Annotated in this window: 48 protein-coding genes (2 of these 48 running past the window's edge); 14 read left to right on the top strand and 34 right to left on the bottom strand. The window is 68.9% G+C overall.

Features of this window, described 5'->3' with window-relative positions:
• Window positions 1-1,304, bottom strand: the 5' portion of a protein-coding gene (locus tag IEX49_RS11405) for a serine/threonine-protein kinase (RefSeq protein WP_188806271.1). 220 nt of this gene lie to the left of the window's left edge; 1,304 of the gene's 1,524 nt are visible here — the first part of the coding sequence; it begins with the start codon at window positions 1,302-1,304; the stop codon falls past the left edge of the window.
• A gap of 111 nt (window positions 1,305-1,415) precedes the next feature.
• Between IEX49_RS11405 and lipB the strand changes: the two genes are divergently transcribed.
• The 3 genes from lipB to IEX49_RS11420 are packed head-to-tail and all read left to right on the top strand — an operon-like array spanning window position 1,416 to window position 4,006.
• The gene (gene lipB / locus IEX49_RS11410; protein WP_188806272.1) at window positions 1,416-2,168 is read left to right on the top strand and encodes a lipoyl(octanoyl) transferase LipB; all 753 of its coding nucleotides are present in this window, start codon (window positions 1,416-1,418) and stop codon (window positions 2,166-2,168) included.
• Complete coding sequence (lipA, locus tag IEX49_RS11415; RefSeq protein ID WP_188806273.1) at window positions 2,165-3,169, top strand: lipoyl synthase; 1,005 nt, start codon at window positions 2,165-2,167, stop codon at window positions 3,167-3,169. The genes lipB and lipA overlap by 4 nt, the downstream gene beginning before the upstream one ends.
• 12 nt (window positions 3,170-3,181) lie before the next feature.
• Entirely contained in the window at window positions 3,182-4,006 is an 825-nt protein-coding gene (locus tag IEX49_RS11420; protein WP_188806274.1) for a DUF4191 domain-containing protein, read from the top strand.
• Window positions 4,007-4,060: 54 nt separating this feature from the next.
• Here IEX49_RS11420 and IEX49_RS11425 read toward each other — a convergent pair whose 3' ends face one another.
• A complete protein-coding gene (locus IEX49_RS11425; protein WP_229672578.1) occupies window positions 4,061-4,594 on the bottom strand; it encodes an RDD family protein in 534 nt (177 codons plus the stop codon).
• 198 nt (window positions 4,595-4,792) lie between these two features.
• Between IEX49_RS11425 and glnA (IEX49_RS11430) the strand changes: the two genes are divergently transcribed.
• Both glnA (IEX49_RS11430) and IEX49_RS11435 read left to right on the top strand, forming a co-directional pair.
• A complete protein-coding gene (gene glnA / locus IEX49_RS11430; RefSeq protein ID WP_188806275.1) occupies window positions 4,793-6,217 on the top strand; it encodes a type I glutamate--ammonia ligase in 1,425 nt (474 codons plus the stop codon).
• A gap of 200 nt (window positions 6,218-6,417) precedes the next feature.
• A complete protein-coding gene (locus IEX49_RS11435) occupies window positions 6,418-7,401 on the top strand; it encodes an LLM class flavin-dependent oxidoreductase (RefSeq protein ID WP_188806276.1) in 984 nt (327 codons plus the stop codon).
• Here IEX49_RS11435 and IEX49_RS11440 read toward each other — a convergent pair.
• Together IEX49_RS11440 and glnA (IEX49_RS11445) are read right to left on the bottom strand one after the other, a co-directional pair.
• Window positions 7,398-10,583 carry a bifunctional [glutamine synthetase] adenylyltransferase/[glutamine synthetase]-adenylyl-L-tyrosine phosphorylase gene (locus IEX49_RS11440; protein WP_188806277.1) on the bottom strand — a complete coding sequence of 1,062 codons (3,186 nt, stop codon included), beginning with the start codon at window positions 10,581-10,583 and terminating at the stop codon, window positions 7,398-7,400. The genes IEX49_RS11435 and IEX49_RS11440 overlap by 4 nt on opposite strands.
• Before the next feature lie 6 nt (window positions 10,584-10,589).
• Window positions 10,590-11,930, bottom strand: coding sequence for a type I glutamate--ammonia ligase (gene glnA, locus IEX49_RS11445; RefSeq protein ID WP_188806278.1), 1,341 nt, complete (start codon window positions 11,928-11,930; stop codon window positions 10,590-10,592).
• A gap of 94 nt (window positions 11,931-12,024) precedes the next feature.
• On the opposite strand from glnA (IEX49_RS11445), the gene panB reads away from it, so the two are divergent.
• Window positions 12,025-12,867 (top strand): 3-methyl-2-oxobutanoate hydroxymethyltransferase, encoded by an 843-nt coding sequence (gene panB, locus IEX49_RS11450; protein WP_188806279.1) that lies wholly within the window; start codon window positions 12,025-12,027, stop codon window positions 12,865-12,867.
• A gap of 10 nt (window positions 12,868-12,877) precedes the next feature.
• Here panB and IEX49_RS11455 read toward each other — a convergent pair whose 3' ends face one another.
• Window positions 12,878-13,048 carry an SPOR domain-containing protein gene (locus IEX49_RS11455; RefSeq protein WP_188806280.1) on the bottom strand — a complete coding sequence of 57 codons (171 nt, stop codon included), beginning with the start codon at window positions 13,046-13,048 and terminating at the stop codon, window positions 12,878-12,880.
• 64 nt (window positions 13,049-13,112) lie between these two features.
• Between IEX49_RS11455 and map the strand changes: the two genes are divergently transcribed.
• Window positions 13,113-14,084 carry a type I methionyl aminopeptidase gene (map, locus tag IEX49_RS11460; protein ID WP_188806281.1) on the top strand — a complete coding sequence of 324 codons (972 nt, stop codon included), beginning with the start codon at window positions 13,113-13,115 and terminating at the stop codon, window positions 14,082-14,084.
• A gap of 41 nt (window positions 14,085-14,125) precedes the next feature.
• Entirely contained in the window at window positions 14,126-14,947 is an 822-nt protein-coding gene (ppgK, locus tag IEX49_RS11465) for a polyphosphate--glucose phosphotransferase (RefSeq protein ID WP_188806282.1), read from the top strand.
• A gap of 74 nt (window positions 14,948-15,021) precedes the next feature.
• Here ppgK and nrdR read toward each other — a convergent pair whose 3' ends face one another.
• From nrdR to dinB, 24 genes are all read right to left on the bottom strand, one after another.
• The gene (gene nrdR, locus IEX49_RS11470; protein WP_188806283.1) at window positions 15,022-15,519 is read right to left on the bottom strand and encodes a transcriptional regulator NrdR; all 498 of its coding nucleotides are present in this window, start codon (window positions 15,517-15,519) and stop codon (window positions 15,022-15,024) included.
• A gap of 132 nt (window positions 15,520-15,651) precedes the next feature.
• Window positions 15,652-19,254 carry a DNA polymerase III subunit alpha gene (gene dnaE, locus IEX49_RS11475; RefSeq protein WP_373286726.1) on the bottom strand — a complete coding sequence of 1,201 codons (3,603 nt, stop codon included), beginning with the start codon at window positions 19,252-19,254 and terminating at the stop codon, window positions 15,652-15,654.
• 100 nt (window positions 19,255-19,354) lie between these two features.
• Window positions 19,355-20,317, bottom strand: coding sequence for an RluA family pseudouridine synthase (locus IEX49_RS11480; protein WP_188806284.1), 963 nt, complete (start codon window positions 20,315-20,317; stop codon window positions 19,355-19,357).
• Complete coding sequence (lspA, locus tag IEX49_RS11485; RefSeq protein WP_373286727.1) at window positions 20,301-20,915, bottom strand: signal peptidase II; 615 nt, start codon at window positions 20,913-20,915, stop codon at window positions 20,301-20,303. The genes IEX49_RS11480 and lspA overlap by 17 nt, the downstream gene beginning before the upstream one ends.
• A gap of 158 nt (window positions 20,916-21,073) precedes the next feature.
• The gene (locus tag IEX49_RS11490; protein WP_188806286.1) at window positions 21,074-21,829 is read right to left on the bottom strand and encodes a DivIVA domain-containing protein; all 756 of its coding nucleotides are present in this window, start codon (window positions 21,827-21,829) and stop codon (window positions 21,074-21,076) included.
• Window positions 21,830-21,937: 108 nt separating this feature from the next.
• A complete protein-coding gene (locus IEX49_RS11495) occupies window positions 21,938-22,240 on the bottom strand; it encodes a YggT family protein (RefSeq protein WP_188806287.1) in 303 nt (100 codons plus the stop codon).
• 55 nt (window positions 22,241-22,295) lie between these two features.
• Window positions 22,296-22,862, bottom strand: a complete 567-nt coding sequence (locus IEX49_RS11500; protein WP_188806288.1) for a cell division protein SepF — start codon at window positions 22,860-22,862, stop codon at window positions 22,296-22,298.
• An 80-nt stretch (window positions 22,863-22,942) separates the two neighbouring features.
• On the bottom strand, window positions 22,943-23,725 hold the full coding sequence (locus tag IEX49_RS11505; RefSeq protein ID WP_188806289.1) for a YggS family pyridoxal phosphate-dependent enzyme: 783 nt from the start codon (window positions 23,723-23,725) through the stop codon (window positions 22,943-22,945).
• A gap of 10 nt (window positions 23,726-23,735) precedes the next feature.
• Entirely contained in the window at window positions 23,736-24,773 is a 1,038-nt protein-coding gene (locus IEX49_RS11510; protein ID WP_229672579.1) for a purine nucleoside phosphorylase YfiH/LACC1 family protein, read from the bottom strand.
• A 30-nt stretch (window positions 24,774-24,803) separates the two neighbouring features.
• Window positions 24,804-26,018, bottom strand: coding sequence for a cell division protein FtsZ (gene ftsZ / locus IEX49_RS11515; protein WP_188806290.1), 1,215 nt, complete (start codon window positions 26,016-26,018; stop codon window positions 24,804-24,806).
• Window positions 26,019-26,285: 267 nt separating this feature from the next.
• On the bottom strand, window positions 26,286-27,017 hold the full coding sequence (locus IEX49_RS11520) for a cell division protein FtsQ/DivIB (RefSeq protein ID WP_229672581.1): 732 nt from the start codon (window positions 27,015-27,017) through the stop codon (window positions 26,286-26,288).
• Window positions 27,018-27,124: 107 nt separating this feature from the next.
• On the bottom strand, window positions 27,125-28,591 hold the full coding sequence (gene murC, locus IEX49_RS11525) for a UDP-N-acetylmuramate--L-alanine ligase (RefSeq protein WP_188806292.1): 1,467 nt from the start codon (window positions 28,589-28,591) through the stop codon (window positions 27,125-27,127).
• Between the two features lie 20 nt (window positions 28,592-28,611).
• Window positions 28,612-29,790 (bottom strand): undecaprenyldiphospho-muramoylpentapeptide beta-N-acetylglucosaminyltransferase, encoded by a 1,179-nt coding sequence (gene murG, locus IEX49_RS11530; protein ID WP_188806293.1) that lies wholly within the window; start codon window positions 29,788-29,790, stop codon window positions 28,612-28,614.
• On the bottom strand, window positions 29,787-31,067 hold the full coding sequence (gene ftsW, locus IEX49_RS11535; RefSeq protein WP_188806294.1) for a putative lipid II flippase FtsW: 1,281 nt from the start codon (window positions 31,065-31,067) through the stop codon (window positions 29,787-29,789). The genes murG and ftsW overlap by 4 nt, the downstream gene beginning before the upstream one ends.
• Window positions 31,068-31,078: 11 nt before the next feature.
• Entirely contained in the window at window positions 31,079-32,647 is a 1,569-nt protein-coding gene (gene murD / locus IEX49_RS11540) for a UDP-N-acetylmuramoyl-L-alanine--D-glutamate ligase (protein WP_188806295.1), read from the bottom strand.
• Window positions 32,629-33,732, bottom strand: a complete 1,104-nt coding sequence (gene mraY / locus IEX49_RS11545) for a phospho-N-acetylmuramoyl-pentapeptide-transferase (RefSeq protein WP_188806296.1) — start codon at window positions 33,730-33,732, stop codon at window positions 32,629-32,631. Before mraY ends, murD begins: the two co-directional genes overlap by 19 nt.
• Window positions 33,729-35,255, bottom strand: a complete 1,527-nt coding sequence (locus tag IEX49_RS11550) for a UDP-N-acetylmuramoyl-tripeptide--D-alanyl-D-alanine ligase (RefSeq protein WP_188806297.1) — start codon at window positions 35,253-35,255, stop codon at window positions 33,729-33,731. The genes mraY and IEX49_RS11550 overlap by 4 nt, the downstream gene beginning before the upstream one ends.
• A complete protein-coding gene (locus IEX49_RS11555) occupies window positions 35,252-36,994 on the bottom strand; it encodes a Mur ligase family protein (protein ID WP_188806298.1) in 1,743 nt (580 codons plus the stop codon). Before IEX49_RS11555 ends, IEX49_RS11550 begins: the two co-directional genes overlap by 4 nt.
• 17 nt (window positions 36,995-37,011) lie before the next feature.
• Window positions 37,012-38,811: a peptidoglycan D,D-transpeptidase FtsI family protein gene (locus IEX49_RS11560; protein ID WP_188806299.1), complete on the bottom strand. Its 1,800-nt coding sequence runs from the start codon at window positions 38,809-38,811 to the stop codon at window positions 37,012-37,014.
• 76 nt (window positions 38,812-38,887) lie between these two features.
• Entirely contained in the window at window positions 38,888-39,670 is a 783-nt protein-coding gene (ftsL, locus tag IEX49_RS11565; RefSeq protein WP_188806300.1) for a cell division protein FtsL, read from the bottom strand.
• Window positions 39,667-40,617 carry a 16S rRNA (cytosine(1402)-N(4))-methyltransferase RsmH gene (gene rsmH, locus IEX49_RS11570; RefSeq protein WP_188806377.1) on the bottom strand — a complete coding sequence of 317 codons (951 nt, stop codon included), beginning with the start codon at window positions 40,615-40,617 and terminating at the stop codon, window positions 39,667-39,669. Before rsmH ends, ftsL begins: the two co-directional genes overlap by 4 nt.
• A gap of 232 nt (window positions 40,618-40,849) precedes the next feature.
• Window positions 40,850-41,281 carry a division/cell wall cluster transcriptional repressor MraZ gene (mraZ, locus tag IEX49_RS11575; RefSeq protein ID WP_188806301.1) on the bottom strand — a complete coding sequence of 144 codons (432 nt, stop codon included), beginning with the start codon at window positions 41,279-41,281 and terminating at the stop codon, window positions 40,850-40,852.
• Between the two features lie 532 nt (window positions 41,282-41,813).
• Complete coding sequence (locus tag IEX49_RS11580; RefSeq protein ID WP_188806302.1) at window positions 41,814-42,182, bottom strand: SCO2097 family morphological protein; 369 nt, start codon at window positions 42,180-42,182, stop codon at window positions 41,814-41,816.
• Window positions 42,183-42,296: 114 nt separating this feature from the next.
• Window positions 42,297-43,565, bottom strand: coding sequence for a DNA polymerase IV (dinB, locus tag IEX49_RS11585; protein WP_188806303.1), 1,269 nt, complete (start codon window positions 43,563-43,565; stop codon window positions 42,297-42,299).
• A 75-nt stretch (window positions 43,566-43,640) separates the two neighbouring features.
• Between dinB and IEX49_RS11590 the strand changes: the two genes are divergently transcribed.
• Window positions 43,641-44,750, top strand: coding sequence for a polyprenyl synthetase family protein (locus IEX49_RS11590; protein ID WP_229672585.1), 1,110 nt, complete (start codon window positions 43,641-43,643; stop codon window positions 44,748-44,750).
• A gap of 22 nt (window positions 44,751-44,772) precedes the next feature.
• Here the strand turns inward: IEX49_RS11590 and IEX49_RS11595 are convergent, their stop codons facing one another.
• The gene (locus IEX49_RS11595) at window positions 44,773-45,162 is read right to left on the bottom strand and encodes an Rv2175c family DNA-binding protein (protein ID WP_229672587.1); all 390 of its coding nucleotides are present in this window, start codon (window positions 45,160-45,162) and stop codon (window positions 44,773-44,775) included.
• Window positions 45,163-45,424: 262 nt separating this feature from the next.
• Between IEX49_RS11595 and IEX49_RS17030 the strand changes: the two genes are divergently transcribed.
• Complete coding sequence (locus IEX49_RS17030; RefSeq protein ID WP_268237717.1) at window positions 45,425-47,125, top strand: LysM peptidoglycan-binding domain-containing protein; 1,701 nt, start codon at window positions 45,425-45,427, stop codon at window positions 47,123-47,125.
• Window positions 47,126-47,168: 43 nt separating this feature from the next.
• Window positions 47,169-49,457 carry a PASTA domain-containing protein gene (locus IEX49_RS11605; protein WP_188806304.1) on the top strand — a complete coding sequence of 763 codons (2,289 nt, stop codon included), beginning with the start codon at window positions 47,169-47,171 and terminating at the stop codon, window positions 49,455-49,457.
• A gap of 120 nt (window positions 49,458-49,577) precedes the next feature.
• On the opposite strand, the gene IEX49_RS11610 is transcribed toward IEX49_RS11605, so the two are convergent.
• Together IEX49_RS11610 and IEX49_RS11615 are read right to left on the bottom strand one after the other, a co-directional pair.
• Window positions 49,578-50,981, bottom strand: a complete 1,404-nt coding sequence (locus IEX49_RS11610; protein WP_188806305.1) for a class II 3-deoxy-7-phosphoheptulonate synthase — start codon at window positions 50,979-50,981, stop codon at window positions 49,578-49,580.
• 44 nt (window positions 50,982-51,025) lie between these two features.
• Window positions 51,026-51,724 (bottom strand): lysophospholipid acyltransferase family protein, encoded by a 699-nt coding sequence (locus IEX49_RS11615; RefSeq protein ID WP_188806306.1) that lies wholly within the window; start codon window positions 51,722-51,724, stop codon window positions 51,026-51,028.
• Between the two features lie 81 nt (window positions 51,725-51,805).
• Here IEX49_RS11615 and IEX49_RS11620 point away from each other — a divergent pair, with 81 nt between their 5' ends.
• Entirely contained in the window at window positions 51,806-52,594 is a 789-nt protein-coding gene (locus IEX49_RS11620; RefSeq protein ID WP_188806307.1) for an alpha/beta hydrolase, read from the top strand.
• The gene (locus tag IEX49_RS11625) at window positions 52,591-53,079 is read left to right on the top strand and encodes a hypothetical protein (RefSeq protein WP_188806308.1); all 489 of its coding nucleotides are present in this window, start codon (window positions 52,591-52,593) and stop codon (window positions 53,077-53,079) included. The genes IEX49_RS11620 and IEX49_RS11625 overlap by 4 nt, the downstream gene beginning before the upstream one ends.
• Before the next feature lie 28 nt (window positions 53,080-53,107).
• On the opposite strand, the gene IEX49_RS11630 is transcribed toward IEX49_RS11625, so the two are convergent.
• The gene (locus IEX49_RS11630) at window positions 53,108-54,238 is read right to left on the bottom strand and encodes an ROK family protein (RefSeq protein ID WP_229672588.1); all 1,131 of its coding nucleotides are present in this window, start codon (window positions 54,236-54,238) and stop codon (window positions 53,108-53,110) included.
• 246 nt (window positions 54,239-54,484) lie between these two features.
• On the opposite strand from IEX49_RS11630, the gene IEX49_RS11635 reads away from it, so the two are divergent.
• Complete coding sequence (locus IEX49_RS11635; protein WP_188806309.1) at window positions 54,485-56,302, top strand: AMP-dependent synthetase/ligase; 1,818 nt, start codon at window positions 54,485-54,487, stop codon at window positions 56,300-56,302.
• A 3-nt stretch (window positions 56,303-56,305) separates the two neighbouring features.
• Here IEX49_RS11635 and IEX49_RS11640 read toward each other — a convergent pair whose 3' ends face one another.
• A protein-coding gene (locus IEX49_RS11640; protein WP_188806310.1) for a mycothione reductase crosses the window boundary here: on the bottom strand, window positions 56,306-57,671 show its 3' portion. It continues 65 nt past the right edge of the window; only the last 1,366 of its 1,431 coding nucleotides appear in the window; its start codon lies off the right edge, out of view; it ends in the stop codon at window positions 56,306-56,308.

Below are 57,671 nucleotides of genomic sequence, written 5' to 3' on the forward strand. Positions count from 1 at the left end.
CGCAGGCCTTGCGCCTCCAACTGATTCTGCAGACCGACATCCTCTGCGAAGGCGGGTGAGTCCGGCAGGCTGTACACCGCCACGTGCTTCCGGTCCAGGGACGTGAGCGCTTCAGTGCGGGCTTTCCCCAGGGCCTCCGCCGCATCGGAGACGTGTTCCATGCCGAGTCCGGTCGTCGCTTCCGGCTCCGGGGAACCGGACGGATCCACCGCGGCGCCGGACGGCACAGGTGCGGCGAAGCTGGCCCGGGCCGACTGGTCCGGCACCGCGGCCGGCTCGGGGGCAGCCAGGTACAGGCCGGCCGTCACCGCCACGACGAGTCCGGCGGCCACTCCCCCGCCCAGCATCCAGCCACGCGGGACCAACGGCCGGCGTCGTCCGATCTGGTCGCGTCGTCCCCGCTGACCGCGCCGTTGACGAGCTCTGCGTCCGCCGTCTCCCCCGGTCTCCCGACGGCGGGTGGGTAGCTCCATCGCGACGTCCGGGCTGGCCGCGGGGTACAGGTCCACGGGGACCGGGGTGGCCCATCGGTAGCAGGCCATCGCGAACCGCTCGGCGGTGGGGCGACGAGCGGAGTCCTCCTCCAGGCCGGCCTCCAGGAGTTCGACCACGTCCAGGGGGATGTCCGGGACGATCAGGGGCAGAGGAGGCCGGGATGAGGTGGGGGCCGGAGCGCGTCCAGTGAGTGCGAACCACCCCACGGCGGCCAGCGAGTACACGTCGGCCGCGGGATTCAGCCCGGGGTTGTCTCCGCCCGGGCGCCCGGGGACGTCCTCACGGTCGAGTTCAGGGGCGGAGAATCCCGGCGTCCCCAGGCGGCGGCCGGGACCACCCAGGAGCCGCGAGGAGCCCAGGTCGGAGACGGCCGGCCTGCCGATGACCGTGAAGAGGATGTTTCCCGGTGACACGTCACCGTGGACGACACCGTGCTCGTGGAGAACCTGCAGTGCCTGGGCGACCGGCACCAGCACGGTGACGACCTGTCCCAGGGGCAGCGGCCCGGCCGCCCGGACCAGGGCTCCCAGTGAGCCGCCGGGATGATATTCACTGAGCAGGCCCGGACCACGGTCCGTGGACACCACGCCCAGGGGACGCACCACGTGGTCATGATGCAGCTCGCCCACGGCCTTCATCTCGATGTCCAGCAGGTCGGCCGCCGCCTCGACCCGGTGGTCCGGGATCTTCAAGGCCGCTTCAGACCCCTGACCGTCGGCCACCAGCCAGACGGTGGAGTTGCCTCCACGTCCCAGTTCACGCCGGACCTCCCAACCGGGCACCTGAGGCCACGGTGTCGACGATTCCATCGGGTCTCCTTCCGGTCAGCACGCGTCATCCTGCGTCATCCATCCTGCCGGCCCCCCGTCACCTCTGCAGGGGTTATCCACAGCCTGCGGGGCCGGGGCTAGAGTGGGGGCATGCCCGTGACGACCATGCCTCCGTTCCGTGTCCTGGGACTCTCCCCGGACACCGTCGACTACCTCTCGGCGTGGGATCTCCAGCAGCAGCTGCACGCCGAGGTGGTCGCCGGTTCCTCGGGTGGCTCCGTCCTGTTTCTGGAACACACCGCCGTCTACACCGCAGGCAAGCGAACCGAGCCCCAGGATCTCCCGGACGACGGCTCACCGGTGGTGAACGTGGACCGCGGCGGCAAGCTGACCTGGCACGGCCCGGGGCAGCTGGTCTGCTATCCGGTGGTGCGACTGGAAGACCCGGCCGCCGTCAAGGACTATGTCTGGTTCCTCGAGGAGGCCATCATCCGCACCCTGGCCGACCTTGGCCTGACGGGTGAACGGGTCGACGGCCGCTCCGGCGTATGGATCCTCGGCGGTACCGACGGGGACGGCCGACCCCGGCCGGATCGCAAGGTCGCCGCCGTCGGCCTCCGGGTCAACCATGGAGTGTCCATGCATGGGTTCGCCCTGAACTGCAGCAACTCCCTGGAGCCCTACGAGCACATCATCGCGTGTGGCATCTCCGATGCCGGCTCCACCACCATCTCGGCCGAGACCGGACGGACCATCACCCCGGCGGACGTGCTGGCAACGGTCCAGGAGCACTTTGCCGCGCTGGCACCGGGCCGCATCGCCCCGGTGCCCCAGGACCTGCCGGCCGGAACCGCGGACGGCACCGCAACGACGAAAACCCTTGTGGAAGGAACACCTCAGTGAGCGCATCCCCCGACGGCCGCCGCCTCCTGCGCGTGGAGGCACGCAACGCCGAGGTCCCCGTGGAACGCAAGCCGGACTGGATCAAGGCCAAGGTCGAGATCGGTCCCGAGTACATCGACCTCAAGAACAAGGTGAAGTCCTCCGGACTGCACACGGTATGTGAAGAGGCCGGCTGCCCCAACATCTTCGAATGCTGGGAGGATCGTGAGGCGACGTTCCTGATCGGTGGCGACACCTGCACCCGCCGCTGTGGCTTCTGCGACATCGCCACCGGCAAGCCCGAGGCCCTGGACCTGGATGAGCCGCGCCGCGTGGCTGAGAACATCCGCGAGATGAACCTGCGCTACACCACCGTCACCGGCGTGGCCCGGGACGATCAGAAGGACGGTGCCGCCTGGCTGTACGCGGAGACCATCCGCAAGGTCCACGAGCTGAACCCGAACACCGGCATCGAGATCCTTCCCCCGGATTTCGGAGCCGACCCGGATCTCGTCCAGGTGGTCTTCGACGCCCGTCCGGAGGTCTTCGCCCACAACCTCGAGACCGTGCCCCGGATCTTCAAGGCCATCCGTCCGGCCTTCACCTATGAGAAGTCCCTGCGTGTGCTGTCCATGGCCAAGGCCGATGGCCTCGTCACCAAGTCCAACCTGATCCTGGGCATGGGCGAGGAGGACCAGGAGATCGATCAGGCCCTCGTGGACCTGCACGAGGCCGGCTGCGACATCATCACGGTGACCCAGTACGTCCGCCCCTCGAAGCTGCACCATCCGATCGACCGGTGGGTCAAGCCCGAGGAGTTCGTGCACTGGTCAGAACGGGCGGAGGAGATCGGATTCGCCGGCGTCATGGCCGGCCCCCTGGTCCGCTCGTCCTACCGCGCCGGCCGCCTGTACGCCACGGCCATGCGCAAGCTGGGCCGTGAGATGCCCTCGAACCTGTCCCACATCGAGGAGTCGGGTTCGACGCGCCAGGAGGCAGCGTCGCTGCTCGCGGGCCGGTAGACTGGGGCCACTATGGCCAAGAGCACTGATTCCGCAGCATCCTCCTCCCAGTCGACCCGCGAAAGCCTGAGGGCGGTCAAGGCCGCCCAGAAGGAACGTCGCCAACAGGAGAAGATCCGGGCCAAGGGGAACAAGGCCGAGACGAAGGCACGCAAGAAGGCCACGAAGAAGCCGGGCGTCTTCAAGCAGCTCCGCGAGGTCTTCTCCATGACCCGGGCGCACGACCCCAAGGTCGTGCTGTGGATGGCACTCGCCTTCGTCGGCGCCCTGGTCGTCGGCCTGGTCGTCGGTCTGCTGCTGAACAACTGGATCACCTGGCTGCTCATCGCCATCCCGTTCGGCCTGCTGGCCGCCGTGATCATCATGAACCGGATGGCCGAGCGTGCGGCCTTCGCCCGGATCGACGGGCGCCCCGGAGCGGCCGGTGCCGCCCTGTCGACCCTGCGCCGCGGCTGGATCGTCCCGGAGCAGCCGGTGGCCGTCAGCCCGAAGACCCAGGATGCGGTCTTCCGTGCCGTGGGCCGGCCCGGCGTCGTCCTCATCACCGAGGGGCCGACCACCCGCGTCCGCCCGCTGGTGGAGAAGGAACGCAAGAACATGCAGCGCTTCCTGCCGAACGTCCCGATCCAGGTGCTCGCCACCGGGCACGGCGCGGACCAAGTGGAGCTGCACGATCTGGCCAAGACGCTCAAGCGGATGAAGAAGACGCTGACCAAGCAGGAGGTCCAGGCTGTCGACAAGCGACTGAACTCCCTGGGCTCCGCCAAGATGCCGATCCCGAAGGGGATCGATCCCTACCGCGCCCGCCCGGATCGCAAGGCCATGCGGGGCCGGTAACCGGAACTCGCCACTGAGAGGTCGGCTGCGAGCGAGGTCCGCGGCGGCAGATGACTACATCCGGATCTCCACGGTGCCGGCCAGCCGATCGTGGAGTCCGCGCCCGTCAGGGTCGATCAGAGCCGGCGGCACCACGAGGCACAGCAGCACGGTGCGCAGGACCACTCGCAACGGCTTGACCATGGCGCCACCGAGGCGGACCACCTGGATCCGCGCCACGCGCTTGCCGACCGTGGTGCCGAACAGACTCAGCAACAGCACGTGCATCAGGGCGAAGATTCCGTGCGTCACCAGCGGATTCCCCTCAAACCACACGCTGGAGATGATCATGGCGATGAACCAGTCGATGAGAAGGGCCAGGATGCGCCGGCCCCATCCGGCCATCGACGTGGGCCCGTCCTGGGCCAGGCCCAGCCGCTCACCGGGCCAGCGGCCCTGGGCATTCGGGCGTACTGTGCCGCCCACCCAGCCGGCCATGTCCCGCCGGGTCACCAGGGGTTCGTCAGGATGCCGTCCGGAGTCGCGTCGCCGGAGGCCAGCCGCCGGGTCGTCGCCGGAGGGAGGGGGTGTCTGGGGGGTTCGTGCCACGGCCCCACTCTACCGATCCGTGAGCGCATCGGCGTCCCCGTGGACCCACCAGAAGCCTCACCTGGAGCCCTGTCATCCGGGCGCTCCGCAGAGGCGCGGACGGACTCCGCGTTACACGCCGGAAACACCTCCGACACGAACGGGTCACGGCATCCCGATAAGGTGGAGGCACTAGCCGAACCTCGAGGAGCACACCAGATGTTCACCACCGCCCAGGAAGTCCTGCAGTTCATCCAGGATGAAGACGTCGTATTCGTGGACGTCCGTTTCACCGATCTGCCAGGCGTCCAACAGCACTTCAACCTCCCTGCGAAGGCGGTGGACGAGGACTTCTTCGTGAATGGCCAGCTGTTTGACGGTTCCTCGATCCGCGGTTTCCAGGGCATCGCCGAATCGGACATGCAGTTGATCCCGGACGTGGCCACTGCGTACCTCGATCCCTTCCGCGTGGAAAAGACGCTCGTGATGAGTTTCTCGATCGTCAACCCGCGGACGGGCGAGCCCTACCACCGCGATCCCCGCGGCGTCGCCCAGAAGGCCGAGGAGTACCTGGCCTCCACCGGCATCGCGGACACCGCCAACTTCGCCTCCGAGGCCGAGTTCTTCATCTTCGAGGACGTCCGCTACCAGTCCACGCCGAACCACAGCTTCTACTCCGTCGACTCGGACGAGGCCTGGTGGAACTCCGGCCGTCAGGAGGAGGGCGGCAACCTCGGTCACAAGACCCCGGTCAAGGGCGGCTACTTCCCGGTCTCCCCCGTGGACAAGCAGGCCGACCTGCGAGATGCGATCTGTGTGGCCCTGGACGAGGTCGGCCTCGAGGTCGAACGCTCCCACCACGAGGTCGGCGCCGCGGGCCAGGCGGAGATCAACTACAAGTTCAACACGCTGACGCACGCCGCCGATGACCTGATGAAGTTCAAGTATGTGGTGAAGAACACCGCAGACGCCTTCGGCAAGACCGCCACCTTCATGCCGAAGCCGGTCTTCGGTGACAACGGCTCCGGCATGCACTGCCACCAGTCACTGTGGAATGCCGGCGAACCGCTGTTCTACGACGAGAAGGGCTACGCCAATCTCTCGGACACCGCCCGCTGGTACATCGGCGGGCTGCTCAAGCACGCCTCGGCGATCCTGGCCTTCACCAATCCCACGGTGAACTCCTACCGCCGCCTGGTGAAGGGCTTCGAGGCCCCGATCAACATGGTCTACTCGCAGGGCAACCGCTCCGCCGCCATCCGCATCCCGATCACCGGCTCCAACCCCAAGGCCAAGCGCCTGGAGTTCCGCGCCCCGGACCCGTCCGGCAACCCCTACCTGGCCTTCGCCGCGCAGCTGATGGCCGGCCTGGACGGCATCCGCAACCGGATCGAGCCGGCCGAGCCGATCGACAAGGACCTCTATGAGCTGCCCCCCGAGGAGGCCGCCACCATCCAGAAGGCTCCCGCGTCCCTGGAAGAGGCCCTGCGCGCGCTCGAGGAGGACCACGAGTTCCTGCTGGCCGGTGACGTCTTCACCGAGGACCTCATCCAGGCCTGGGTCGAGTACAAGCGCGAGAACGAGATCCTCCCGCTGTCCATCCGCCCGAACCCGTACGAGTTCGAGCTCTACTACGGCGTGTGACCGGTCCCGGCCCCGAGGCCGGAGACCACGCGACTGACTGACGGCATTCGACGACGGCGGCGCCTTCGGTGACCTTGTATGGTCACCGAAGGCGCCGCCGTCGTTGGTAACGGTCTGTGCAGGCCTGCGCCGGACGACGGGAATAGAACCGCACCCCGCACGGCTGTGCCTGGAGGAAGAACCCCCGTGAAAGGTGCCCTGTGAGCTATCCGCTGTCCATCCTTGACCTGTCCACCGTCCTCCCCGGACAGCCCGTCGCAGAGGCCGTGGCCGCCAGTGTCGAGTTGGCGCAGAAGGCCGAGGAGCAGGGCTTCCACCGGATCTGGTTCGCCGAGCACCACAACTTCCCCTCCATCGCCTCCTCCGCCACCTCGGTGCTCCTGGCGCATGTGGCGGCCCACACCAAGAGGATCCGGCTGGGCTCGGGCGGCATCATGTTGCCCAACCACTCCCCCCTGGTGATCGCCGAGCAGTTCGGCACCCTGGCGGAGATCCACCCCGGCCGGATCGACCTCGGGCTGGGGCGCGCCCCGGGCACGGACCAGCGCACCATGACGGCCCTGCGCCGCGATCCCTCAGCCGCTGACACCTTCCCGCGGGACATCAAGGAGCTGCAGGGCTATCTGCGGGGAGAGTCCCTCATCCCCGGCGTGGACGCCTTCCCGGGGCACGGGACCAATGTCCCGCTCTACATCCTGGGATCCTCGCAGTACGGTGCACAGCTCGCGGCGGCGCTGGGACTGGGCTACTCCTTCGCCTCCCACTTCGCCCCGCAGATGCTGGAACATGCGGCGACGATCTACCGCGAGCGATTCGAGCCGTCCGAGAGCGTCCCCGCACCGCACTTCATCGCGGCGCTCAACGTCATCGCGGCGGACACCGAGGCCGAGGCGCATGCCCAGCTGGAGATCGCCCACCGTCACCGCATCCGGCAGATGCTCGGCCGTGGCCGTGACCTGGGCGAGGACGAGGTCACCATGCTCCTGCACTCCGCCGGGGGCGAGCAGGTGCTCTCCATGATGAAGTACACCGCGGTGGGCACCATCGAGACCGTCAAGGCCTACCTGGATGAGTTCCGTCAGCGCGTCCAGGCCGATGAACTGATCATCACCAATGCCGCCCCGGACCTGGCGGCCCGGCACCGCACCCTCGAGTTGTTGGGCGAGCACGTCATCGGACGCTAGGAACCGTAGAAGTGCTTCTCGAAGACCTGCCGGGCCTGGCGGGTGGACCGGAGGTAGTCCTCCTCGAGTTCGGCGGCCTGGCCCAGTTCGCATCCGCACCACCGGGCGATCGCCTCGAGGTCCTGGCGCTTGACCGGGAGCACGTCTGAGGACTTGCCGGACCACACGATGTTTCCCGCTCGCACCCGGGTGGCCAGGTGCCAGGCCCGGTCCAGCACCTCTCCGTCCTCCGCCGGGAGGATCCTCTCCCGGACGAGGGCTTCCAGCGCTGGAATAGTTCCGGTGGTGCGCAGGGCGGGATGGTCTGCCGCGTGTTGCAGCTGGAGCGTCTGCACCAGCCACTCCACGTCGGACAGTCCCCCGCGGCCGAGCTTGAGATGCCGTGCCGGGTCTGCCCCCCGCGGCAGCCGCTCGGCCTCCACCCGCGCCTTGATCCGGCGGATCTCGCGGAGGGCCGCCGGTCCGGGGTCCCCGGCGTAGCGCACGGAGTCCGCCCAGGTGGTGAACTCCTCGGCCAGCTCGGCACTGCCGGCCACCGGCCGAGCCTTCAGCAGGGCCTGCACCTCCCAGATCTCGGCCCAGCGGCGGTAGTACTCGCGGAAGGAGTCCAGGGACCGGGCCAACGGTCCCTTCTTGCCCTCCGGCCGCAGGTCCGCATCCATCACCAGCGGTCGCTCGCCCAGCACCGGCGGCCTGCACGGCCGGGTCAGCAGGGACATGACGAGCTTGGACAGCTCCACGGCCTGGCGTTGGGCCGCTTCCGGGTCCGCACCGTCATGGGGCCGGTGGACGAACAGGACGTCCAGGTCGGAGCCGTAGGCGATCTCCCGGCCACCCTGGCGCCCCATGGCCACCACCAGCAGATCCGTGAGTTCGACGTTCCGGACCGTGGCCGGGCTCTTCGCCGTGTTGGTCCCGTCCCCGGTGGAGGTGCCCGTGCTGTTCGACCCGTTCGAGACGGTCCCGGTACCCACCGGACCGCCCGGGAGTCCCGTTCGTTGGTCGGGGTGGCCGAAGAGGGAGTTCTCGGCAACATGCAGCGCCCCCAGCACGGCCGCGCGGTCGGCGTCGGAGAGGGCACGGCCCACGGTGCCCTGATCCAGCAGCCCGGAGGCATCGGCGATCGCGGTCCGCAGGATCTCCCGCTGTCGGATGAGCCGGATCTGGCGGATCGCCTCGTCCGGATCGGGGTGCCGGGACATCTTGGCCTGGATCTCCTGCCACTGCGTCTCAAACGGCATGGGAACCAGCTCGCGGTCCCGTCCCAGCCAGGCGGCGGCCTCTGGCAGGTGCTCCAGCATGTCCGAGATGTAGGAGGAGAGCGAGAGGATCTGGCACAGCCGTTCGGCGGCCGCCGAGGAGTCCCGCAGCATGCCCAGGAACCACGGGGAGGAGCCCAGCGATTCCGAGAGCCGGCGGAATCCCAGCAGACCGCCGTCGGGATTGGGACCGTTGGCCAACCAGCCGAGCATCACCGGCAGAAGCTGGCGCTGCAGCGCCGCGCGGCGGGACACCCCGGTGCTGAGGGCCTCGATGTGCTTCACCGCGCCGGCGGGATCCTGGTAGCCCAGGGCGGCGAGGCGCTGGCGCACCGCCTCCGGGGTCAGCTTGGCCTCATCGGCGGACAGCGCCGCCGTGGTGGACAGCAGCGGCCGGTAGAAGATCTTCTCATGCAGGGAGCGCACCCCCTTGCGGGTCCGCTTCCACAGTGAGGTCAGGGCCGCGGCATCCGAGGGACCGGGTTCACCGGGGCCCTTGGCCGCCCGGGCCAGGACCCACAGGGCGTGCGGCTTGTCCGGCATGAGGTGCGTCCGGCGCAGGTGGACCAGTTGGATCCGGTGCTCGAGCAGCCTCAGGTACCGGTAGGCGCCGGCGAAGGACTCCGCGTCGGAGCGCCCGATGTAGGAGCTGTTCTCCAAGGCGTCGATGGCGTCCAGGGTGTTCCGGACCCGGACGGAATCCTCGGTCTTGCCGTGGACGAGCTGGAGCAGCTGGACGGTGAACTCCACGTCCCGCAGACCGCCGGCGCCCAGCTTGATCTCCCGGTCCCGGTTCTGGTGGGCGATGTTGTCGAGGACACGGCGCCGCATCTGCTGGACGGAGGAGACGAAGCCGTCCCGCTCCGAACTGGTCCAGACCAGCGGCCAGATCGCGTCGATGTAGTCCCGGCCCAGGCCCGGGTCGCCGGCGATGGGCCGGGCCTTGAGCAGGGCCTGGAACTCCCAGGTGTGCGCCCAGCGGCGGTAGTACTCCCCATGGGATTCCACCGTGCGGGACAGCACCCCGTCCTTGCCCTCGGGGCGCAGGTTCGCGTCGATCTCCCACAGGCCCTGTTCGGGGGCCGCCGCCGTGGTGTACTTCGAGATCCCGGAGGCCAGGGCCGTGGCGATGGCCGCCGCATGATGGTCGTCCTCCAGGCTCGAGGCGTGAACGAAGATGACGTCCACGTCCGAAATGTAGTTCAGTTCCCGGGCGCCGCACTTGCCCATCCCGATGACGGCCAGGTCCACCCGGTCGGCGTCCTGGCCGAATTGCTCGACGGCGTCCGCCCGGGAGGCGGCCAGGCCGGCCTCGATCGCGGCGCCGGCCAGGTCGGCCAACCACGCGGAGACCGCCGGCTGCGCAGCCCGCGGATCCCGACTGGTCAGGTCCTGGATGGCCAGGGCCGTGAGCTGCCGGCGATAGGCGATCCGCAGGGCCGCGGCCGCCTCCTTGCCCCGGAGCGTGGCCACCGGACGGGCCGCGGTGGCGTCCGCCCCGACCGCCTCCAGGAGCAGGGTCCGCAAGGGGGCCGTGTCCGCCGCGAGACCCTCGGGTTCCAGCACGGGAGCGGTGCGGGCTGCGTCCGCCGGATCCACGAGCAGATCGATGTGGTCCGGCCGGCGGATGAGGAACTCCCCCAGCGCCTCGGAGGCGCCCAGCAGTCGTGCCACCGCCCGGGAGCGCGCCGGGTCCTCCAGCACCGTTGCCAGGACCGGGGCCCGCTCCAGCAGGCGGATGAACAGGATCAGGGCCTGGTCCGGGTCCGGTGCGTCCGCGAGGATACGGACGATCGTCTGCTGATCCAGGGTTTCCAGTTCCGGGGAGGCCAGCAATTCCCGGGCGCGGGTCCAGTCGGAGAAGCCGGCACTGACCAGGGACTTCCGTCCGGGCCCGCTGTTCTCCGATGCCGGGGCGACCATGCTGGATCAGAGGATGCCGAGGTTGCGCTGCAGTTCGTACGGCGTGACCTCGACCCGGTACTCGTCCCACTCCTGGCGCTTGTTCCGCAGGAAGTTCTCGAAGACCGTCTCCCCCAGCACCTCGGCCACGAACTCGGAGTCCTCCATGATCCGCAGGGCGTCATGCAGGGTGCCGGGCAGCGAATGGTGGCCCAGGGCCCGGCGTTCCGTGGAGGTGAGCGCACTGATGTCCTCAGCGGCGGCCTCCGGCAGCTCGTACTCTTCCTCGATGCCCTTCAGGCCGGCGGCCAGGAGGACAGCGTAGGTCAGGTACGGGTTGGCGGAGGCATCGATGCCGCGGTACTCGACGCGGGCCGAGCCGGCCTTGTCCGGCTTGTAGAGGGGGACGCGGACCAGGGCGGAACGGTTGTTGTGCCCCCAGGACACATAGGACGGGGCCTCCCCGCCGCCCCAGAGGCGCTTGTACGAGTTCACGAACTGGTTGGTGATGGCCGTGATCTCCATGCTGTGGTGCAGCAGCCCGGCGATGAACCGGCGCCCCGTGGTGGAGAGGTGGAATTCCGCACTGGGTTCGAAGAAGGCATTCGAATCGCCCTCGAACAGGGAGAAGTGGGTGTGCATCCCGGACCCGGCGTGCTGGCCGAACGGCTTCGGCATGAAGGTCGCGTAGTTGCCCTGGAGCTGGGCGACCTCCTTGATCACGGTGCGGAAGGTCATGATGTTGTCGGCCGTCTGCAGCGCATCCGCGTAGCGCAGGTCGATCTCGTTCTGGCCGGGGCCCGACTCGTGGTGGCTGAACTCCACCGAGATGCCGATCGCCTCGAGCATGTTGACCGCATGGCGGCGGAAGTCCGTGGCGACGCCGCCGGGCTCGTGGTCGAAGTACCCGGCCTGATCCACCGGGACGGGCTGGCCGTCCGGTCCGGGGTCCTTGGACTGGAGGAGGTAGAACTCGATCTCGGGGTGCGTGTAGAACGTGAATCCCATGTCCGCGGCGCGGGACAGCTGACGGCGCAGCACCTGGCGGGGATCGGCGGCGGAGGGCTCGCCGTCCGGGGTGAGCACGTCGCAGAACATCCGCGAGGTGGGCTCGTCCTCACCGCGCCACGGCAGGATCTGGAAGGTCGAAGGGTCCGGCTGCAGCAGCATGTCCGACTCGAAGATGCGGGTGTACCCGTCGATCGAGGACCCGTCGAAGCCCAGTCCCTCGGCGAAGGCCCCCTCGACCTCGGCCGGTGCCAACGCGACCGATTTCAGGGTGCCGGTCACGTCGGTGAACCACAGTCGCACGAAGCGCACGTCCCGGTCCTCTATGGTCCTGAGGACAAACTCCTGTTGGCGATCCATGTCTCTGGCGGCCTCCTGTCGGATCGTGCGAATGGTCCCACTGTAGTGTGCCGGGCCCGGTCAGCGCCGGATGACGGGCCGCTAGACTGCGGCCATGGCTGAGAAAGAAACCGCGCCCTACGCCGCACCGACTCCCGCCCGCTACCGCACCGTGCACCTCCAGAAGGCCAAGGATGAGGGCCGGCGCTTCGCGATGCTCACGGCGTACGACTTCCAGATGGCCCAGGTCTTCGACGACGCCGGCATCGAGACGATCCTGGTGGGTGACTCGGCGGCCAACACCATGATGGGCCATGCGACCACCCTGCCGATCACGCTCGACGAGATGATCGTCTACGCCGGATCCGTGGTCCGCGGCACCCGGCACGCCATGGTGCTGTGCGACCTGCCCTTCGGCTCCTACGAGCTGTCCCCCCAGCAGGCGACGGAGAGCGCCATCCGGCTCGTCAAGGAGGCCGGAGTCCACGCCGTGAAGATGGAGGGCGGCGTCCGCTACGCCGAGAACGTGCGCATGATGACGGACGCCGGAGTCCCCGTCATGGCCCACATCGGCTTCACCCCACAATCCGAGAACGTCCTGGGAGGCTACCGGGTGCAGGGCCGCACCGAGGGCGCCGCCGAGGCGATGGTGCGCGAGGCGACGGTGCTGCAGGATGCCGGTGCCTTCGCCGTGCTGATGGAGATGGTCCCCTCGGACATCGCCCGCCAGGTGGACGAGGCGCTGCGCGTGCCCACCGTCGGCATCGGCGCCGGACCCACCACCACCGGCCAGGTCTTGGTGTGGCAGGACATGCTCGGCCTGCGGCCCGGCAGGATGCCGCGCTTCGTGAAGCAGTACGCGGACCTGCACTCGGTGGTTTCACGTGCGGTCACCGACTACCGCCGGGACGTCCTCGAGGGCACGTTCCCGGCGGCCGAGCACGGCTTCGAGTCCTGACCGAGCCGGCCTAGTCCTCCTCGTCCTCCGCGTCATCCCAGCGCTCGTTGTTCGCCTGCACCTGGGCGATCGCACCCTCGGCCTCCGCGCGGGACTGGTAGGGCCCCAGCAGCTTCGACCAGTCTGACTGCGGGCCTTCCTCGACCTGCTTCGTGACGACGTTGTACCAGTATTCGCTCATGGGCCCACCCTAGCGGCGCTCCAGCCGGCCCGCCCGGTGCCCTCGGCGGCGATAGGATCGAGTCATGTCCCACAGCCCTCAGACGAACACCCGTCCCGCCTCGACCGACCCGGCTCCCCCGACCAGCCACAACGGTCCGGTCCCAGAAGGCCCGGTGCGGGGCGAACCGGGTTCCAAGGCGCCGGTGGGCACGCTGACGCCGGGCGTCGTCGGGCCCGCCCTTCCCGTACCGGCGCACATCCAGCGGCCGGAATACGTGGGCCGGACCACGGCGGACGAGGGCAACGGCTCGGACGTCTACGACGCCGAGGGGATCGCGAAGATCCGCGCTGCCGGCCGCATCGCCGCCCAGGCCATGGAGGAGGCCGCCCGGCACATCGCCCCGGGCGTCACCACGGCCGAACTGGACCGGATCGCGCACGAGTTCATCTGCGATCACGGCGCCTACCCGTCTTGCCTCGGCTACAAGGGCTTCCCGAAGGCCATCTGCACCTCGCTGAACGAGGTGATCTGCCACGGCATCCCGGATGACACCGTGCTGGAGGACGGGGACATCATCAACCTCGACATCACCGCCTACCTGGACGGGCACCACGGGGACCACAACATGACCTACCTGGTCGGCACCGTGGACGAGGAGTCCCGGCTGCTGGTGGAGCGCACCCACGAGGCCATGATGCGCGGCATCAAGGCCGTGAAGCCCGGTCGTGAGATCAATGTCATCGGCCGCGCCATCGAGTCCTATGCGAAGCGTTACGGCTACGGGGTGGTCCGGGACTTCATCGGCCACGGAGTGGGCCGCGAATTCCACTCCGGGCTCGTCATCCCCCACTTCGACGCCGCCCCCGCGCACAACACCGTGATGGTCCCCGGTATGGTCTTCACCATCGAGCCGATGATCACCCTCGGCACCATCCGTTGGGACATGTGGGACGACGACTGGACCGTGGTCACCCGGGACCGTCAGCGCACCGCGCAGTTCGAACACACCCTCGTGGTCACGGACGACGGCGCGGACATCCTGACGCTTCCTTGACCGGTCCACCTCCCGATTCCTGAACTCACCTGGAGCGCAGCATGGCGAAGAAGTCCACCGGCCCCTCCCACGGCTCGCACACCGCCCTCGGCATCGACATCGGCGGCACCGGCATGAAGGGCGGCATCGTCCAGCTCGGTCAGGGCAAGAAGTCCGGCCGCCTGCTCGGGGACCGCTTCCGGATCCCGACGCCGCAGCCGGCCAGCCCGGAGGCCGTCGCCGACGTCCTGGCCCAGATCACCACGGAGCTGGACGCCCGGGACGGCGCGCCGGCACCGGGGTTCCCCGTGGGAGTGGACTTCCCGGCGGTCATCCAGGACGGGATCTGCCGCACGGCCACGAACATCGATCCCTCCTGGATCGGCACCGATGTGGACGGCCTGTTCTCCGAGCGCCTGAAGCGGCCCGTGAGAACCCTGAACGACGCCGACGCGGCCGGGCTCGCCGAGGTCCGGTTCGGCGCGGGCCGGGGCGTGCAGGGCACGGTGCTCGTCATCACGCTCGGCACCGGCATCGGGTCGGGCCTGTTCCGCGACGGCGGGCTCGTCCCCAACCTCGAACTGGGCACGATCGAGCTGGACGGCATCATGGCCGAGACCCGGGCCTCCGCCGCGGCACGCGAACGGGACGGGATCGACTGGCCGGAGTACGCCGAACGGCTCCAGCGCTACTTCTCCTATGTGGAGGGCATCTTCTACCCGGACCTCATCATCGTGGGCGGCGGCATCTCCAAGCGCCCTGACGACTACCTGCCCCACCTGACCCTGCGCACGCCGATCGTCCCCGCGACGCTCAAGAACAATGCCGGCATCGTGGGTACCGCGCTGTGGGCGCTCGAGAACCTGCCGAAGGTTTCAGGCTGAGTGGCCGATGGCGGCTCCGGCTTCCCCTCCGGAGCCGCCATCGGCAGTCTCATCGCCCCGTGGGGCCTTCCGCGTCAGCGGGTGAACAACCGCGGCTGCAGAGCCGGGGTGACGGTGTCCGACGCCGTGCCAGCGGACCGCAGGTCCTCGACGGCGCGGGCGAAGTCGTCCAGCGAGTCGAAGTCCTGGTACACGGACGCGAACCGGAGGTAGGCCACCTGGTCCAGGCGGCGCAACGGCTCCAGGATGGCGAGCCCCACCTCGTGGGCGTCCACCTCGGCGTTGCCCGTGGCCCGGATGGTCTCCTCGACCTCCTGCGCCAGCATGGCCAGGTCGTCGCTGGTGACCGGACGGCCCTGGCAGGCCTTGCGGACACCGTTGATGATCTTGGAGCGGTCGAAGGGTTCGGCCACCCCGGACCGCTTGACCACCGTCAGGGCCGTGGTCTCCATGGTGGTGAAACGCTTCCCGCAGGACTGGCATTGCCGGCGCCGGCGGATGGCCGAGCCGTCATCCAACGAGCGGGAGTCCACCACACGGGAGTCCTCATGACGGCAGAAGGGACAGTGCATGACTTCCCCTTCCTCCGGCGGTGGACCACTCCATCATAGTCGGACGACCCACTGAATAACAACCGTGTCATTACCAGATGTAGTGGTGTTCTCCGAGGAGCGACACCACGGATGGGACTGACTCTCCGTTCCCTATTCGAGGCAGGCCGGCCCCAGCAGCACCTTGAGGTCTCCGAAGAGAGCCGGATTCGGGCTGACCCGGAAGTCGGCGCCGAGCTGCATGACCTCCATGGTGCGCGCCCCCGTCAGCTTGAGCCGGACCTCGGTGGTCCCCGGGTGGGTCTTGAGCACGTCCCCCAGGGCGGAGACCACGGTCTCATTGGCCTTGAAACCGGGCATGGTCAATGAGACCGGACCGGAGTGGCCGTCCGAGAGGTCCGGGATGGTCAGCTCCTGGGCGCTCAGGGAGATCGACCCGTCATCACGCCGCTGCACGCGGCCCTTGACGGCCACCACGAGGTCCTGGGCCAGCATCGTGGCGATCGGCGCATAGGCCTTGCCGAAGAACATGACGTCCATCGAGGCGCCCAGGTCCTCGATCTCCGTGCGCGCGTAGGCGTTGCCCGAACTCTTGGCGATGCGCCGCTCGAGGCTCGTGATGAGCCCGGCGATGGTGACCATCGCGCCGTCGGACGGGCCGTCGTCGGACAGGATGTGCGTGATGGAGATGTCCGCATGCTGGGCGAGCACGCCGTCCAGCCCCTGCAGGGGGTGGTCGGAGACGTAGAGGCCGAGCATCTCGCGCTCGAAGGTGAGCTTGTCGTTCTTGTCCCACTCCGGCATGTCCGGGACCTCGATCCCGAACCCGGCGTCACCGACGTCTCCCCCCTCGTCCTCCAGCAGGGAGAAGAAGTCGAACTGGTTGTTGGCCTCCTGGCGCTTCTGCGCCACGGCTCCGTCCGTGGCCTCCTCGTGCACCGCCAGCAGGGCCCGGCGGGCGTAGCCGAGCGAGTCGAATCCGCCGGCCTTGATGAGGGACTCGATGGTGCGCTTGTTGCACACGACGGCCGGGACCTTCTTGAAGAAGTCCTGGAACGAGGTGAATTTCCCCTTCTCCTCGCGGGCGGCGACGATCCCGGCCACGGCGTTGGCACCCACGTTGCGCACCGCGCCCATGCCGAAGCGGATGTCCTTGCCGACGGAGGTGAAGTAGAGGCTGGACTCGTTGACGTCCGGCGGGAGCACCGAGATGCCCATGTGCCGGCACTCGTTGAGGTACATCGCCATCTTGTCCTTGTCATCACCCACGGAGGTGAGCAGGGCGGCCATGTACTCGGCCGGGTAGTGGGCCTTCAGGTAGGCGGTCCAGTAGGAGACCAGCCCGTAGGCGGCCGAGTGCGCCTTGTTGAAGGCGTAGTCGGAGAACGGCAGCAGGATGTCCCACAAGGCCTTGACGGCGGCCTCGGAGTAGCCGCGGTCGACCATGCCCTGATGGAACCCGACGTACTGCTTGTCCAGCTCCGACTTCTTCTTCTTGCCCATCGCGCGGCGCAGGATGTCCGCCTGGCCGAGCGAGTACCCGGCGACCTTCTGCGCGATGGCCATGACCTGCTCCTGGTACACGATCAGGCCGTAGGTCGTGTCGAGGATGTCCTTGAGAGGCTCCTCCAGCTCGGGGTGGATCGGGGTGATCTCCTGCTGCCCGTTCTTGCGCAGGGCGTAGTTGGTGTGCGAGTTCGCGCCCATGGGTCCCGGGCGGTACAGCGCGATGGTGGCCGAGATGTCCTCGAAGTTGTCCGGCTTCATCATCTTTAGCAGCGATCGCATGGGGCCGCCGTCGAGCTGGAACACGCCCAGGGTGTCCCCCCGGGCCAGCAGCTCGTAGGACGCCTTGTCGTCGAACGTCAGGGATTCCAGGTCCAGGGTGAAGTCCTGGTTCATCTGGATGTTCTCGATCGCGTCCGAGATGATCGTCAGGTTCCTCAGGCCGAGGAAGTCCATCTTGATCAGCCCCAGGCCCTCCGCGGTGGGGTAGTCGAACTGGGTGATCACCTGGCCGTCCTGCAGGCGGCGCATGATCGGGATGACGTCGATGATCGGCTCGGAGGACATGATCACGCCGGCGGCGTGCACACCCCATTGCCGCTTCAGCCCCTCGACGCCCTTGGCCGTCTCGAAGACCTTGGCCGCGTCCGGGTCCGTGGCGACGAGTTCGCGGAACTCACCGGCCTCGCCGTACCGCTGCGACTTCTTGTCCTCGATGTCCTTCAGCGGGATGTCCTTGGCCATGACGGCCGGCGGCAGCGCCTTGGTCAGGGACTCACCCATGGAGAAGGGGAAGCCCATCACGCGGGCCGAGTCCTTGAGGGCCTGCTTCGTCTTGATGGTGCCGTAGGTGACGATCATGGAGACGCGCTCGTCGCCGTACTTCTCGGTGACGTAGTCGATCACCTCGGAGCGGCGGCGGTCATCGAAGTCGACGTCGAAGTCCGGCATGGACACGCGGTCCGGGTTGAGGAAGCGCTCGAAGATCAACCCGTGCTCCAGGGGATCGAGCTCGGTGATCTTCAACGCGTAGGCGACCATCGAGCCGGCGCCGGAGCCACGTCCCGGCCCCACGCGGATGCCGTTGTTCTTGGCCCAGTTGATGAAGTCGGCCACCACGAGGAAGTATCCCGGGAAGCCCATCGAGAGGATGACGTCCAGCTCGTAGTCGGCCTGCTTGCGCACGTGGGAGGGGACGCCGTTGGGGTAACGGTACTTCAGCCCGGTGGCGACCTCCTTCGTCAGCCACGTGGTCTCGTCCTCCCCCGGCGGGCAGGGGAACTTCGGCATGTAGTTCGCCTCGGTGTCGAAGGAGACCTCGCACTGTTCGGCGATGAGCAGCGTGTTGTCACAGGCCTCCGGGAACTCGGAGAACAGGTCCCGCATCTGCCGCGGGGACTTCACGTAGTACTCGGTGCCGGACAGCGCGAAGCGGGACCCGCCCTGGTCATAGGTGGGCTCGAGCAGGTTGGACCCGGACTGGATGGCCAGCAGTGCCTCGTGGGGCTTGGCGTCGTGCTCGTGCGTGTAGTGCAGGTCGTTGGACGCCACGAGCGGGATCTGCAGGTCCTTGGACAGCTTGAGCAGGTCCTTGATGACCCGCTTCTCGATGTCCAGGCCGTGCATCATCAGTTCGCAGTAGAAGTTCTCCCGGCCGAAGATGTCCTGGAACTCGGCGGCGGCCTCACGCGCCTCGTTGTACTGGCCCAGCCGCAGCCGCGTCTGGATCTCGCCCGAGGGGCAGCCGGTGGTGCCGATCAGGCCTTCGGAGTAGGTGGAGAGCAGTTCCCGGTCGATACGCGGCCATTTCGCGTAGACCGAGTCCAGGGAGGCGATCGAGCCGGCCCGGAACAGGTTGTGCATGCCCTTGTTGTTCTTGGACAGCAGGGTCATGTGCGTGATGGCGCCACCACCGGAGACGTCGTCCCCGCGCTGATGCTGCTCACCCCACCGGACCTTCGTCTTGTCCGAGCGGTGCAGCTGTCCGGGGGTCAGGTAGGCCTCCAGCCCGATGATCGGCTTGACGCCGGCGTCGGTGGCCTTCTTCCAGAAGTCGAAGGCCCCGAAGAGGTAGCCGTGGTCGGTGATGGCGATTGAGTCCATGCCCAGCCGCTTCGTCTCGTCGAAGAGCTCGCTGAGCTTGGCCGCGCCGTCCAGCATCGAGTACTCGGTGTGGACGTGGAGGTGGGTGAACCCGCCGTCCTTCTTCGTCGCAGCTGCTTCCTGTGCCATATCCGTGGTGGCCGTCATGCTCCGCACTTCCCTACTGCCCTGCTTGCTACCTGCCGCCGTTCGTGCCGACAGCGTCGATCATGGTGGTCCTGCTGATCGCGTCGATCATCCAGATTAGTTACTCCCCGCGCAACACGCCCAAGGCATAGACGAGGTCCTCCGGGTAGGGGCTCTCGTAGTCCATCCACTCCCCGGTCACCGGATGAGAGAACCCGAGCCGCTGGGCATGCAGCCACTGCCGCGTCAGCCCCAACTCGGCTGCCAACCGTGGATCGGCGCCGTAGGTCAGATCCCCTGCACAGGGGTGGCGCAACGCCGAGAAGTGCACCCGGATCTGGTGCGTCCGCCCGGTCTCGAGCTTGACCTCCACCAGGGTCGCCCGGCCGAAGGCCTCGAGGGTCTGGTACCGGGTGATGGAGTCCCGGCCACCCTCGAGCACGGCGAACTTCCAATCGTGACCGGGGTGCCGGCCGATCGGGGCGTCGATGGTCCCGTTCAGGGGATCCGGCAGTCCCTGTACCACCGCGTGGTAGGTCTTCTCCGGGGTGCGGTCGCGGAAGGCGTCTTTGAGCACGGTGTAGGCGCGCTCGGACTTGGCCACCACCATGATCCCCGAGGTGCCCACGTCCAGCCGGTGCACGATCCCCTGGCGTTCCGGGGCGCCTGACGTCGAGATGCGGTAGCCGGCCCCGGCCAGTCCCCCGACCACGGTGGGGCCCACCCAGCCCGGGGACGGGTGGGCGGCCACGCCGACGGGCTTGTCCACCACCACGTAGTCCGGGTCGTCCGCCAGGATTCTCAGGTCCTCCACGATCTCCACCTTCACATCGAGCGGGTTCAGTTCCTCCGGGATGTCCACCAGGAGTTCGGTGCCGGCCGCGACTCTGGCGGACTTCTGCACGGCCCGTGCCGGACCCGGCGTCCCGGCAGCACGTTCGGTCACGAGGCCGGCCGCGCACCAGGACGCCGCCTTCGTCCGCGAGATCCCGAGGGCCGCGGCCAGGACCGCGTCCACCCTCCGGCCCACCTCGTGTTCCTGGGGGACGACGACGGCCTCGCCGGGTTCAGGAGTCCGCGTCACGGCCCTGCCCGGTGGCGTTACCGGCCTCGGCTGTCCCCGCGCCACCGCCCCGCTCAGGCGCCTCGCGGGTGCCGTCGAGCTGCAGTCCCCTGAACATCAGCAGGACGATGCCGATCATGGAGCAGACGATCAATGAGTCCGCGATGTTGAAGATGGCGAAGTTCGGCAAGGCGATGAAGTCGACCACGTGTCCCACACCGAAGCCCGGCGGCCTGAACAGGCGGTCGGTCAGGTTGCCCAGCACTCCACCCAGCAGTCCACCCAGGGCCACGGCCCACAGGGTCGAGCGGACCCGGAACAGCAGCACCACCACGAAGACGGCCACCGCGGACTGGATGATGGTGAAGATCCAGGTGTGCTCCTCGCCGATGGAGAACGCGGCACCCGGATTGCGGATGAAGTGCCACCGGAGCAATGGAGCCAGGACGTCGGTGACCTGCCCTTCGGTCATGGTGCTCTCGACCCAGCGCTTGGTGAGCTGGTCGAAGACGTATCCCACGGCGAACACCAGGACGGCGATCCACGCACGATGACGTTTCTGGGCCGTTGCGGTGGTGTCCTCTGGACCGGCGGGGCGGCTGGGCTCGATCTCGGTCACGCGGTGGCGTCCTTCGGTGCAGTCTGGTGCTGTCCTGTGCCGGACAGGAAGGGTGGTCGGGAACAGAAGCGGGCCGGCCATGGTGGTCCACCATGGCCGGCCCGGATCTGTGTCAGTGGGGTCGACTCGCGTCCGGCCCGGCAGGCCGGGTCGCGGGGTCAGTTCGAGGCGGTGGCCTCGTCCTGGATCGGTCCCTGGTTCTGCAGGTCGCGGAGCTGGCCCTCGATGTAGGCCTTCAGGCGGGCGCGGTAGTCGCGCTCGAAGCCCTTGAGCTGTTCCACCTTGCGCTCCAGCACCGACTTCTTCTCCTCGAGGTCGGCCAGCGTCTTGCGGGACTTCTCCTGGGCATCATTGACCAGCCCGTTGGCCTCGGTCTGGGCCTCCTGGATGATCTCCTCGCGCTTGGCCTGTCCCTCGGCCACGTAGTCGTCATGGAGCTTCTGAGCCATGGCCAGCACGCCAGCGGCGGACGTGGCCGTGGATTCCGGCGCGCCGGCGACGGGTGTGGCGGAGGTGGCAGGGGCGGGCTCAGAGACGGTGGGCTCAGAGACGGCAGCCGGGACAGCGGTGCCAGCGGCCGGGGTGGCTCGGGTTGCCGCCGGGGTGTCCTCGGCCTGGCCGGACTCGGTGGTGTCCGTGGACTCAGCAGCCTCCGGGGCCGCAGCGGCCTTGACCTGGGTGTCCTGGTCCTCGGCGGCCTCAGCCGACACCGGAGCCGGAACAGCGGACTCGCCGCTCCCGCCGGACTGCAGGTCCGACACCTTGCGGCGCAGCTCGTCGTTCTCTTGGTTCAGACGGCGCAGTTCGACCACGATCTCGTCCAGGAAGTCGTCAACCTCGTCCTGGTCGTAGCCTTCCCGAAATTTCGTCGGCTGGAACCGCTTGTTGACAACATCTTCCGGCGTCAGAGCCATGTGGTCACCCCAATACGTAAATGGTCTGCCCTCAAGGGGCAACGGTCTTCTTGTGGCCACCCGCATGCAGGTCCGCATGCCGAGGCCACACTGTTCTTCAGGCTACCATCAGCCCAACGTGCCCACGGCAAGGGCAGCGACGATGGACTTCAGCAGGACGACGACGACGAAGAGGATCAGGAACGCCACGTCGATGCCGATTCCGCCGAGATTCACCGGCGGAATCTTGGAGCGGAGCCAGCGCAGGGGCGGGTCGGTGACGGTGTACACGGTGGAGGCGATCATCAACAGGATGCCCTTCGGCCGCCAGGAGCGCGCGAAGGACTGCACCACGTCGAAGACGATCCGGATCAGCAGCAGGAACTGAACCAGTGCCAGGACAAGGTAGAGAAGGGAGAAGATCAGGGTCACGGCAGCCTATTCCACACCGTCATGGTCCCGGCAGGGAAGCCCTGCCGGTGCGGTGTCAGCTCTGGTTGAAGAAGTGGGCCTGGTCTTCGGTCTCCGAGGAGTCCTCGCCCAGGACCTGAACGGTGGACGGCGTCAGCAGGAACACCTTGTTGGTGACGCGCTCGATCGAGCCGTGCAGGCCGAACACCAGGCCGGCGGAGAAGTCCACCAGGCGCTTGGCATCGGCCTCGCTCATGTCCGTCACATTCATGATGACCGGGATACCTCCGCGGAAGGACTCGCCGATGAGCTTGGCGTCGTTGTAGGAACGCGGGTGCACGGTGGTGATCTGTCGCACGGCAGAGGCCTCTTCCCGGGACTGGGCGGCCCGCTTGATGGGGGTGACGGGTGCGCGGTACTCACGCTCGGCCGGCTGAGGATGGGCCGCACGCATGGGCTGGGGACGGTCCTCCCGGACCTCGTCCTCCCAGTCGTCGGCCGGCTCAGCGGGCTCGACGGCGGCGTGGCGCTCGGCCCGCTCCTGCCGGCGGGGCTGTTCGGCCGCCCGCTGCTCTTCCTCGTACTGCTCCTCGCCATCGGCGAGCCCGAGGTAGATCATGGTCTTCTTCAATGCACCAGCCATCGAACATCCTCACCGTGTGGAATCCGCCCGGCCTGCTCCGGGCCCTGCGTCGTCCGCCGTCGAAGCAGACATCTTCGAGGTTAACCCACGTCGGGGCGCGGCCCGAGGACATCAGTGCCGATCCGAAGGTGTGTCGCTCCGGCCGCCACGGCCTGTTCCAGGTCCTGGCTCATGCCGGCCGAGATCCAGGTGGCCTCCGGATGGGCTGACGACACCGCTCCGGAGATCTGCCGGAGGAGTTGGAAGGCCGGCGCGGGGTCCAGCCCCACGGGTGCCACCGCCATGACACCACGGAGCCTCAGTCCCTCCGCCTGGGAGATCGCGGCCGCCAACCCGGACACCTCGTCCGGATGAGCACCACCCCGTGACCCGATTCCCGGGGGACGGTCCGTGGCGGCCCGGTCGTCCAGGTCCACCTGGATCAGGCAGTCCATCGGCGGGCGCATCGACTCCCCCGTCTCACGTCGTCGCCCCTGCTCCCGGTCCATCGCCGAGGAGAGGGCCTCCACGAGGGAGACCCGGTCCACTGAATGCACCGCCGAGGCGTAGCGCACCACGTACTTGGCCTTGTTCGACTGCAGCTGACCGATGAAGTGCCATTCGAGCCCGGCCTCGGCCAGGTCGGCGACCTCGGCGGCTTTGCCTCTGGCCTCCTGGTCACGATTCTCGCCCACGTGGCGCACGCCGCAGGCGTACAGTCTCCGCACGTCGGCAGCCGGATGGAATTTGGTGACGACCACCAGGTCCGGGGAGTCCTGCCGGCCGGCCGCCTCGACCGCCGCGGCGATCCGGCGGTGCACCGCAGCCAGGCTTCGCCCCAGTTCCGCTGTGCGCTCGTCCTGCGGGTGATCCGTGTCCGTCATACCGGTGAACTCATCCTTCGCTGCCTTGACTGCCTTGACTGCCTTGACTGCCTTCGTTGCCTTCGTTGCCTTCACTGCCTTCACTGCCTTCACGAGGGCTGGTGCCCTGCCCTTCTTCGCGCCGCCATACCAGCCCGATGAACCGTCCTCGGCCGGGATCACGTCGATGCGAGAAGAGTCGCGAATCCTCGCGGGTGCAGACCGGGCTGCGGTGTACCGTCACCCCGAGCGATTCCAGGACGGCCTGGGCCCCGGCCGGCAGGTCCAGTGCCGGAGCCCCCCACGTGGTCGTGGAGTGGGTGGCGGGGATCTGAGCGGTACCGTCCCGGCGCATCTGCTCGGGAACCTCGTAACACCGGCCGCAGATGGCCGGACCGATCCAGGCCTGGATGTCTCCCGGCTCGTGGCCGGAGCCCTCGCGCCGCATCCTCTCCACCGTGTTCTGCAGGATGCCGTCGAGCAGGCCCCGTCGGCCTGCATGCGCGACCGCTGTCGGGCCGGTCAGAGGTCCCGTGCCGCCAGCCCCTGGCCCGGACACCCGGGCACGGCCGTCCCTGCCCACGGCCGCGGTCGCTTCCACGGAGCGGCGGGACGCGAACACCACGGGCAGGCAGTCCGCCACCATGATGGCCAGCGGATCCCGGCCGGTCGGGCTGACGAGGGCGTCGGCTTCCTCCGCGGCGGGCGATTCGCCCCAGCCGCGGCCGGCAGCCGGAACCACCCGCGCCGAGTGCACCTGCGTGAGATATTCGGTGCGTCCGGGCGGGATACCCAAGGCCGCCTCGATTCCGCGGCGGGACGCCTTGACCCGCTCGCGTGGGTCCCCTGCACCGTTGGCGTCGTCCCCGGCACCGTCGCCGCCCTTGCTGCTGGTCCTACCCGCTGCAGGCGTACCGCTGACACCGACGACACCGCTGACATGGAAGGCGAGATTGCCGGCGTCGACGCTGGTGAAGGCCACCTCGAGGCCGGGCCCGGGGTGGGCCCGGAACAGGAACGGAGCGGCCGGGGCCGTCAAGGCCCCGGCCGGTCGCCGGACGTCGGTCACGATGCCTCTGGCACGATCGTCGCCCGCTGACTACTTCAGGAAGTCGGGGACATCGAGATCGTCACGGCCGGCACCGGACAGGTCCGGCTCGACGACGGTCGGCAGGTCCTGCTGGGCAGGCTCGGCCTTGTAGCCGGAGGTCTCAGCCTTCGGCGCGGCCTCCTGGGCGGCCGGGACGGGCTGATTCGGAACGGGCTGGTGCGGCACCTGCGCCGCACCGTTCTGTGCCGGCAGCCCGGACTGCTGGCCCTGGGGCTTGGTGCCGGTGTTGAAGCCGCCGGACGGCGCGGAGGTGGCGTCGACCTGGTCGAAGCCGGCGGCGATGACGGTGATGCGGGCCTCGTCGCCCAGCGCGTCGTCGATGACGGCGCCGAAGATGATGTTCGCCTCCGGGTGGGCGACCTCCTGGACCAGGCGGGCCGCCTCGTTGATCTCGAACAGGCCCAGGTCCGAACCGCCCTGGATGGACAGCAGCACGCCGTGCGCGCCGTCGATCGAGGCCTCCAGCAGCGGGGAGGCGATGGCCAGCTCGGCCGCCTTGACGGCGCGATCCTCACCCTGCGCCGACCCGATGCCCATGAGGGCGGAGCCGGCGCCCTGCATGACGGACTTCACGTCCGCGAAGTCGAGGTTGATCAGGCCCGGAGTGGTGATCAGGTCCGTGATGCCCTGGACACCGGACAGCAGGACCTGGTCCGCGGACTTGAAGGCGTCCAGCACGGAGACGTTGCGGTCCGAGATGGACAGCAGCCGGTCGTTCGGGATGACGATGAGAGTGTCGACCTCGTCCCGCAGGGCATCGATGCCGCTCTCCGCAGAGGTGGCGCGGCGGCGGCCCTCGAAGGTGAACGGGCGGGTGACGACGCCGATCGTCAGGGCGCCGAGCGAGCGGGCGATGCGGGCCACGACGGGAGCACCGCCGGTGCCGGTGCCGCCGCCCTCGCCTGCGGTCACGAACACCATGTCCGCGCCGCGCAGGACCTCCTCGATCTCCTCGGCGTGGTCCTCGGCTGCCTGGCGGCCGACCTCGGGGTTGGCGCCGGCGCCAAGGCCGCGGGTGAGCTCGCGGCCCACGTCCAGCTTCACGTCGGCATCACTCATGAGCAGCGCCTGGGCGTCCGTGTTGATGGCGATGAACTCCACGCCGCGGAGTCCGACATCGATCATGCGGTTGACGGCGTTCACGCCGGCGCCGCCGATGCCGACGACCTTGATGACGGCCAGGTAGTTCTGCGGTGCTGCCACGGTATTTGTCCCTTGCTCGGTGTCTGTCTGTCTTGGTACCCGGTGGTGACGGTGACGCCCAGCGCGCGTCCCGGCCACTCAGGTTGGCTTAACGTTCAGGTTGAAGGTTATTGTTATGTCAACCTGTCTTCTGGTTGAAACGTTATGGTGCTGGCGGCGTTCGTGCAAAGACCCGCCTCCGGTGTGTCGCCGTGGCGTGCCCTGCCGGTACCGAATCCCGGCCGCGGCGCCCGTGCCGGCAGCGGCGCAAGCGCTGACCAGCGGACGTCACCGGGTCACCGGCCGGTTCGGCGTGGAGACGTCGAACTCCCGGATCGGCGCCTCCTCGTCCTCGGGAACGTTCAAGAGGGCCTCGAGGACCTGGGCCTTCCGGGCCCCCTTGTCCGCGTTGCCCCAGAGGACCGTCCTGCCGTCCGTCAGCTGGAGGGTGACCGAGTCCACGGTCTCCGCGGAGGCGGACTCCATGCGGGCGCGGATCGGCTCAGGCAGCGTGCCCAGGACCGAGGTGATCGCGTCGAAGACCTCGGGATCGCTGACATCCTCCGCGCTGGACACGCTGGGCAGCTGGTAGGTGGAGGCCCGCTCCCCGGACAGGGTGGCCAGGGCCTCCCCGCTCGCTGAGAACAGGACGTGGCTCTCCCCCTCCGGGACCATGGCCACCGGTTGGTGCTCCACGATCTCCACCGACAACGAGTTGGGTGGCTCGGCATGGACCCGGACCGCGTCTACGGCCGGTTCCCCGGCCAGGAGGTCCTCAACGGTCCGCTGGCCGACCTGCGGCAGCGGCTCTCCGATGACCGGCTCCAGCAGCTCCTCCGCGCGGCTCTGCTCCAGGAGGTCCGTCCCCGTGACCTTGATCTGCTGGATGGCCAGCACCGGGGAGAAATACAGCACCGCGCCGAGGATGCCCAACAGCACCAGGGCACCGGCTCCGCCGATCAACCACACCCGTCGGTGCCGCCTGCGGGCCTGGCCCTGCGTCTCCGGGAACTCGACCACATTGTCCGCGGGCTGGGCGGTGTCCTCAGAGACAGAAGAAATCGAAGTAGCGGCAGATGCAGACGAGCCCGACGTGGCCGACCTGTTGCCTGTGGTCCGCTCGTCCGTCACGCGCGTCCCGCCTGCTCCGCCAGGGCCGCCAGCACCGCACCGCCCTGGGCCGTGACGTCCCCGGCTCCCATGGTGAGGATGACGTCACCGGGCTGTGCCGCGGAGACCAGGGCGGCGACGGCGGCCGGCGCGTCCGCGGGCACGGTCGTCGACCCCGGCAGTTCCGTGCGGACCCGACCGGCGATGAGCGAGGAGTCGACCCCGTCGATCGGCTCCTCCCGCGCCGGGTAGACCGGCAGCACACGGACCCCGTCCGCCGCCGAGAGCGCCGCGGCGAAGCCCTCCGCGAAGTCGCGGGTGCGCGAGAACAGGTGGGGCTGGAAGAGCACATGGACGCGGTTCCCGCCGGCCACGGTCCGTCCGGCGGCGATGGCGGCAGCCACCTCGGTCGGATGGTGGGCATAGTCGTCGAAGACCCGGACTCCGGCGGCCTCGCCGCGATACTCGAATCGACGAGCCGTGCCCCGGAAGGCCTCGAGCCCGCGTGCCGCGGCACCAACGTCCAAGCCGGCGTGCCGGGCGGACAGGAGTACCGCTGCAGCATTGAGCGCGTTGTGCCGCCCGGGCACGGCCAGGGTCAGGGCCGTCGTCCTTCCATCCACCCACCGGTACGTGAGCCGCTGTCCGGTGCCACCGGACAGCTCAGCCAGTTCACTGTTCACCAGCACCAGGTCGTCAGCCCGGGCGGGGTCCGACCCATAGGTGACCACCCTGGGCGCAGGACGGCCGTCGACGGCTTCGGTGCGCGCCCATTCCGCGGCCTCTCGCGCGCCGGCGTCGTCCGCGCAGGCCACCAGGACGCCCTCGGGCGGCAGGAGCCGGATGAAATCCCGGAACACCTCGGTGACGGCCTCCACCGAGCCGTAGAAGTCGAGGTGGTCGGCCTCCACATTGGTCAGGATGGCGATCTCCGGGCGGTAGTTCAGCAGGGTGCCGTCCGATTCGTCGGCCTCGGCGATGAACCACTCGCCCCCGCCGGCTCTGGCATTGGTGCCCAGGCCGGCCACGGCGGCCCCGACCGCGAAGGTGGGGTCCGCACCGGCGTCGGAGAAGGCCATGGCGGCCATGGATGAGGTGGTGGTCTTACCGTGGGTGCCGGCCACGGCCAGGACCCGGTGGCCGGACATGGCCGCGGCCAAACCCTCGGAGCGGTGGAGCACCGGGATCCCTCGGTCCACGGCGGCGTCGTACTCGGGATTGCCCGGGCCGGCGATGGAGGAGGCGATGACGGTGCCCACCGCTCCCCCGCGGTCCTGGGCGAGGCGGTCGAGATGCGTGGCGTCGTAGCCCACGAAGACGGTGGCTCCGGCCGTCTCCAGTTCCCGCATGACCGGGAGGTCCTTGGCATCCGTTCCCGAGATCTCGACGCCGAGCTGCTGCATGATCCGGGCAATGCCGGAGACGCCGACCCCGCCGAGGCCGAGGAAGTGGACCCGTCCCAGCTCGGCCAGGGCAGGGGGCATCGATGGGGCTGACGGGGGGTTCACGAGGCGTCTCCCGGGTGGTTGCTGGAGGAAGAGGTCGGGGCCCGGCCGGCGGACAGGACGAGTTTCGCCATGGTGCGATCGGCGTCACGGATACCCCGGGCCTGGGCCGCGGCGGACATGGCAGCCAACCGTGCGGGGTCCTGGGTGAGCGGGATGAGTTCACGCCGGACCCAGTCAGCGGTGAACGCCTCATCCCGGACCATCAGGGCTCCGCCGGACGTCACGAGCCCACGGGCGTTGAGGGCCTGCTCCCCGTTGCCGATGGGTAGGGGGACGAGGACGGAGGGCAGGCCCACGGCGGCGAGTTCGTGCACGGTGCCCGAGCCGGCCCGCGCGACGATGAGGTCCGCGGCCGCGTAGGCCTGTTCCATCCCGTCGAGGTACTCACGCTGGTGGTAGCCCGCGGCGGTGACCGGGGTCCCGTCCTCGCCCAGGACCTGCTTGTCCCGCCCGGTCAGGTGGAGCACCTGGAGGCCGACGGCGGAGAGGTCGGGCAACGCGGCGGCGATCGTCCGATTGACGTTGAGGGCGCCGGAGGATCCCCCGGTCACCACCACCGTGGCGAGCTCGGGGTCCAGGCCGAGTGCCCGTCTCGCCGGCGCCCGTGACGCGTCCCGGTCCAGCGTGGAGATCTCCCGGCGCATCGGCATGCCGACGCACTGCGCCCGAGGCAGGACGGTCTCCGGGAAGGCCGTGGCCACGACGGCGGCCTTGCGGGCGCCGACCTTGTTCGCCAGTCCGGCACGGACATTGGCCTCGTGGATGACCAGCGGCACGCCCCGGCGGACCGCGGCCAGGTAGACGGGGGTGGAGACGTATCCGCCCACCCCGACCACCACGTCCGCACGGCGGCGGTCCAGAATCTCTCCGGCCTGCGTGACGGCCCGACGCAGGCGCAGGGGCAACCGCACGAGGTCCATGGTGGGCCGGCGGGGCAGCGGCACCCGGTCGATGGTGTCCAGTTCGTAGCCGGCGCCCGGCACCAGCCGGGTCTCCAGGCCCGAGGTGGTCCCGACCATGGTGCAGTGCACGCCGGGATTCCCCGTGTCACCGGCCGGCGTCACGTCCGCACCTGCGGTGTGCGTCTCCTCGAGGGCGCGCGCGATCGCCAGCATGGGGCTGACGTGCCCAGCGGTCCCGCCGCCCGCCAGGACGACGCGGAGCGGTTCGGTCATGATCGGGCCTTCTTCCAGGCGCGGGCAGCGCCGACAGGGGGTGTGGGCGGTGCGGGGGTTCCGGAGGCGGCGGTGGTTGCGGTGTTGGAAGCATCCGCTGCCGCTGCCGCTGCCTCCTCTTCCTCCTGGCGCTGCTCGCGGGCGAAGGCGAGCACCACGCCGATGCCGGCCAGGACGAAGGTGAGCGCGGAGCCGCCATAGGAGATGAAGGGCAGGGGGACGCCGATCACCGGCAGCAGCCCGGTGACCATGGCGATGTTGATGAAGGCCTGGCCGACGATCCAGATGAGGATGCCGCCGGTGCAGATGCGGACGAAGAGGGAGGTCGAGCGGCGCGCCACCCGGAACAGGCCGATGGCCAGACCGGCGAACAGCCCGATCACGAGCAGGGTCCCGGCCAATCCGAGCTCCTCCCCGAGGATGGTGAAGATGAAGTCGTTCTCCGCTTCCGGGATGTAGCTCCACTTCTGGCGGGACTGGCCCAGTCCGACCCCCCACCAGCCGCCGGAGGCGAGGGCGTACATGCCGTGGTCCGGCTGGTAGCAGGGCTCCGTGGGGAACTCGCAGTTGCCCAGCCAGGCTTGGATGCGCACGGCACGGTTGGCCGAGGTCAGGGCCATGACCACGGCCCCCAGCGCACCGATGCCGCCGGCGATGAGGAAGTAACGCAGCTTGGTGCCGGCCAGGAACAGGACGGCGGCCATGATCATCATGATCACCATGGCCGTGCCGAGGTCCCGGCCGTACATGATCAGGCCCAGCAGGATGGCCCCCACCGGGAAGATGACCGGCACGATCGAGTGCTTCAGCTGGCCGACCAGCTTGGCCTTTCGCTCGAGGACCACGGCCGCCCACAGGGCCAGGGCCAGCTTGGCGGCCTCCGAGGGCTGGGCCGTGAACGAGCCGATCTTCAGCCAGTTCTGGTTGCCGTTGACCTCGTGGCCGAGCGGTGTCAGCACCAGCGCCAGCAGGAAGATCGCCAGCAGGATGGCGGGCCAGCCCAGGGACCGCAGCCGGTCGGTGCCCAGCCGGGAGAGGACGAACAGGCCCACGAATCCGACCACGGCGAAGATCGCCTGCCGGATGAACAGGTCATAGGATCCAGAGGTCTCCCCGATGTTCTCGACTGAGGAGGACGAGAGCACCATCACCAGGCCGATGACGGTCAAGGCCGCGGCGCAACCCAGGATCAGGAAGTACGACGTGCGGCTGGAGCCCTGGCCTTCGAGGAATCCCCAGGCCCGACGCCACACGGGCGCGTGGGGTGTGGTCACCATGCAAGGGCTCCTTAGCTGCCCAGCCCCTTGGCTTCCATGAGGCGGGCGACGGCGTCGATAAAGGCGTTTCCTCGGTCTGCGTAGGATTCGAACTGGTCCATGGACGCCGCTGCCGGCGCCATCAAGACGACGTCCCCGGGCCGGGCCACCGCGTTGGCTTCACGGACCGCTGCGGCCATGGCCTGATGGCCGTCCGAGGGGTCTGTTCCAGTGTCCCGCACGGCGGTGGAGAGAACCGGGATGTCCGGCGCGTGTCGCCGCAACGCCCCGGCGAGTTCGCCCGGGTCGGCGCCGATGAGCACGACGGCGCGAAGCCGGCCGACATGGCGGGTGACGAGTTCGTCATAACTCACACCCTTGGGCAGGCCGCCGGCGATCCACACCACGTCCGTGAACGCCGCCAGTGACGCATCGGCAGCATGCGGGTTGGTGGCCTTGGAGTCGTTGATCCACAGCACGTCATCGGCCTGGGCCACCAGCTGGATCCGGTGCTCGCCGGGCCGGTAGGCACGCAGCCCGTCACGGACCGCCTCGGGTGGCACCCCGATGGCGCGGACCAGTCCGGCCGCTGCCAGGGCATTGGCGACCTGATGCTGCGGGGCGATCCGTCCGAGGTCCTGCAGCTGGCCGAGCTCCAGGGCCCGAGTGGCCCGGTCCGCCAGGAAGGCGCGGTCCACGAGGAGACCGTCCACCACGCCGAGCATGGACCGCCCCGGGGTGTCGGTGGTGAAGGAGATGGCCCGGCAGCCGTCCTGGACGTCCGCCTCCTCGACCATGCGCATGGTCAAGGGCTGCTCCTCGTTGAACAGGCAGGCGAGTCGGGTGTGCTCGTAGATCTTGGCCTTGTCCGCACAGTAGGCCTCGAAGGAGCCGTGCCAGTCGACATGGTCCTCGGCGAGGTTGAGCACCGCTGAGGCGGCAGGCTCGATGTGATGGGTCCAGTGCAGCTGGAAGCTGGAGAGTTCCACGGCGATGGTGTCCCAGCCCTCGGGGTCACGGATCGCGTCGAGGATGGGTGTGCCGACATTGCCGCACGCGATGGCCCGCTGTCCGGCAGCCAGCAGCATGGACTCGACCATGCCGACCGTGGTGGTCTTGCCGTTGGTCCCGGTGACGACCAGCCAGTCCGCGGTCTTGCGCCCGGCCCGTTCGCGGACCCGCCAGGCCAACTCGACGTCTCCCCAGATGGGAATGTCCGCCGCGGCGGCGGCCGCCAGGACAGGTTGGTCGGGTCGCCATCCCGGGGACGTGACGACGAGCTCGGGAGCCAGCCCTCCGACGTCGGGCAGCACGGCCGTGTGCCGGTCCCCCAACAGCACGTCCTGCACGCCGACGATCTTCAGGGTGTCCGCCTTGGCGCGGTGTTCCAGGCTGTCCTGGCCGTCCACGACCACCACGTGGGCGCCGAGCTCGGCCAGGGTGTCCGCCGCGGAGAATCCGGACAGGCCCAGCCCGGTGACGACGACGCGCAGGCCGGCCCACTCGGCATCCCAGCTCGTCAGGGTGGCCAGGCGGTCGGAGGGGTCAGTTCGGGACTCCTCGGTCACTGGGTTCACCGGGCTCACTGGGACAGCACCCATTCGCCGTAGAACAGGGCGATGCCGACGGCCACGCAGAGCAGGCCGATGATCCAGAACCGGATGACCACGGTGACCTCGGCCCAGCCCTTGAGCTCGAAGTGGTGTTGCAGCGGTGCCATCAAGAACACGCGCTTGCCGCCGGAGAGCTTGAAGTAGCCGACCTGGATGATCACCGAGAGGGTGATGAGGACCATGAGTCCGGCCAGGATGACCACCAGGAGTTCGGTCCGGGACATGATGGCGAAGCCGGCGAGGGCGCCGCCCAGGGCGAGCGAGCCGGTGTCCCCCATGAAGATCTTGGCCGGCGCGGTGTTCCACCACAGGAACCCGATCAGGGCACCAGTGAGGATGGAGGCCAATACCGCCAGGTCCATGGAATCGCGCACCTCGTAGCAACCGGGCCCCTCACCGCTGCCCCCGCACGACTGATTCGCCTGGAACAGGGTGATCAGCATGTAGGCGGCGGTGATCATGGCGGTGGCGCCGGTGGCCAGTCCGTCCAGTCCGTCCGTCAGATTCACGGCGTTGGTGGTGGCCGTGGTGATGAGGTTGGACCAGACCACGAAGAGGATCACGCCGAGGACCGGACCGGCGAAGGCCAGGTCGATCGGCAGGTCCCGGACGAAGGAGATGGCGGTCGAGGCGGGGGTCAGCCCGCGCTCGTTGGGGAAGTTCAGGGCCAGCACGGCGAACGTGACGCCGACGACGGCCTGCAGGACGATCTTCGCCCAGGGGGTCAGACCGAGCGAGCGCTGGTTGGAGATCTTGGTGAAGTCGTCGAGGAAGCCCACGAAGCCCATCCCGACCATGAGCAGCAACAGGATCATGGCCGAGGCCGTGACACCGGCGTTCTCCAACTGCAGACCGGACATGATCCAGTGGGTCAGGAAGTACGCGAGCACGGTGGCGAGCACGAAGACCGCCCCGCCCATGGTCGGCGTGCCGCGCTTGGTCGCGTGCGAGGTGGGACCGTCATCACGGACGAACTGACCGTACCCCTGGCGGACGAGGAACTTGATGAACAACGGCGTGCCGATGAGTGTCAGCACGAGCCCCAGGAGGGCACCGATCAACAGGCCTATCACTGGCTCTGCTCCTTCCGGTCCCCGATGGTCGGGACATCCATGGGGCCCGGACTGACCGGACCATGTGCGAGCCGATCGCCCAGGTCGCCCAGGCCCGCGCCGTTCGAGGACTTGAACAAGACGATGTCACCCGGGGCCAGCTTGCCTGCCAGCAGTGCTTCGGCAGCATCGAGGTCTTCAGCGAAGTCGACCTCGTCACCCCACGACCCCTCGTTCACCGCGGAGGTGTAGAGCGGACGGGCGCCTCGGCCGACGACCAGGAGCTGATTGATGTTGAGCCGGACGACAGCGGTGCCGATCGCGGTGTGCTCGCGGATGCGGGCGTCGCCCAGCTCGAGCATCTCCCCCAGCACCGCCCAGGTGCGCCGCCCCGTGGACCGGCCCATCATGGCGAGGGTCTGCAGGGCTGCCCGCATGGACTCCGGGTTGGCGTTGTAGGCGTCGTTGATGACGGTGATGCCGTCCGGACGGTCGGTGCGCTCCATCCGACGGCGGCTCGTGGGGCCGGCGCCGTTGAGCGCCGCCGCGATGACCTCCGCCGACAGGCCGGCGGCCGCCGCGGCCGCCGCGGCCGCGGCGATATTGGAGGCGTGGTGCCGCCCGATGAGGCCGGAGGCCACCCGGTGGGGCTCGGCGCGGGTGCCCGCACCGAGCCGCAGGTCGAACTCGGGCCGTTCGTCGGCATTCGTCGTGAGGGAGTCGGCCAGCGCGGAGAAGGCGGCAATATCCGCTTCGAGGTCCGCGTCCACCAGCGGGAAGGAGCCGTCCTCCACGGAGAACCAGACCACGCGTCCCCGGGTGCGGGTGGCCATCGCGGCCACGCGGGCATCGTCCCGGTTGAGGACGGCAAAACCGTTGGACGGCAGGGACTCGACCAGCTCGCCCTTGGTCCGGGCGATGTTCTCGACCCCGCCGAACTTGCCGGCGTGGGCGGAACCGACCATCAGGACGACCCCGATGTCCGGCTGGACCATGGAGGAGAGGTACTTGATGTTGCCGACCTCGTCAGCACCCATCTCGATCACGAGGTAGCGGGTGTCCAGGGCGGCTCGGAACACGGTGAGCGGCACGCCGACCTCACCGTTGTAGGAGTTCTGCGGTGCCACCGTGGGCCCTGCTGTCGCCAGGATGGTGGCCAGCAGGTCCTTGGTGGTGGTCTTCCCGGCCGAGCCGGTGATGCCGATGACCGTGGTCGGCGAATGCTCACGGATCCGCTGCACGATGTGCGTGGCCAGGCGGCCCATGGCCAGCACCACGTCGTCCACGATGACTGCGGGATCCGGCCGACCCTCGGCATCCGTGGTCTGACGCTCCGCCAGGATGAGGGTGGCCCCGGCATCGCGGGCTGCCGGGATGAAGTCATGCCCGTCGGCGTGCTCACCGGGCTTGGCGATGAACAGAGTCCCGGCGGCGGCCTCCCGGGAATCGGTGGTGGCGGAGTCGACTACGGCACCGGGCGGTACGGAGGCAGTGAGGGTGCCTCCCGTGGCCTCGGCGACGGCGGTTGCGGTGAGTTCGATCATGACCCGTCAACTTTACGTCCGCGCCCATGAGAATCCGATGAGGGGCCGAAGCCGTGCCGTGCCAGGGCGGCCCGCAGTTCCACCCGGTCGTCCAGCGCCACGACCACACCGTCCATGTCCTGGACGGTTTCATGGCCGCGGCCGGCCAGCAGCACCGTGTCGGCCGGTGTGGCCAAGGACACGGCCAGCTCGATGGCGTCCTGGCGCGGCGAGGCCTCGTGGATCTCGACCCGACGCCCCGTGCCGGCAGCCTGACGGGCCGCTTCCCGCACGCCGGTGAGCACCTCGGACCGAATACCCGCTGGCTCCTCGGTGTGGGCGTCGTCATCGGTGACGATCACGACGTCGGCCCACTCAGCCGCGATGCGACCCATCACCGGCCGCTTGGCGCGGTCCCGATCCCCCGTGGCGCCAAAGACGAGGATCGTGCGACCCGTGGTGTTGCCGGACGCCTGGCGGGCGTCCCGGACCGACTCCAGGGCACGCACCATCCCGTCCGGGTTGTGGGCGAAGTCGACGATGCCGTCCGGGGACTGGCCGACGACTTCCATGCGCCCGGGCACGGCCGTGGCGAAGGGTCCCTGGCCCACCGGCACGTCCAGCACGCGGGCCACGGCATCCCACTCGGTGCCCGGCAGGGATTCGAAGACCATGACGGCGGCCAGTGCGGCATTGGCCACGTTGAAGCGGCCGGGCAGCCCGGTGGAGGCGGTGACACTGCGGCCGCTGGCGGCATGGAGCAGGGTGAACCGGTACCCGAGGCCGATGGCCTCCAGGGACGAGACGGTCCAGTCCGCGCCCGTCAGCGGTGTGCCCCCGTGGTCGGCCGCGGGCCCCAGGGACAGGGTCGCGATGGGGCAGCCGGCGGCAGCGGCCATCCTGGTCCCCCAGGTGGTGCCGTCACGGTCCGGGGCATCGGGGCCCCCGTCCAGGGTGATGACGGCACGGCCGGTCCGTCGGGCGTCGAAGAGGCCCGCCTTCGCGGCGAAGTACTCCTCCATGGAGCCGTGCAGGTCCAGGTGGTCCTGGGTGAGGTTGGTGAACCCGGCGACCGCGAAATGCAGGCCCGCCACCCGTCGGTAGCTGATGGCGTGGGAGGAGACCTCCATGGCGGCCGAACTGACCTGTTCCTGGCGCATCATCGCCATCAGCGCGTGCAGCTGGGTGGATTCTGGCGTGGTCAGGGTACTGGGGACCGTGCGTCGGCCGGCGCGGATCTCGATGGTTCCGATCAGGCCGGTCGTCTCACCCCACGCCTCCAGCAGCGAGGTGAGGAAGTAGCTCGTGGTCGTCTTGCCGTTCGTCCCGGTGATCCCGTACATCCGCGGGCCCACCCCCGCATTCCGGTAGATGGCGGCGGCAGCCGGCCCGACGGCGTCGCGCACGTTCCGCACCACCAGCACCGGGGTGCCGGCGGGCAGGTCACCGGCCAGCTCCGCCCCTTCCCGGTCCGTGAGGAGTCCGGCCGCCCCGGCTGCGACGACGGCAGCGGCGAACTCTGCGCCGTGGCGGTTGGCACCGGGCACGCCCACGTAGAGGTCGCCGGTACGCACCGCACGGGAGTCCATCGCGATTCCGGCGGGGCCGGGTTGTCCGGGCAGTCCGCTTTCCACGCCGGAGAGGTCGACGGGCAGGCCGGAGCGGTTGAGGGCCTCGATGAGGTCGTTCCAATCCAGCGGGTCCGTGTGGTCCGGGCGGAAGGCAGCATCCTGCTCGGCGGCAGTCAGGGGTGAGGTCATGGTCTGGCAGTCCCCTCCTACCAGGGACGCTTCTGTGGGTCTTCGGGGAAGACGTCGTAATTCTGCGGTTCCTGGTCGCTGGGTGGCACGTTGTACTTGGTCAGCAGGTAGGACAGCACCTCGGCGGCGGTGTCCTCCACCTGCCACGTCTTCCAGTCGCCCTGCGGACGGTACACGGAGATCGCCACGACGAACTGCGGATCGTCGAGGGGGGCCACGCCGGCGAAGGAGGTGGTGTAGCCGTTGTAGCCGCCCACGCCGGCGGCCTCGCCGGTGCCGGTCTTGCCACCCACGCGGTATCCGGGGATCTGGGCCGGGCCGGCAGTGCCCAGTTCGACGACGCCCTCCATCAGGCGCAGCATCTCCTCGGAGGTCTCCTCAGAGTAGATCCGGGTGCCCTCGTCCTCGGGGAGGACGTTCTCCGAACCGTCGGCGTCGATGTAGGCGTCGATCAGCTGGGCCTTCTTCTCCACCCCGCCGTTCGCGACCGCCTGCAGGATCTGCGCGAGGTGCAGCGTGGTCTGGGTGTAGCCCTGGCCGAACATGGTGGTGAACCGCTGGCGGCCGTCCCACTCGGAGGGTTCCACCAGGATGCCCTGGTTGCTGCCGGGCAGACCGATGTCGATGTGGTCTCCGACGCCGAGCTGCTTCAGGTAGTCGTAGCGGACCTGGTCGTCGACGGTCTGCGCGACCTGCACGGTGCCCGTGTTGTAGGACCGGGTGAAGATGCCCGCCGTGGTCATGTCATAGGTGTCGTGCGGCATGGAGTCGTTGATGACCTGGCCGTCGAACTCCTGCTTGTTCGGAACCGTCCACGTGTCCAGGGGAGAGACGCCGCCTTCCTCGAGCGCCGTGGCGAAGGTGGAGATCTTGCCGGTGGAGCCAGGTTCATAGGACTGGGTCAGGGACGTCGGCCGCCAGAACAGGCTGTCCGTGGCCGAGGGATCCGAGGGGTCCACCGTGGTGGAGTCGGCCATCGCCACGATCTCGCCGGTCTTCGCGTTCATCACGGTGATGTTGCCCCAGTCGGCGTTGTAGGACTCGGTCTTCCGGGCGATCGCCTCCTGGGCGAACCATTGCACGTCCTGATCGATGGTCAGCCTCACATCCTGGCCGTCCACGGCGGGGGTCTCGGAGAACTCCGCATTGGGGATGCGCACGCCGTCCGCGGCGATCTCGTAGGTCCGCTTGCCCTCGGTGCCCGAGAGGTGCTCGTCCTGGCTCAACTCGAGGCCCTCCAGCGGGGCGCCGTCTCCCCCGAGGAAACCGAGGATGGATCCTGCCACGGAGCCGTTCGGGTAGGAGCGCTCGGACACCGGTTCGGCCAGGAGGCCGGGGATGCCGATCTCCATGGCCTGTTCCTTGACCTCCGGCGTGATGCCCTTCATGACGACCTTGTAGGGACGGTCACCCACCATCCGCTCGCGCAGTTCTGCGGCGTCCACGTCGAGGATGCCGGAGAGCTCCTCCAGGGAGTCCTCCAGGGCCACGTCCTCCATGGCGTTGGTGTCATTGTTCCACTTGCGGTAGTCCCTGACGAGCCGCTGGTCTGCCACGAGGTCGTAGCGGTCCACCGAGGCGGCGAGCACACGGCCCTGGGAGTCAAGGATGGAGCCGCGTTCCGGTGTGATCGAGACGGAGCGCAGCCGCTCCTTCATCGCCTCGGAGGCATGGCCCGATGCGTCCACACCCTGGATGATCACCAACCGCAGCGCCAGCACCACGAGCAGGGACAGGGCGATGAGGATGCCGAGCCGCAACCGACGCCCGCTGGCGTCCACGGTGGCGCCGGTTCCGGTTCCGGGAGTCCTGGCCATCTACGGTGTCCTTCCTGCCCGGTGTCGGGTGCAGTGCTCGGTGGGGTCCTATGGGTGATCGGTCAGGCGTGTCAGGTCAGTTTCCACTGGCGGAGAACTCCGGGGCCGGGATCGTGCCGCCGTTGAGGCTGTCCGATCCCCCGGCCGCACCCTCCTGCGCTGGGCTTTCGGCCGTGTCCGCCGAGCCGTTCCCGGTGGCGTCCCCACCGGACGGGCTGGGCAGATCAGCAAAGGCGCCGACGCCGGCGGGGGCCTCTACCGCCTCGGAGGGTTCTGCGTCCGCCTCGGTGGCGGCCGAGCCGGCTGCGGCTGCGGCCTGTTTCTCGGAGGGGCTGGCGGGGGCGGCCACATGGCCACTGGGCTTGTCCTCGGCGTCGGCCGCCGTGGCGGTACCGGTGACCGCGCCGCTGGACAGGTCGATCGAGGCGACGTCTCCGGGGTTGACCATGCCCAGCTTCGTGGCCTCGGCCGCCAGGTTCTGCGGGGCTTCCAGGTGTTCGACCTGCTGGCGGAGCAGCTCGTTGGACTGGCTGAGGTCCAGATGCTCGTTCTTGAGTGAGACCAGTTCGTACTGTCGATTGGACACCGTGATGTTGGTGACGAGGACAGTCATCAGGGCAGCGACCAGGACGGCGATGCAGAGCCCGGCAAATCCGCGGCCGGACTTGCGGATGGGAGCAGGAACGAGCGCCAATGGGGTGCGCCGGCGCGACGAGGCGTTCCGGCCGGCGTCACCGTCGGGCTGCCCTGCGGGCCGGATGACGGGTTGCCAAGGAGCAGCCTGTCCGATCTGCGGAGCGGTGCTCTCACGGGTCCGGACGGGCTGCTGCATGGCGAGTCGCTGCTGCGTGGCGGTCATGCTTTGCTCCTTGATGCTCTGATCTTCTCAACTGCTCGCACTTTTGCTGAGGAGGCGCGAGGGTTTTGTTCAATTTCTTTCTCGGTGGGTTTGTCCACGCCCCGGGTGACGACCTTGACCACGGGGGCGTGTTCCTCGAGTTCGACCGGGAAACCGGGGGGCGCCGTCGAGGTGGCATCGGCCATGATCGCCCGCTTGGTGATCCGGTCCTCGAGAGAGTGGTAGCTCATGACGACCAGTCGGCCGCCGACGGCCAGGTGCTGCAGCGCCGCCGGCAACGCGTCCTCGAGGACGTCGAGTTCCTCGTTCACCTCGATCCGCAGGGCCTGGAAGGTCCGCTTGGCCGGATGACCACCGGTCTTTCCGGCCGCCACGGGAACTGCCCCGCGAATGACCTCGACGAGGGGACCGGTGGAGGTGAAGGGTGACTCGGCCCGGGCCCGGACGATGGCCGAGGCGATCCGTCCGGCGAACTTCTCCTCACCCCAGGCTCGGATGATTCGCCGCAGCCGATCCTCGTCATAGTCATTGACCACATCGGCGGCGGTGATGCCGCCCGTGGTGTCCATGCGCATGTCCAGTGGGGCGTCGTACGAGTAGGCGAAGCCACGCCCTCGTTCATCCAGCTGGTAGGAGGAGACTCCCAGGTCGTAGAGCATCGCATCGGCCTCACGGAAGCCACCGGCGGCCAGGGCGTCGCCGACCTCGTCATAGGTGCCGTGCCAAGTGCGGAGCCGATCGCCGGCCCAGGCCAGTCGTTCGGTGGCGAGGCGCAGGGCCTCGGTGTCACGGTCGATGCCCACGACGACGGCATCCGGGTGGCGCTCCAGGACCGCCTCGGCGTGGCCTCCCATGCCCAGCGTGCCATCGAGGTAGACCGGCGTGCGACCGGCCCGGCGGGCGGCCTCGAGGCCGGGCGACATCAGGTCGAGGACACGGTCCTGCATGACCGGTACGTGCCGGTCCTGTGCCGGAGTCGGTTCGGTTGCCACGCGTTGCCTCCCCTTCCCTGACTGGTGGGTATTCCGGTCCCTTAAGTGACAGGCGGACCCTTGGATCAGATCCCCATCCGCTCACCGGTTCCGTGCCTGGCCCGGGGGAAGTCGGGTCAGGTCCGGCCGAGGGCGGCTGGAGGTCTCATTCAAGAATCCGCGCTGTGTGGTTATGTTCCCGGGTCTCCTAGAAGATCCCGGGCAGTACTTCCTCGTCGGTCTCGGAGAACGCGTTCTCCTGCTCCTCGAGGTAGGAGGCCCAGGACCCGGCATCCCAGATCTCGGCCCTGCTGCCAGCACCGATCACGGCCAGTTCCCGGTCCAGCCCCGCATAGCTGCGCAACGGAGCCGGGATGGTGATGCGCCCCTGCTTGTCCGGAGTCTCGTCCGAGGCACCGGACAGGAACACACGGATGTAGTCCCTGGCCTGGCGTGAGGACAGCGGTGCCGACCTCATCTGCTCGTGAACCTTCTCGAACTCACGTGCACTGAAGACGTAGATGCAGCGCTCCTGCCCTCGCGTGAGGACCAAGCCCTCCGCCAGTTCCTCGCGGAACTTGGCCGGGAGGATCAGCCTCGCCTTCTCATCCAGGCGCGGCGTATAGGTCCCGAGGAACACGACCCACCGCCTTTGCCGTCCGAGAGGTGCGCGTGACCCTCCTTCTTCACCACCATCCTCTGATGTCCTCCACTTTACCCCACAACCCCCCACAGTCAAGCCAAAACGGGGTGGGGACACGGTGTGGCGTAGCTTCGTTTGCGGCTGTCATTTTCTCCGAGATCGGACCCCCCTCCCTTGTCATGAGAGGGATCCACGGCCAGGAGGCGGCGCCTCCCTCCCCTCAGCGCCAGTCGGGGAGGGATGTGGAGGGAGTGGAGGGAGTTCTGCGCACCCGGTGCCTGCATGCCGCCCACCAAGGCGCCCACTCCCCCCGGCACCGGGGTGGAGTCCGCTCGGAGCGCGCCGGGGAGGGAAGTGGGGAGGGACGTGGGGAGGGACGTGGGGAGGGAAGTGGGGAGGGAAGTGGGGAGTGCGTGGATGTCCCCGTCGGCACGTCCTGTTAACAACGAAACCCCGCCGCTGAGCGACGGGGTTGCGATTCCGGGCGCGCCATGGCGCTCCCGATGGTTCAGTGGTGTTCAGCGCACGATCAGGGTTCCTGGTTGCGGCGTTCCTCCCACCGCTGCTCCAGGTTCGCCATGAAGGGCGAGTTCTTCTTGGCGGCGGCGGAGTCGCGGCTCCGTCCACCCGTGGACTGCCGTGACCGGCTGGTGGCCACGTAGACCCCGGCCGCCATGACAATGAACCCGATGATGCCCAACCAGATGAACTGTTGGGAGACGCCCCACAGGAGGGCACCGAGTCCCACCGCCGCGGTCACCGCGCCGGCCACCAATCGGGTGGTCGAAAAACGAGAGGTACCCGCTTCACTCATGCTCGTGGCAAAGTGCGGGTCCTCTGCATTCAGCTGTTGTTCCAGCTGCTCAAGGAGCTTCTGCTCCCGCTCAGACAACGGCATCGCTGCCTCCTCTTCCGGCCCGGGCCTTCCCGTCTGTCTAGCATAGGGCTCGCCCGGGCCCCCACGCCATATCGGTGACGCCCCTTGACCGTCTTGATACGAACAGTTCCGCGATCAGCGAATATCCTTGCGCTGGACCTGCCCTGATTCAGGGGTGTTCCGCTCCACCAGGGTGGCCGGCTTCAGCGCGGCTCGGGGGAATTTGCGGCGGATGTCATCGGCCACCCGATCCGCCTCGGACCAGTCTGCAGGAGCGCTCTCGTCCTCCCACAACAAGGCCTCCTGCACCACCTCGTCGGCACCGGACAACCGCTCCGCCCGGATCCCCAGCAACCGGACCGGGATGCGCTGGCCGTCCATGAGTCCGGCCAGGAGAGCTCCAGCGGCCTCGGCGAGGGGCCCGGCGGAGTCCACGGGCGCCGGAAGCGTCATGGTCCGGGTCTTCACGGACAGGTCCGGCGCCTTGACCTTGACGCTGACCGCCCCGGCACGGAAGCCGGCGCGGCGTAGCCGGATGGCGCCCTCATGGGCCAGCGCCACCACGTGCCGGTGGAGGTCGGCCGGGTCGCGGACATCCTGCTCGAACGTCTTCTCCACCCCGAGGCTCTTGGTCTCCCGCTCGGGCGTGACAGGACGCGGATCGATCCCCCGGGCCAACTTCAGCAGGGCCGGCCCCTGGACTCCGAGCCACCGCTCCATCCGCTGTGGGGCCTGGGCTGCCAGATCAGCCACCGTGGTGAGGCCGGCCGCCACGAGTCGCTGGTGCAGGACCGGCCCCACACCCCAGAGGGCGGAGACCGGCAGGGGATCCAGGTAGGCGCGGGTCCGCTCCGGTGGGACCACCACGAGGCCATCGGGCTTGGCCCGCGTCGAGGCGATCTTGGCCACGGACTTGGTGGCCGCTGCACCGACGGTGCAGGGCAGCCCCGTCCGTTCACGGACCTGCTCCCGGATCAGGGCGCCGATCCGCGCGGGCGAACCGAGCCGGCGTCGTGCCCCTGAGACATCCAGGAAGGCCTCGTCGATGCTGAGCTGCTCCAGCGCCGGAGTGAAGGACTCCAGGATCCGCATCACGTCAGAGGAGGCCGAGGCATAGCGTTCGCGCCGGGGTTCCACCACGGCGACGCCTGGGCACAGCGCCTGGGCGTGCGCCAGGGGCATGGCCGAGCGGACTCCGAAGGCGCGCGCCTCGTAGGAGGCGGACAGGACCACCGATCTGCCACCGCGGTGTGCGACGAGCGAGGGGATTCCCGCTAATTCCGGGTGGTCGAGCAACTCCACCGACAGGAAGAAGGCGTCCATGTCCACGTGCAGGATCACCGCGTCCCAGGAACCATCCGATCCGCCGGTCTCGGCGGACGTCAGGGTCCTGCGCTCTGTCATGGGACCAGCTTAGGTCCCGCGGCCACCGGTAGTCTGGGCACGCCGCCGAACCGCCCCAGGAGCCCAAGGAGCACCGTGCCCGTCCCCCCTTCTGTCCCCCAGACCACTGATGTCGACCACGAGTCGGCCTTCGTCCAGGCCGTGGGGGTCCGCATGGTCGAGCTGTTGGACGGGTACCGTGGCCGCGCTGCGGCGATCTCCGACTCCGCCATCCCTTTGGTGGAGTCGATCTCCGGACTGGTCCGCGGCGGGAAGAGGATGCGGGCCGTGTTGTCCTGGTGGGGATGGCAGGGTGCCGGCGGTCACCCCGATGATCCGCTCATCCTGGATGCGGCCGTGGCACTCGAATTGTTCCAGGCCGCGGCCCTGATCCACGACGACATCCTGGACCGGTCTGACACCCGCCGCGGAGCCCCCAGCATCCACCGTGCCTTCGAAGCCCGGCACCAGCAGGCGGGGTGGCGGCAGGACCCGGGTCATTTCGGGATGTCCGCCGCCATCCTGACGGGCGACCTGTGCCTGTCCCTGAGCGAGGAGGTGTTCGCCTCCGCCGCTGACGCCTCCACGAACCCGGCTGGCGCGCGAGGCCTGTTCAACGAGATGCGGTTCGAGGTCATGGCCGGCCAGTACCTGGACATCCTCGACGAGGTCGAGGTGCCGGGCCAGGACCCGGCCGAGGCCCTCCAGCGGGCTCGCACGGTTCTGCGGTTCAAGTCCGCCCGGTACTCCGTGGTCCACCCGCTGGGCCTGGGTGGGATCCTGTCCGGCGCGGATGGGGACCTGCTGGAGCACTATGGCCGGTTCTCCGCACCCCTGGGTGAGGCGTTCCAACTGCAGGACGATCTGCTCGGGGTCTTCGGGGACCCGGCGCTGACCGGGAAGCCGGCCGGGGACGATCTGCGCGAGGGGAAGCGCACCGAGTTGGTGGCCCACGCCCTCGACCTGCTCACTCCCAGCCAGGTGGCAGAAGTGGAGGCAGCGTTGGGCGATCCGGAACTGACCCCTGAGGCCGTGTTCCGGATCCAGACGCTCCTCGAGACAGGAGGCGCCCGCGCCCGGGTGGAGAGCGAGGTCCTCGACCTCGGTGATGCCTCTCTCGCTGCCCTGGTCAATGCGCCCATGGACCCGGGCGCCAAGGTGGGACTGGAGCGGTTGGCCAGGCAGATCCTGGGCCGGAAGCACTAGCCGCCGGCCGGTGGGCTGACGACTACCAGGCCAGCGCCTGCGCCCTCCGGCGTATCTCCGTCTTGCGACCCTCCCGCAAGGCGTCGATCGGGCGGCCCGGGAGGGACTCGTCCGGCGTGTAGAGCCAGCGAATGGCCTCGTCGTCGGAGAACCTGGCGTCCCTGAGGACCGAGATGGTCCCCTTCAGCGGCTCCAGGGGGCCGTCCTCCACCAGGAAGAGCGCCGGAATGGCGCGGGCGTGACGTTCACCGACCTTGGCGGTCAGCAATCGTCCGTCACTGACCATGTTGTGGACCCGAGTGACCGGGATATCCCACTTCTCGGCCAGGTCGGGAAAGAACTCCCAGTCCTGCACGAGGTCTTCGAGCGTCGGCTCCTGCGATGCGGCGTTGTTGCCTGCGGCGGTATTCACCCGTCCAGCCTAACGACTGACGCGGCGGCCTGGGACAGCCCATACTCACTCACGGGCTCACGGGCGACCGGCGGGACTGTCCACGCGCAACGCGGCCTCGTTGCTGAATCGTTACCGTCTAGATTCCCTTCCGTAACTACCTTCAGGTACGTTTACATCTGTCACATTTTCATTACAGGCATCATCAGACGTGGTTTGTCATTCTGTTCACAGCCGTGACAGGAGCAGCCTCGGTGGTGCAGCACCTTCAGAGGAAACCCACATGACTGATCGCCCTTCCGGCACGCCACGCCTGTTGAAGTCCGCCCTGGCCACGTCGACCCTGCCGCTCATGGTGCTGGGCTCAGCCGCCCTGGCCACGCCGGCCGTTGCGGACGCCCCCCGTCAGGCGCTCACCCCCCGGTCCGCCTCGCCGGTGAACATCGAGACGGCACAGGTGCGCCTCTCCTCCGCTTCACTGGCCTCGAGCGTTCCCGCTTCCTTCTCCGGCGCCGGTGCCGTCACGACCGCGAAGGCCGCCTCCAGCTACACGGTCAAGGCCGGGGACACCCTGTCCCACATCGCCGTGCGCCACGACCTGTCGCTGTCGGCGCTGCTGAAGGCCAACGGCCTCTCGGCGTCCACGATCATCCACCCGGGCCAGAAGCTCACGCTCCCGGGCTCCGCACCGTCGTCCTCCACGTCCGGCCAGTCCGCGAACAGCGGCACCGCCGCCGAGACCTACACCGTCAAGGCCGGGGACACCCTGTCCCACGTCGCCGTGCGCCATGACCTCTCCCTCTCCTCCCTGCTGACGGCGAACGGCCTCTCGGCGTCGTCGATCATCTACCCGGGCCAGAAGCTCACGCTCTCCGGCGGCGCCACCGTGGCTCCGGCTTCCTCCGGCGGTTCCACCCACGGCGTCTCGACCACCGCCAAGACCTACACGGTCGTCTCGGGAGACACCCTGTATGGCATCTCATCCCGCCACGGCATCAGCCTGTCCACCCTCCTCAAGGCCAATGGCATCGCCGCCTCCTCCACCATCTACCCAGGCCAGAAGCTCAAGCTCTCCGGCAGCAGCGGCACCCCTGCCTCCACGTCGGCCGGCTCCCCTGCCGGGAACGCCTCGGCCACCACCTACACGGTGAAGTCGGGCGACACCCTCTCCGGCATCGCCGCTCGGAACGGCCTTGGCCTCTCAGTGCTGCTGAAGGCCAATGGCCTGTCCTCGACGGCCACCATCCACCCGGGCCAGAAGCTCAAGCTCTCCGGCAACACCACGGTCGCCCCTGCCTCCTCCGGCTCGTCCGCCGGCAGCACCGTGCAGTCGTACACCGTCAAATCCGGTGACACCCTCTACGGCATCGCGTCACGGAACGGCATCAGCCTCTCCACCCTGCTGACAGCCAACGGCATCAGTGAGACGGCCACCATCCGCCCGGGCCAGAAGCTCAAGCTCTCCGGGGCTGGGTCTTCCACCTCCCCGGCCGAGGACGACCTGGTCCCGAACACCTTCCTGCACTACACCTACCCTGACCACATCGTCCGCGACGCCAACGAGAACAAGCGCGCCCTGCTCAATGCCGGAGTGCCGTCCCGTTCCCAGATGCAGGCGATCATCGCGGACACCGCCCGTCAGATGGGCGTGGATCCGTCCCTGGCCTTGGCCCACGCCTTCACCGAGTCCAGCTTCAATCACGCCTCGGTCTCCCCGGCCAATGCGATCGGTGCCATGCAGGTCATCCCGAGCTCGGGCGACTGGGCCTCGGACCTGGTGGGGCGCAAGCTCAACCTGCTGGACCCGCATGACAACGCGACGGCCGGCGTCGCGATCATCCGGCAGTTGCAGCGCACCGCCGGGTCCTTCGACATCGGCGTCGCGGCCTACTACCAAGGGCTGGGCGGTGTGCAGCGCAACGGCATGAAGTCGGACACCAAGGACTATGTGGCCAAGGTCAAGAACTACATGAAGCGCTTCTGACCCTCTGGTCCCCGGCCCGGACCCTGGGCCGGTCTACCCTGTAATGGTGAAGGAATACCGCGCCGACCCCATGAACGGGACCGTCATCGAGGGACGGTACGAGGTCCGAACCCGGCTGGCCCGCGGTGGCATGTCCACGGTGTACCTGGCGGTGGACCAGCGCCTGGACCGCGAGGTCGCGCTCAAGGTCCTCTACCCGCACCTGGCCGAGAACCCCGACCTGGTCGAACGGTTCGAGCAGGAGGCCAAGACCGCGGCACGGCTCTCCCATCCGCACGTGGTCAACGTGCTGGACCAGGGCGTGGATGAGCACCCGGACGGAAACCTCGCCTACCTCGTCATGGAGTATGTGCCGGGCTACACGTTGCGCACGGTCCTGGAACGGCGCAACTCCATGACGCCTCGTGTGGCTTTGGCCTACCTGGAGGCCATCGTCGACGGGCTGGCGGCGGCTCACCGGGCCGGTCTGGTCCACCGGGACATGAAGCCGGAGAACGTGCTGGTGTCCCGGGACGGTCGCATCAAGGTCGCCGACTTCGGCCTGGCCCGCGCCACCACCAATTTCACCGGGACGGGCGCTGCCCTGGTCGGCACCGTCGCCTACATCTCCCCCGAACTGGTCAGCGGCTCCCCCGCAGACGAACGCAGTGACGTCTACGCCGTCGGCATCATGGCGTACGAGATGCTGACCGGACTCCAGCCCTTCACCGGGTCCTCCCCCATCCAGGTGGCCTACCAGCACATCAACAACGAGGTGCCCGCCCCTTCCGAGGTGGTCCCGGGACTGGCCGCCGATCTGGACCGGCTGGTGCAGTGGTCGACTGCGCCGAACGCGCGCGATCGCCCGGCCGACGCTGCCGTCCTCCTGGCCGAGATCCGCAGTCTCCGCTCGTCCCTTCCGGACGAGGATCTGGATCTCGAGGCCCCGGCGGCTGCCGGGGCGGCAGCCGCCGCCGGTCCGGCCGGCACCGAGGTGCTGGGCTCTCAGGGGTACCACCCCGAAGCCGAGCCCCGCGTTCCCCAGGATGCCGACGACGGCGACGGCGCCTGGGACGACGGCGAGTCCTGGGACGATGACGCCACGGACGTCATCGGGTCAGTGGACCACATCGATGCCACCGACGTCCTCGATCCCGGCGCGACGACGTTCTTGCCGCCGGCCCTGCCGCCTGCCGGTCATCACCGCACCTCGGTGCTGCCCACGCTCCCGCCGGACGATCCCGGCGCGCCACCTGCCGAGCCCACCGACCGGTCCGACTCGTCGGGCTCGTCCGGACCACCCGTCCTCGACGCGCCGACGATGGACCGAACCGGTAGGACGGCCCACCCAGGGCGGATCGTCAGGGCACCGGGCCGTTCTTCGTCTGCGCGCCAGGAGCGGCGCCAGGCAGCCCGCCGGGCGAAGACTCCCACGGAGGTCCTCGGTCACCGCAGCGGCAAGCGCATGTGGATCTGGGCCGCCGTCGTGCTCATCATCACGGCCATCCTGGTCCTGGCGGGCTGGTTCTTCGGTGCCGGTCCCGGCGGCATGGTCACTGTCCCGGAGGTGGAGGGGCGCAGCAAGGTCTCGGCGGTGGATGCGCTCCAGCAGACGGGAGTCGGCTATGCCCTGGCCAGCGTGCACCATGATGTGGTGGCCGAGGACAACGTGATCTCCACCGATCCCCAGGGCGGAACAGAGGTGAGGCGGTTCAACACGGTGCTGGTCACCGTGTCCCTGGGACCTGAACTGTTCGAGGTGCCCGATCTGACCGGCTTGACACAGGACGAGGCCGAAGCCGCCCTCCAGGACGCCGAACTGGCCTTGGGCCCCGTGACCCACGAATACTCTGACACCGTGGAACAGGGCTCCGTTCTCAGTCAGTCCCCCGCCGCCGCGGACGAGTTGCGCCGCAACCACGCGGTCTCCGTCGTCGTCTCGGAGGGGCCCCAGCCGGTCGCCGTCCCGGACCTCTCCGGGATGACGGTGGAGGAGGCCACGTCCGAGCTGGAGGCGGCCGGACTGCAACTGGAGGTCAGCGGCAGCGAACATTCCGCCTCCGTCGAGGCGGGCCGGATCATCACCCAGGATCCGGCCGAGGGCGACGTCCTCCCCGGGTCGACAGTCACGGCGGTCCAATCACTGGGGCCGAGGATGATTGAGGTCCCTGATGTCACCGGCCAACCCCAGGGTGAGGCACGCCGTCAGCTCGAGGAAGCCGGCTTCGAGGTGGAGGAGACCGAGATCCTCGGTGACTTCTTCGGCAGCCGAGAGGGCCGGGTCCGAAACCAGTCACCGGAGTCCGGAGCCGAGGCGGCCGAGGGATCCACGGTGCGGATCCTCATCCTCTAGCCTTCCTGGGATCCTCCCCTGTCCGGCGGCGGGTCGTCCGTCCGGCGCGGACGTCCGTCCGGCGCGGACGTCCGACCGCTCGGACGTCCGACCGGTCGGGCCGGACGTCCGCCGCGTGCTCTAGACCGAGCAGTCGGGGTGGGACAGCGCCTCGGTGACCAGGAATGCCATCTCGAGGGACTGCTGATGGTTCAGCCGCGGATCCACCAGCGTCTCGTAGCGGTCGGCGAAGGCCGACTCGTCGATCGGGTCAGAACCGCCCAGGCACTCCGCCACGTCGTCGCCGGTCATCTCCACGTGCAGACCACCCGGGTAGGTCCCGGCAGCCCGGTGGACCTCGAAGAAGCCACGCACCTCGTCCATGACGTCGTCGAACCGGCGCGTCTTGTACCCGTTGGCGGCGGTGACCGTGTTTCCGTGCATCGGGTCGGTGACCCACAGCGGCTGGGCTCCGGAATCCCGGACCGCTTCCACCAGGGCGGGCAGGTTCTCCCGGATCCTGCCGGCACCCATCCGGGTGATGAAGGTCAGCCGGCCCGGCTCGCGTTCGGGATCGAGCTTGTCGATGAGCGCCAGGGCGTCCTCGGGTCTCGTGGTGGGCCCGAGCTTCACACCGATCGGGTTCCGGACCTTGGAGAGGAACTCGACGTGGGCGCCGTCGAGGTCACGGGTCCGCTCGCCGATCCACAGGAAGTGCCCGGAGGTCGAGTACGGCAGGCCGGAGCGGGAGTCGATACGGGTCAGGGCCCGTTCGTAGTCCAGCAACAGGGCCTCGTGGGCCGTGAAGAAGTCCGTGCGACGCAGGGCGCTGAAGTCCACACCCGCGGCGTCCATGAAGCGCACCGCACGATCGATCTCGCCCGCGAGCTCCTCGTAGCGGGAGTAGGCCGGATTCTTCATGAATCCCTGGTTCCAGGCATGCACGGACCGCAGGTCTGCGAATCCTCCCTGGGTGAAGGCGCGGACCAGGTTCAGCGTGGCGGCGGAGGTGTTGTAGGCCTGGACCATGCGCTGCGGATTGTGACGTCGGGACTCCGGGGTGAAGTCGAAGCCGTTGACGATCTCGCCGCGGAAGGACGGCAGGGTGACGCCGTCCCGGGTCTCGGTGTCCGAGGACCGTGGCTTGGCGAACTGGCCGGCCATCCGGCCCATCTTCACCACCGGCAGCGAGGCACCGTATGTCAGGACCACGGCCATCTGGAGGATGGTCTTGACCCGGGCACTGATCTTGTTGGCGGTGGCGCCGGCGAAGGTCTCGGCGCAGTCACCACCCTGGAGCAGGAAGGCCTCGCCCTGGGCAGCTGCGGCCAACTGGGTGCGGAGCACATCCACCTCACCGGCGAACACCAGCGGCGGGGCGGAGGACAGCTCCGCCATGGCGGACTCGAACTCGGCCGGGTCCTCCCAGGTGGGTTGCTGGGACACCGGCTTCGACCGCCAGTCATCCAGGCCGGGATAGTCGGCCGCGCCATTGGATTGGGCTGAGCCGAAGGCCGGGAAGTCTGTGGTGGGATCCGAAATCATGGTTACAGGGTACGGAACCCGGGCCGTGGATGCGTGCTTGTGACCTACTGCGCGTCCGGTGCGTCCGCGGCAGGCTGGCTCTTTACGGTGGAGGCATAGACGTCCACGTATTCCTGGCCGGAGAGCCGCCGGATGGCCTCCACGATCTGGTCGGTGACCTGCCGCTCCACGAAGCGGTCGCCCGCGCGGTCGTAGTACTCCGAGAAGTCCAGGGGCTGGCCGAAGATCATGCCCACGCGGCGGATGCTGGGGATGGTGCGGCCGATGGGCTGAACCTTGTCCGTGCCGATCATCGCAATCGGCACCACGGGAACCCGGGCGTTCAGGGCGAGCTTGGCCACGCCCAGCTTGCCCCGGTACAGCCGTCCATCCGGGCTGCGGGTGCCCTCCGGATAGATCCCGAGGAGTTTGCCGTCCTGAAGCACCTCGAGGCCGGACCGGAGCGAGTCGAGCGAGGCCTTGCCCCCGGCGCGGTCCATGGGCAGTTGGTTGGTGGCCTCGAAGAACTTGCGGGTGATCCACCCCTTGGGTCCCTTGCCCGAGAAGTACTCCTTCTTGGCCAGGAAGTGCACCTGCCGATCCAACTGGGCCGGCATGAAGATGGAGTCGGACACCGAGAGATGGTTGCTGGCCAGGATGGCCGCCCCCTCCTCGGGCACATTGTTCAGCCCCTTGACCCAGGGGCGGAACAGGAGGTTCGTCACGGGTGCCACCACGAAGGTCTTGGCGAACCAATAGAACACGGAAGGTGAACCTCTCCTCAGACGGTGCGGACCGGCACCAGTCTAGGAGTATGGAGCCACCATGGCGGCTAGGCTGGCGTGATGGATCCCCTGCAGAGGCCGATGTCCCTGGGCGGCGCCCCGGACGGCGTTCTGGCCCGCGGTCACGGCTCCACCGCCGTTGCGCTGTTCCACGGCTTCACCTCGGGCCCGTTCTCGATGGCCCCGTGGGCCAAGGCCCTCGCGCAGGCCGGGGCCGATGTCGAGGTGCCCTTGCTGCCCGGCCATGGCACCCGGTGGCAGGACCTGGAACGCGTCACCGCCGCGGACTGGCGTGCCACCGTCCGCCAGACCGTCGATGACCTGCTCGCCACCCACGAGCGCGTGTTCGTGGCAGGCCTGTCCATGGGCGGCGCCCTCGCCCTCGACGCCGCAGCCCACCGGCCGGTCGCGGGGGCCGTCGTCGTGAACCCGGCCCTGCGGTTCGCCTCCGCGGCCGCACCCCTGGCCGGGCTGCTCCGTCTCGCCGTCCGCACCGTCGCCCCCATTGCCAATGACACCGTGCGCCCCGATGCGGACGAACGAGCCTATCCCCGCACCCCGCTGGCCGGCGTGCGCCAGATCGGCGCGGTGCAGGCGGCGGCCCGTCGCGCCCTGCCGGACATCGACTCACCGGTGCTGGCGTTCCGCTCCACCACCGACCACGTGGTGCCGCCTTCCTCGATGACCACCCTGGGGCGCGGGCTGGAGCCAGGACTGCTGACGGTCCGCCCGCTGTACAACAGCTATCACGTGGCCACCCTGGACTGGGACGCCGGACTCATCCACGACGAGTCGATCGCCTTCATGTCCGCCACCGTGGATTCCCGGCTCCGGGAAGGACTGTCATGACGGAACGCCGGGATGGATCCCACGGTCACGAGCACGACGGCGAAGGAGACCGCGAGCACGAGGACCAGGCCGAGATCGACCGCCAGTGGCAACAGATCGTCGAGGGGCTCGGTCCGCTTGAGTCCTCCGACCGCCCTCTCGATCCCCCCTCGGAGGAACGGCCGGACCTCGCCTCATACTTCGCCACGACCCCGGCGTGGGGGCCGCGGGACTACACCGTCGACGATGAGGACGAGGGTGACTTCGTCCCGCCCGACCCTCCTGCCCTGGCCACGGGGCGGCCGGCCATGGTCTTGAGCGTGGTCGGACTGATCGGCGGCCCGGCAGCGCTGCTGCTGGCCGCCCTCTTCTGGCCCGGCATCCCCGGCATCGTCGTCACTGTCCTCATCGCGGCCTTCGTGGCCGGGGCCGTCGGTTTGTTCCTGTCCCTGCCCCGGGACCAGGATCGCCGTGACCCCTGGAACGACGACGGCGCTCAGGTTTAGGAGTCCGGCCGAGTTCCGCGGTGGCGGGCTACCGCGCCGGCGAGGTGGCCGGCCCGGTGGCCAGCGACCGCACGGGCCAGCCCGCGCGTTCCAGCGCAACGCCCGCTGCCCCCACCCAGCCGGACCGATTGCCCCACGTCGCGACCGAGACCGACGGCAGGGGACGGCGTCGCCCGCCGGGAAGGTGCCGGGCCAGTTCCTCCCGTGCCGGCGCCAGCAGCAACTCCCCCGCGGTGGCCACTCCGCCGCCGATGACGAACCGACCGGGGTCCAGGACGGCTGCCAGCGTGGCCAGACCGCGGCCGAGCCACCGGCCGGTGCCGGCCACGGCGTCGCGGCAGGCCGGGTCTCCGGCCAGGGCGTCGTCGATGGCGGCACGCGCCGAGGCCCGTCCGGCACGGGCCGCCAGGGCATCGGCGGAGACCAGCAGTTCCCAGCAGCCCGTATTGCCACACGGGCACGGTGGGCCGGCCGGGTCCATGGTCATATGCCCGAACTCACCGGCCATGCCGTGCTCGCCGATGTCCACGGCGCCATCCCGGACCAGCGCACCACCGATCCCGGTGCCGATCGCCACCAGGACCATCCGGTCGCGCCGCCCGGCAGACGTCGCCAACCGTGCTTCGGCCCAGGCCGCCGCGTCGGCGTCATTGATCACCGAGGGAACGGGGACCGCCCCCGATGCGTGGCCGCTCGCTTCTCCGGGGGCCATGGGAAGCCCGGTGAGGTCGGACAGGGCCCGGGCAAGGTCCTGCGGCAGGGCGCGGTCCCGCCAGCCGCCCAGGTGCGGGCTGAACACCGAGCGACCGCTGTGCGGATCGATCCAGGCCGCGGCGGACACGCCCCACACCACGGGGAGGCCGGGCCAGCGGGAGCGGAGGCCGCCGTACTGGTCCCGGGCGATGGCGGCGCACAGGGCGGACAAGGCGTCTCCGTCCGATTCGACCTGGTGTTCGATCCGGGTCTCGGCGGCCTCGATCGCGGAGCCTCCGCCGCCCGGCGAGACCGTCCCGGTCACGTCCGTCCCGGTCACGTCCGTCCCGGTCAGGGTCCCGCCGGAGGTCAACACCACCGTCCCTGCCTTCACGGCACCCCCGCCCACGTCCAGGCCGATGGCCGCGGCGACCGGTGTATCTCCGGTTCGGCCCACGTCAGCCACGTCCAGACCCCCTTCAGTCCCCCGCCTGATCTCCCGGTGCTCCCGGTGCTCCCGCTCCACCGCCGCGGTGCGGCGTCGCACCGCTGGTTACCGACGGGTAGTATGATCACGATTGTGGTACAGCCCACACCGGTTTCGGCCTTGTCCTGTAAGGTCGAAAGCCCCGGGCACCCCCGCCCGGGCCGGTCGGCACCGAAGAGCGCCACATCGCCACACAGCGGCACCGCCAAGCACCAGGAGCGCACGTTGAAGGAATACATTACCCCTCCCACGGTCCAGGTCCCCCAGGAGACGAACATCACCGATCTCCTCGAACAGCAGGTCCTGGCTGATCCCCAGCGTCCACTGTTCGCCCGTCAGGCCTCACCCGGCCAGTGGACCGATGTCAGTTCCTCCGCCTTCCATGAGGATGTCCGCATCTTGGCACGTGGCCTGGCCGCCGCCGGGCTCGAGGCCGGAGACCGGATCGGAATCATGTCCCCCACACGCTACGAGTGGACCCTGGTGGACTTCGCCATCTGGTACGCGGGGGCGGTGACGGTCCCCATCTACGAGACCTCCTCCCCCAGTCAGGTGGCCTGGATCGTCTCGGATGCCAACGTGCGTGCCGTCATCTGCGAGACGGCCCGCCACCGGACCGTGGTGGAGACGGCCATCCGTCAGGAACAGCTCGATCCCCTGGTGGGCAGCTGGCTGATCGACGCCGACGGGCTGGACGAGTTGCGCTCCCTGGCGGCCAAGGGACCGGACGAGGACGTCATGGAGTCTCGCCGCACCGCCGCCAACCTGCCCGATCTGGCCACCATCATCTACACCTCGGGCACCACCGGGAAGCCCAAGGGCTGTGAACTCACCCACGGCAACTTCGCCGAGCTCAGTCTGCAGGCGCTCGGGACCGACCTGGCCGGGATCGTCAACCCCCGCTCCAGCACCGTCATGTTCATCCCCCTGGCACACGTCTTCGCCCGGTTCATCTCCGTGCTGGCGCTGGCCGCCGGCGCCAAGGTGGGCCACACCTCGGACATCAAGCAGCTGGTGCCGGACCTGCAGTCCTTCAAGCCGACCTTCCTGCTGGCCGTCCCCCGCGTCTTTGAGAAGGTCTACAACTCGGCCCAATTGAAGGCGGAGACGGGCGGCAAGGGGAAGATCTTCGCCGCCGGGGCACAGACCGCCATCGACTATTCGAAGGCCCTGTCCGACGGCAAGGTCCCCCTCCTCTTGCGCGCGAAGCATGCGCTCTTCGGCAAACTGCTGTACGGCAAGATCCGTGATGCCATGGGCGGGCAGGTCGCGCATGCGGTCTCCGGTGGCGGCCCCCTCGGTGCCCGTCTGGGCCACTTCTTCCGCGGCATCGGCGTCAACATCATGGAGGGTTACGGCCTGACCGAGACCACCGCGCCGGTCACCGTGAACGTGCCCAGCGCGGTGAAGATCGGCACGGTCGGCAAGCCCCTGCCGGGCAACGGTGTCCGGATCGCCGACGACGGCGAGATCCTCGCCCAGGGTGTCTGCCTGATGCGCGAATACCACAACCGGCCGGACGTCACGGAGAAGGAGATCGTGGACGGCTGGTTCCACACCGGGGACATCGGCTCGCTGGATGATGACGGCTACCTGACGATCACCGGCCGCAAGAAGGAGATCATCGTCACGGCCTCCGGCAAGAACGTGGTGCCGGCTGTCCTGGAGGATCAGGTCCGTGCGGACGCCCTCGTCTCCCAGTGCGTGGTGGTCGGCGACAACCGCCCGTTCGTGGCGGCGCTGGTGACGCTGGACGCGGAGATCCTGCCGGGTTGGCTCCAACAGCATGGTATCGCGGCAGACACTCCGGTGGAGGAACTGGCCACGCATCCGGTGGTGGTGGAGCACGTGCAGTCCGTGGTGGACAAGTCCAACCAGTCGGTGTCCCAGGCGGAGTCCATCCGGGCCTTCCGAATCGCTCCGGTGGACTTCTCCATCGAGTCGGGCCAGCTGACCCCGTCGCTGAAGATCAAGCGCAGCGTGGTGCTGAAGGACTTCGACAGCCTGGTCGAGGAGATCTACACGGCGCCCAAACCCGTGTAGGGCCTACACCAGTCCGCTGTCCGGGACCTCCAGGCCCAGCAGGGCGTTCTCCACGACCTCGCTCAGGGCCGGGTGAATCCAGTACTGGCCGCGCGCCAGGGCATGGGCGTCCACGCCGAAACTCATGGCCTGCACCAGCAGCTGGATGAGGTTGGGGGCCTCATGGCCGATGAGGTGCGCCCCGATCAGCTGGCCGGTCTGGCGGTCGGCGATGAGCTTGCACAGGCCCGAGGTGTCCTCCATGGCCCAGCCATAGGCCACGTCACCATACTGCTGCACCTTGACGCTGATCCGGTCACGGCCGTACTCGGCCACGGCCTGGGCCTCGGTCAGTCCGGCCGAGCCGATCTGCGGCCTGGTGAACACGGCAGAGGGAACCGGCCCGAGTGTGTTGGCCCTCAGGTCATCCGGATGTTCCAGATTGTGGGAGACGATCCGCTGATCATGGTTGGCCACGTGCTTGAGCTGATGCTCACTGGAGATGTCCCCCAGCGCCCACAGTCCCGGAACCGGTGTTCCGCCCGAGAGCAGCCGCTGGTACTCGTCCACCACCAGCCGGCCGTCGCCGTGCACGTCCAGACCGGCGGAGGCCGGGTCCAGCCGGTCGGTGTTCGGGGTCCGCCCCTGGGCCACGAGGACCGCCTCGGCGTCGATCACCATGGTGGCGCCCTCCGCTCCCTCGAGATGAACCGCGACCCACCCGGACTCCGCCTCCACGATCCGGGACAGGGTCCACCCGGTCTCGAGCCGCCATTGCCGGGACGCGAGTTCGGTGAACCGCTCCGAGATCGTCTCGTCATGGGTGCGCAGCAACTGCGAGGAGCGGTTGACCTGGACCACCGAGGAACCGAGGCCGGAGAAGACCGCGGCGAACTCGGCGGCGATGAACCCTCCGCCGAGAACCACCAGCGTCTCGGGCAGCGTCGGCAGCCGCATGATCGAATCCGAGGTGTGTACCTGCGGCAGGTCGATGCCCGGAACGTCCGGCCGCACCGGCCGTGATCCCGCGGCCACCACGATGGTCTCCGATTCCAGGACCCGCCCACTCGCGGTCGTCAACTGGTGGGTGCCCGTGAACCGGCTCTCCTCGGTGATGACCGTGGTGTGGTCCAGCTCCTGGTCTCGGTACCGGAAGCCTCCCGCGGAGATCGCATCGATCCGGGAGAAGATCCGGTCCCGGATCCCGGCCCAGTCCGTCGAGCCGAGCTCCAGGTCCACGCCCAGCCGTCCGGACTCTGCGGGGACGGCCGCCAGCGAGGCCGGGTAGGCAAACATCTTCGTGGGGATACAGCCGACGTTGAGGCAGGTGCCACCGAAGACCCCGGCATCGATGATCGCCACCCGCCGGCCGTCCCAGTAGGGAGTGACC

Origin of the sequence: Citricoccus zhacaiensis, assembly GCF_014645315.1 — a bacterium.
GTDB lineage: Bacteria > Actinomycetota > Actinomycetes > Actinomycetales > Micrococcaceae > Citricoccus > Citricoccus zhacaiensis.

Excerpts from the sequence above, each read along its gene's own strand:
- lipB (WP_188806272.1), top strand. The coding sequence starts at position 1,416 with ATGCCCGTGACGACCATGCCTCCGTTCCGTGTCCTGGGACTCTCCCCG.
- IEX49_RS11420 (WP_188806274.1), top strand. The coding sequence starts at position 3,182 with ATGGCCAAGAGCACTGATTCCGCAGCATCCTCCTCCCAGTCGACCCGC.
- glnA (WP_188806275.1), top strand. The coding sequence starts at position 4,793 with ATGTTCACCACCGCCCAGGAAGTCCTGCAGTTCATCCAGGATGAAGAC.
- IEX49_RS11440 (WP_188806277.1), bottom strand. The coding sequence starts at position 10,583 with ATGGTCGCCCCGGCATCGGAGAACAGCGGGCCCGGACGGAAGTCCCTG.
- glnA (WP_188806278.1), bottom strand. The coding sequence starts at position 11,930 with ATGGATCGCCAACAGGAGTTTGTCCTCAGGACCATAGAGGACCGGGAC.
- panB (WP_188806279.1), top strand. The coding sequence starts at position 12,025 with ATGGCTGAGAAAGAAACCGCGCCCTACGCCGCACCGACTCCCGCCCGC.
- IEX49_RS11455 (WP_188806280.1), bottom strand. The coding sequence starts at position 13,048 with ATGAGCGAATACTGGTACAACGTCGTCACGAAGCAGGTCGAGGAAGGC.
- map (WP_188806281.1), top strand. The coding sequence starts at position 13,113 with ATGTCCCACAGCCCTCAGACGAACACCCGTCCCGCCTCGACCGACCCG.
- ppgK (WP_188806282.1), top strand. The coding sequence starts at position 14,126 with ATGGCGAAGAAGTCCACCGGCCCCTCCCACGGCTCGCACACCGCCCTC.
- nrdR (WP_188806283.1), bottom strand. The coding sequence starts at position 15,519 with ATGCACTGTCCCTTCTGCCGTCATGAGGACTCCCGTGTGGTGGACTCC.
- dnaE (WP_373286726.1), bottom strand. The coding sequence starts at position 19,254 with ATGACGGCCACCACGGATATGGCACAGGAAGCAGCTGCGACGAAGAAG.
- IEX49_RS11490 (WP_188806286.1), bottom strand. The coding sequence starts at position 21,829 with ATGGCTCTGACGCCGGAAGATGTTGTCAACAAGCGGTTCCAGCCGACG.
- IEX49_RS11500 (WP_188806288.1), bottom strand. The coding sequence starts at position 22,862 with ATGGCTGGTGCATTGAAGAAGACCATGATCTACCTCGGGCTCGCCGAT.
- IEX49_RS11505 (WP_188806289.1), bottom strand. The coding sequence starts at position 23,725 with ATGACGGACACGGATCACCCGCAGGACGAGCGCACAGCGGAACTGGGG.
- murC (WP_188806292.1), bottom strand. The coding sequence starts at position 28,591 with ATGCCCCCTGCCCTGGCCGAGCTGGGACGGGTCCACTTCCTCGGCCTC.
- murG (WP_188806293.1), bottom strand. The coding sequence starts at position 29,790 with ATGACCGAACCGCTCCGCGTCGTCCTGGCGGGCGGCGGGACCGCTGGG.
- ftsW (WP_188806294.1), bottom strand. The coding sequence starts at position 31,067 with ATGGTGACCACACCCCACGCGCCCGTGTGGCGTCGGGCCTGGGGATTC.
- murD (WP_188806295.1), bottom strand. The coding sequence starts at position 32,647 with ATGGGTGCTGTCCCAGTGAGCCCGGTGAACCCAGTGACCGAGGAGTCC.
- IEX49_RS11550 (WP_188806297.1), bottom strand. The coding sequence starts at position 35,255 with ATGATCGAACTCACCGCAACCGCCGTCGCCGAGGCCACGGGAGGCACC.
- IEX49_RS11555 (WP_188806298.1), bottom strand. The coding sequence starts at position 36,994 with ATGACCTCACCCCTGACTGCCGCCGAGCAGGATGCTGCCTTCCGCCCG.
- IEX49_RS11560 (WP_188806299.1), bottom strand. The coding sequence starts at position 38,811 with ATGGCCAGGACTCCCGGAACCGGAACCGGCGCCACCGTGGACGCCAGC.
- ftsL (WP_188806300.1), bottom strand. The coding sequence starts at position 39,670 with ATGACCGCCACGCAGCAGCGACTCGCCATGCAGCAGCCCGTCCGGACC.
- rsmH (WP_188806377.1), bottom strand. The coding sequence starts at position 40,617 with ATGCAGGACCGTGTCCTCGACCTGATGTCGCCCGGCCTCGAGGCCGCC.
- IEX49_RS11580 (WP_188806302.1), bottom strand. The coding sequence starts at position 42,182 with ATGCCGTTGTCTGAGCGGGAGCAGAAGCTCCTTGAGCAGCTGGAACAA.
- dinB (WP_188806303.1), bottom strand. The coding sequence starts at position 43,565 with ATGACAGAGCGCAGGACCCTGACGTCCGCCGAGACCGGCGGATCGGAT.
- IEX49_RS17030 (WP_268237717.1), top strand. The coding sequence starts at position 45,425 with ATGACTGATCGCCCTTCCGGCACGCCACGCCTGTTGAAGTCCGCCCTG.
- IEX49_RS11605 (WP_188806304.1), top strand. The coding sequence starts at position 47,169 with ATGGTGAAGGAATACCGCGCCGACCCCATGAACGGGACCGTCATCGAG.
- IEX49_RS11610 (WP_188806305.1), bottom strand. The coding sequence starts at position 50,981 with ATGATTTCGGATCCCACCACAGACTTCCCGGCCTTCGGCTCAGCCCAA.
- IEX49_RS11620 (WP_188806307.1), top strand. The coding sequence starts at position 51,806 with ATGGATCCCCTGCAGAGGCCGATGTCCCTGGGCGGCGCCCCGGACGGC.
- IEX49_RS11625 (WP_188806308.1), top strand. The coding sequence starts at position 52,591 with ATGACGGAACGCCGGGATGGATCCCACGGTCACGAGCACGACGGCGAA.